Genomic DNA, 57,671 nt, shown 5'->3' with positions numbered 1-57,671 from the left:
CACTGCCTTGTTGCTTCTGGAGTCAACCGGTTTGTTGTTGTTTTTATAGGGGCTGCTGTTATCAGCTCTGTCCTTGTAGTATTCCAGCCCTGCAGTGGTCAGCTGATTATCGCTCCAGGCAATATCGTTCTGCCAGGTAACAGTATTACGCCAGGTGCGGTAATGGCTGGTTGCCTTGTGATTGCCCTGGGCATCCTTGATACGCTGATAGCCATAGTCACGCATCCAGCCGGTTTCAAGCCGGGTCTGCCAGATATCATTGACGGGCAGACTGATGTAAGCGCCGGCAGAAGAGTTCTTGAAGTTGGTATAGGGGGCGTTATTTGCCGGGGGGCCGAATGAACTCAGGTTATCAAATTCGACCTTGCCTTCGGCGTTCATCGCATTGAAGCCAACCTCGATATCATTATCGAACTGGTGGGTCAGGCTCATGGAAAGAGACTTGTTGCGATAAGCGTCCTTATCACCCTGCATATTGATTTTTTCCGGGGTGATATCGAAACCTTCTGTTTCATACAGACTGGCGCCGAAGTTAAAACGGGTATTGCCGGTTTTACCGCCATAGTTCAGGGCATAATTGCTGGTGCCCCGGCTGCCGCCGCCAACAGTTATGCTGAGTTTTGGCTTGCCTTCACCCTTACGGGTAAAGATCTGGATAACGCCGCCAATAGCATCAGCACCATACAGGCTGGAATGAGGGCCACGAACAATTTCAATGCGTTCGATCTGTTCCGGAGTCAGATACTGCAGAGCTGCTCCTCCGGCCGCTGCAGAGTTAACCCGTACACCGTCAACAAGAACCAGGGTCTGGGAAGAACTGGCACCACGTACAAAAACAGAGGCAATAGCTCCTGGGCCACCGTTACGGGTGACTTGAATGCCGGGCGCTCTTTCCAGCAGTTCGGGGATATCCTGAGCCTGACTGGTGGCAATATCTTCACGGGTAATAACGGTAACCGGCGCCAGAGCCTGCTCAACGGTCTGTGCTGTTCGGCTGGCAGTGACAATAATGGTGTCGAGCTTGTCCTCTTCAGTGGCAGCGATGGCAGCGCCGGCGGTGATAGAGGCAATGGCCAGTGTCAAAGCCCGGACACTGTAACTGTTTGCCAGTTGCATATGAAAAATACCCTTGTTCTGTGTGTGTTGGCACATCCGGACAGGGAGAAATTAGCAGGCAGGAGAGTTCGGACAGCAATGGAGGTCTGTCAGATAGCTGTCACCTGCCGGATAAACCCGTCCGGTATGACTTTGCTTCCCACAGGGCAGGTTTCCTGACTTCAGGGTCAATGTCTTGCAGCCGGCCTTCCCGGAATTTCCAGTGGCAGAATAGCTGCAGGCTCACCTGTTACAGTTGCGGGTACAGTCCAGAACTTGCATCTGGTTCCCTTTTAACCTCGTTCATCATCAATAAAATCTGAACCAGGCACCGCTGTGGAGCGCTGAACTCTAGCATGGATTGTCCGGTGAGTCTTGGAACATGCCCGGAGTCAACAAACTGTTCAGAAAAGTTCAGAGCCGTGTTGATCCCTGTTTCCTGCTCAACTCCAAACGAGCCGGTTTAAAAAAAGTTGATGCTGTGGAGTGGTGTTTTCCGTACTTTTTTATTATCCAATGCCGGTAAAAAGGTTGATCTGCGGCTGTTTTTCTGAAAAATGCTGCTCGAAATCACGGGATGGGTGTGGATAGTGCGAATATCGGCACGGTTTCCCTGTATGAGTGTTCCAGTGCAATTAGGTGTAGGATCACTTTTCCGAAAATGAGCGATAATGTGCAGTGGCTCAGAGCGCAAAATTTATCTTTTGGTTGCGCTTTCCCAGCCTTGTTTTTTGTCATGAACTTTCTTTGTGATGATAAAGCCGCCGTTTTCATTTTTGGCTGTGAGCGACTTCTTCTGCCCACGGCTACTTAAACCGATTTATATCAAGCCGGGTGACAACCGTCACCGGGCTCGCCTGCCTTTTATATTCCAGACGGGGAATTGTTAGGTCATGAGTCAAGAAAATATTCTGATTATCAACTGTGGTAGTTCTTCCCTGAAGTTTGCTGTGATCAATCCGCAGACTGAAGAAGAATTCATTAATGGCCTGGCTGAGCGTCTGGGTAGCCCGGAAGCCGGTCTGCGTTGGAAGATCAACGGTGAAAAGGGCAAGCAGGCTATCGCTGATGCGGATCATGATGCTGCGATTGGTGCCCTGCTGAGCCTGCTGCGTGATGCTAACCTGGTTGAAACCATTGCTGCTGTTGGTCACCGTGTGGTTCACGGTGGTGAGTCCTTCAAGGAATCCTGCCTGGTAACTGACGAAGCTATGCAGGCAATCGAAGACTGCACCCACCTGGCACCGCTGCACAACCCGGCTAACCTGACCGGTATCCGTGTTGCCCAGAAATACTTCCCGGAACTGCCGCAGACTGTTGTTTTCGACACTTCTTTCCACCAGACCATGCCGAAGCAGGCTTACATGTACGCGCTACCTTACAGCCTGTACCGTGAGCACGGTGTTCGTCGCTACGGCTTCCACGGCACCAGCTACCGCTATGTAGCCAAGCAGGCTTGCGAGATGCTGGGTCTGGAAGAAAACAACAGCGCACTGCTGATTGCTCACCTGGGTAACGGTGCCAGTGCTTCTGCGGTACTGAACGGTGAATCCGTAGACACCACCATGGGTCTGACCCCGCTGGAAGGTCTGGTAATGGGTACCCGTTCCGGTGACGTTGATGCCAACCTGTTCAGCTTCCTGAACAAGGAATGTGGCTACGACATTCAGCAGATTACTGACCTGCTGAACAAGAAGAGTGGCCTGCTGGGTATTTCCGAACTGAGCAACGACTGCCGCACTATCGAAGAAGCGATGGAAGAAGGCCACGAGCAGGCAACTCTGGCTATGGACGTATTCTGCTACGTACTGGCCAAGAAGCTGGCTGGCATGAGCGTTGCGCTGGGTCGTATCGACGGTCTGGTCTTCACTGGCGGCATCGGCGAAAACTCCGACATCATTCGCAAGCGTGTTGTTGAAATGATGAGCATCTTCGGCTTCGAACTGAGTGAAGAGCTGAACCTGAAGCATCGCTTCGGTGGCGAGGGTGTGATCACCACCAACGAACAGTGCCCGAAGGCACTGGTTGTTGCTACCAACGAAGAGCTGATGATTGCTCGTGACACCGCTGCACTGATCGCCTGATTCAAGGCATTCACAGCAGGCTGACCTGCTGTGACAGATTATGTTTGTGTGTTGGCAAGGCCATACCGGTTTCGGTGTGGCCTTGTTTTTTATGCTTCGGATAAAACTTCAACAGCCCCTGGTGCTCTGAACGGAAAAGACATCAGATTTCACTTACTATCGTATTCGAAGGCGGTGCAGCCCACTTGAGTGCTACAGGGGCATCGGCAATACACTGATCAGGAAAGTGATTGTCGTTTGAGAGATATTCAGTCTCTAGCAACAAGGTAAACTTTGAAAACCCGCTGCCCCAGTCACAAATTCGGGTAGCCATATGATTGGTGCGTTTTCGTTTAGTTACCCAGATCATATTTTCTCCGGGGATAACGTAGCGGGAAACGCCGAGTAAAGAACCATGGCAGTATTTATCAATACAGGAGGTTATGATTTCTTCGAAAATCCGATGACCTGCAGCGGCAGCAAAATAATTATTCTCCAACGTTTCGGTATTAAACAGTATGCCGTCAGCAGCGAACAGCTGCCGGAATGGTGCGGCAACCCGAATATCTACATCCAGATAAATACCGCCATATCGGTACATCGCCAGCCAGCGAATCAGGTTGGAGGCATTAGGCAGGTTGGCATACCCTCCAGTACTTTCACGCATAAAGGTCGATGCATATTGAGTTAATGTGCTGTTATCGAAGTGACTGTCAGGTTGCAGGAGTTCAGATAAGGGATGAAAGCAATTTAGAAGGTTCAGGTCGTCAGAATAACGATGAATAGCATCAGACCAGCAGAAGAACTGATACTCAGGGTTAAGTTTCTGACATAGCCGGATATTCGTCACAAACTGGCCAGGCAGCTTTTTTCCCAGCCAGATCCAGTGCACGTTCCTGGGGATAACAGGCATAGCTAACAGCAGCTACAAGATTGAATATATGAAGGTTAGCGAATGTAGAGGCTTACTAATAAATGTTACCTGCTGCCTGACGAGTGGTATGCTTTCGGGCACATAAAAGCAGAATAAAAATAATGAAACGGCTTGCAGCAATTCTTCATGACTCTGTTCCGGAAATAACTAACTTTGCTGAATGGAAACGGCAATGGCAGGAACAGGAAGTCGACTCTACAGGCTCTACCCTGGAAAAAGCATTCTATGACGGTTGTCGCTCAGACCGTGTAGCCTGGGCATTCTCAGCAGCTTATCAATGGGCTATTCGCAGTTTGATTCCGGACCTTGAATCATCACGCGCTATTGTCGCACTTTGCATTACCGAGCAGGGCGGCGGGCATCCACGAAGTATTCATTCGTCACTTGTCAGGCAGGAACCGCACTGGGTGTTGTCAGGTCAGAAACAGTTTGTTTCCGGGGGTACTGAAGCAGACACCCTGTTGATTGCTGCAAATTGTGGTGTGCAGCAGGATGGCCGGCCTCAGCTGAAAATGCTGCAGTTGCCTGCAGAGACCGCAGGTTTGAGTATGGCGCTCATGCCGGCTTTGAGTGTTGTGCCGGAAGTCCCTCACGCCAGAGTTATCATGGAAAATGTAGACGTATCAGATACAGCTGTTTTTCCGGGAGATGGCTACGACACCTATATCCGTCCCTTCCGGCTGTGTGAAGACTTGCATGTACAGGCTGCTTTGCTGGGGATGATCGCTCGCAAAGGTTTTGATCGTCAGAAATTTGAGCTGGTAGAGCAGGCGGTAGCGTTTGTTCACTTGCTTCAAGGCTGTCAGCAGCAGTCGGACTTTTCGGTTGCAAGTCTTGCTATGAGTGGTATTGAACCTCACTTGAAGGCATTACTTAAACAAACGGAGGACTTAATTGTCAGTGATGAAGAGCGGAAAGCCTGGCAGCGTGACTGTCAGTTGCTGAAAATTGCGGGTAAAGCCCGGGATCAGCGGCGTTTGAAAGCGAGGGCATGGCTGGCAACAGAAGCAGGGTGAATGTTAACAGGGAATATTTTGTAACCGGAAGACGAATGTCTTCCGGTTTTTTTTGACCGGTATTAACATGGGGGCAAAAAATAGACCAAGGAAAAGTAGTCAATGTTGTCGATTTTGCGGGGAAGTGTTGCTTTTTCCGGTTATGTGCTCAATACGCTGTTCTGGTTTCCTGTCATGATGGTGTTCGGGCTGCTCAAACTGATTCCCTTTGAGCCTTCGCGCAAGGGATGCAGCTGGGTGGTTGATCAGATTGCCTCACTCTGGATCAGTATTAATAACCTGAATCAGAAGTTGCTGGGAGGCACCCGGATAGATACGGGAGAACTGCCTGAGCTTTCGCCTGATGAATGGTACCTGGTGGTAGCTAACCATCAGTCCTGGGTCGATATTCTGGTATTACAGCGGGTCTTTAACCGTCGTATACCTTTTCTGAAGTTTTTTTTGAAACAAGAACTGATTTATGTGCCTTTCATGGGGCTACTATGGTGGGCGCTGGATTTTCCGTTTATGCGTCGATATAGCAAAGCTTTTATCGAGAAGAATCCTCATCTGAAAGGCAAGGACCTGGAAACCACGCGTAAAGCCTGCGCCAAGTTTCAGCACTTTCCTGTCAGTGTGATGAATTTTGCTGAAGGCACTCGTTTTACGACCGAAAAATATAAGCGGCAGTCTTCCGGTTATCAGCGCTTGCTGAATCCCAGAGCGGGTGGTTTGGCTTTTGCGCTGGATGCGATGAATGGCAAGTTGCAGCAAATGCTGGATGTCACCATTTACTATCCGGAAGGCATCCCGACGTTTTGGGATTTTCTGTGCGGGCGGGTTCGAAAGGTCGATGTCAGGGTTACCAAGCGTTCTCTGGTTCAGGTGCTGGAATATGATTATCAGCAGACACAGGGGCGTGAAGCGTTTCAGGGTTGGGTAAACGAAGTCTGGACAGAAAAGGATCGCCAGCTGGAAGAGCTGGCGTCCTGAAACAGCTGAAGGATAACTATCAACCGATAGCTGGCAGCATATGGGTAGTGATTGCCAGCTGTACTCCAATAATAATCACCCCGGTAACGGAGGCCATGACCAGTGCCGGTCGGCCTCCCCGAACCTGATACTCGGTCTCAGCATTGCTATGTCTGATTTTCCAGGCAATAGCAACTGGCAGCAGAATGGCGGTTACCACCAGAGCGATCGCAGCAAAACCCAGTGCGGTGATGAAAATGCCCGGTGCATAGAGTGCAGCCAGCAGTGGTGGCAGCAAGGTAATCAGAATGGTTTGCAGTCTGCCGTTGATATTGTTTTTGCGACCGGTGGCTTCAGCCAGGTAATCAAACAGGCCCAGGGTTACACCCAGGAAAGAAGTTGCCAGCGCCAGCATGGCAAAGGTGCTGATCAGTCCCGCCAGTACGGCTGAACCTGTTGCTGCACCCAGTGCTGAGGTCATTGCACTGACCGGATCCGATGCTTGCCCCAGGCTATCAAAACCCTGCTCAGGTAAAACACCATTAGCTGATACTTTCCACAGAATGTAAACAGCCATCGGCAAGGTACTGCCGATCAGTACGGCTTTGCGAATATGACGGGTAGATCCATCAAGATAGTGGACGACACTCGGTACTACGACGTGATAGCCAAAAGAGGTAAACAGTACGGGCAAACTGGCCAGTATCAAACCATTGCCCAGTGTGGCATGACTGGTGTTCAGATTAACCGGCTCTACTTCCGGCAACAACAGTGACAGCACGACACCCAGCGCAATCAGCATACCGATAAACAGGGCGCGATTGACCAGGTCCACACCTCGGGCTCCGGCAACAACAATAATGGCGACCAGAAAAGTTACTGAGATACAGGCTGCAACATGAGACAGCTGAACGCCCGTAGCCTGTTGTACGATAGAAGCCAGCTGGCCTGAACCGCCGCTGATGTAGGCTGCACAAAGGGAATAAAACAGTAGCAGCATGGCCGCTGAATTAATCAACTGTCCCGGTTTGCCCAGTATTCTTCCAGCGATACCGTGAAGGGTTTTGTCTTCCGGGCAGGCTTTGCTGATTTCTGCTGTGAGCAGACCACACCAGGCCGCCAGTACCCAGACCAGAATCATCATCACCATTGCCGGAATAAATCCGGTGGTCGCAGCAACCAGAGGGAGCGCCAGCATGCCGGCACCGATGGTTGTTCCTGCAATCAGTAGAGCACTGCCTGTTGTTTTACTTCGCATACAACTCTCTTATGTACAACTTTGTTTGGGCACTGTTGTTATGCAGTGCAGTTTCTGATGTTCAGCACACTGGAGATCTGGAGTTCAGGAAAGATTGCGAAGGGAGGAAGGTAAGTACAGGTATTACAGGTTCTGCCACCACCACATCATTCGCGAATTGATCCTTGAACTGCATCCAGAAGACCAATGCGCCCTAATAACGTCGTTGATGTCAGATGCTCTCAGCATTAGTTGCAGGAGCGACGCTCAACTACGCCATCAGGGCTGGCGAAATCGAGCGTAATAATACGCTTGAAATATCATAAATCTGTGATGATTACTGTCTGTGTAGTGAAAGTCCTGCTCAGGACTCTTTTCAAAATACAGAGTCTGGCTGTGATTGAGCATACGTATAAATACTTCGATTGTGATCGAGCGTCAGGCTACCTGCAGCTGAAAAATGTGTAGCTCGTAATAAAATCAGGATGACTTGTTTAATTGGTTAAGCTGGGTTTCAAAATCAAATATTTGATCCATTAATGCCCACTTCTCACCCGGAGCAGCTTCCTCACAGACAGACTGAAAGCTGTCCATTAAATCTTCCCAGACCTTGCAGTGTTCATCCAGGGTCAAATAGCGTGGGAAATCAATTGAAGGATTAAAACCGTCAACGGTTTCAATATACATAAACAGCCGATAACCGATACGAAAAAGTCGCATTTGGTTAATTCCCACAGCATTAAGGCTACGCAAAACTTCGGGCCACACCGCGCGATGATATTCGAGATACCTGTCGACCAGTTCATCATCCTGTTTCAGATTTAACGCGAATGCGTAGTTTTGCATGGCAGCTGTACTTCAGCAGTCACTGTTGAAAACATTATAAGTGAAAGTTTCACTCAGAGACTGAATTGGGCAAGATGCTCATGGACTGTCATATAAAACAAAATTAGGGAAATTAACTTGCCGATTGTGAAAAATTGGAAGACACCAGAGAATCTGTTGTTATTGATTGCTTTCGTAATGCCGCTGACTTTCTCAGTCTGGCAAGCCTTGCTGAATAACTTTGTTATTGAGCAGGCAGCATTTACCGGTAAGGAAATCGGCATTTTGCAGAGTGTAAGGGAAATACCGGGATTTTTGGCCTTTTCGGTTGTTTTTCTGCTGTTGATATTTGTTGAACAGACGCTGGCCTGTCTGGCTCTGGTTGTAATGTGTCTTGGTGTTGCCGTTACCGGGTTCTGGCCTGAAGCAGTGCCGCTGTATATCACTACGGTGATTATGTCGACCGGTTTCCATTATCTGGAAACGATTAACCAGTCCCTGACATTACAGTGGCTGGACAAGAAAAAGACAGCTCACTTTATGGGACGTGTGTTGTCAGTACGAGCTGTGGCTGCATTACTTGCCTACGGTAGTATATGGCTGTTGATGGATCAGCTGGGTGTTGAATTCAAGCAGATGTATTTGCTCGCTGGTGGCCTGGGCCTGATAGTGGTGCTGATGATCTGGATAGCCTTTCCCCGTTTCGAGCAACCTGCGGCCCAGCATAAAAAGATCATCCTGCGTCAGCGATACTGGCTTTATTATGCCCTGACTTTTTTCAGTGGCGCCCGTCGCCAGATCTTCGTGGTCTTTGCCGGTTTCATGATGGTAGAGAAGTTTGGCTACTCGGTTGGCGAAATCAGTCTGCTGTATTTGCTGAACTACGGCATTAATATGTTGTTCGGTGCGCGTATTGGCGGCTGGATTGGCCGTGTAGGCGAGCGCAAGGCACTTACCATTGAATATATTGGCCTGATTCTGGTGTTTACCGGATATGCCTTTGTAGAACATGCCGAACTGGCTGCGGCGCTGTATGTGGTTGATCACCTGTTCTTTGCCATGGCGATAGCCACCAAGACCTACTTTCAGAAAATTGCCGATCCGAAAGATATTGCCTCCAGTGCCGGTGTCAGCTTCACGATTAACCATATTGCTGCGGTCTTCATTCCCTTCCTGCTGGGACTGGTATGGCTTCAGTCGCCCACTGCAGTTTTCCTGACCGGTACCGGGTTTGCGGTCTGCTCGCTAATACTGGCTCGGTTGATTCCAACTTCACCGGAGCAGGGGCGAGAGACACTCTGGAAACAGCGGTTGGTTATAAATAGCTGAAAGAACGGCTGAAAATAACGAATATAAGTGCCTCTATAGCCGGAAGGCAGAGCTGTTTCCGGCTATGGGTGGTGAATGCCGCCGTTTCTACTAAGCTTGGTAGTCCCATTGTCTATATAGAAGGGACTCCATGGCGAATGTTGCAGTATCCAAAGAAGTCGAGGCGGGGCAGGCCGTTTATACACGGCTGCTGCTGCGGGTTTATGACCTGTGGGTTTTGTTTCTGTCGAACCGCTTTATATGGAAGTGCCCGTCAAGCATCCAGCTGGCGCACTATAACAGGCATATTGGTGCTTCCCATCTGGATGTCGGCGTAGGTACAGGCTATTTCCTGCGTCACTGCAAATTTCCCGTAGCTGATCCCCGAATCGGGTTAATAGACCTTAACCCGAACAGCCTGGCGTTCACCTCCCGTCGTATTCGCCGTTACCGGCCCGAATACTGGCGCGCTAACGTACTGGAGCCGCTGAATATTGAAACGGCACCATTCGACTCAATCGGGCTCAATTATCTTTTTCACTGTTTGCCCGGAACCCTGAAAGAAAAAGGTGTAGCCCTGGATAATTTGCTGCCGCTGTTGAAACCGGGAGGAGCTGTCTTTGGCACAACCCTGCTGAGTGGGGGCGTTTTCAGAACCCCGAGAGCCAGGGCTCTGATGCGTTTTTATAATGGCAAAGGCATCTTTTCCAATGAACATGACGGTCTGGAGCAGCTGGAAGAAATACTGGCTGCCCGGTTTAGTGAATATAGTGTCAGGGTCGTGGGCTGCGTAGCACTTTTTTCAGCAATCAGATAACAAAAGCGAACAGCAAATGAACAGTCGTTTGTTGTTATTTGTCGTTTTGGTTTACTTTTTCAGGTTTATTTTGCGTGAAGGCGTCATCTTTAAAAAATAAAACTGAACTTTTCCCCTTATAATCAGTGTATATAACTAAACCGATATTAATTAGTTTCGGTTTGTCGATTGTAGGTTCGTGGGATTTCGCAAAGCGCATCAACATAGATATGCAGGATGCTGTTGGGACTCTCGTGAACCGGATAACTTCCTGATGGGGGATGTGAAATGCTGGTCGGAGTACCAACTGAAATCAAGAACCACGAATATCGTGTAGGCCTGACCCCTGCTTCTGTTGCAGAACTGGTTGCCAATGGACATGAAGTCCTGATTCAGTCTGATGCCGGCGCTGGCATCGGCTTCACCAATGACCTGTATGTTGCTGCAGGTGCCAAGATTGCCGCTGACGCTGAAGAAGTTTTTGCCAAGGCAGAAATGATCGTCAAGGTAAAAGAGCCTCAGGCTTCCGAGCGTGCTATGCTGCGCAAGGACCAGACTCTGTTCACATACCTGCACCTGGCCCCTGACGCGCCTCAAACCCAGGACCTGATCGAATCCGGTGCCACCTGCATCGCTTACGAAACTGTCACCGACGATAAAGGTCACCTGCCGCTGCTGGCTCCGATGTCTGAAGTCGCAGGCCGTATGTCCATTCAGGCCGGTGCCCACTCTCTGGAAAAAGCCCAGGGTGGCCGCGGTGTCCTGATGGGTGGTGTTCCGGGTGTTGAGCCTGCCAAGGTTGTTATCATCGGTGGTGGTGTTGTCGGCATGAATGCCTGCAAGATGGCTGTTGGTATGGGCGCAGAAGTTATCCTGATGGATCGTTCTGTTGACGTACTGCGTCGCTTCGACGACATGTTCGGTAACCGTGTAAAGACCGTTTACTCCAACGTTCACTCCATTGAAGAGCACGTAACCACTGCTGACCTGGTTGTCGGTGCGGTTCTGATTCCGGGCGCTTCCGCTCCGAAACTGATCACCCGTGATCTGGTTTCCAAGATGAAGAAAGGCGCTGCGATTGTTGACGTTGCAATCGACCAGGGCGGCTGCTCCGAAACTTCCAAGGCTACTACTCACGCCGAGCCGACCTACATGGTTGACGGTATTGTTCACTACTGCGTAGCCAACATGCCGGGTGCGGTTGCCCGTACTTCCACTCAGGCGCTGAACAACGCTACCCTGCCGTTCGCTCTGAAACTGGCTAACCTGGGTCCGCGTGAAGCGCTGTCCACCGACCGTCACCTGCTGGAAGGTCTGAACGTTTACCGTGGCATGATCACCAACAAGCCGGTTGCTGAAGCTCAGAACCTGCCTTACGTTCCTGCTGAGGAAGCTCTGGGCGGTTTCTGATCGTCGAGTGCTTACCCGGGTTAGTCCCGGGTAAAAAGAAAGCTCCGGCCGGCGCCTGCTGATGTTTAGCGGGCGCCGGTTTTGTTTATCTGCTTTATTTAAATCCCCTTGTCTGCTCTCTATAATGCCCCTCCCCGAGCAGTATCCGGTTTGATGATTTTTGAATGAACACTGAAAGCTATAACAGCCGCTTTGGTGGCATCCGCCGTTTGTATGGTGCCGATGCACAGGCACGGTTTGCAACGGCCCATGTCTGTGTTGTTGGCATTGGTGGCGTTGGTTCATGGGCTGCCGAGGCGCTGGCCCGCACCGGTATTGGCCGGATAACCCTGATTGATCTGGATGATGTCTGTGTCACCAACACCAACCGCCAGCTGCATGCGCTGAAAAACACGATAGGTGAGTCCAAGTGTGAAGTCATGGCTGAGCGGATCAGGGCGATTAATCCTGAATGCCAGTGTGAAATCATTGAAGACTTTGTCACTCAGGATAATGTCAGGGAACTGATCGATAGGGATTATGATTTTGTGCTTGATGCTATCGATAGCTATCGCGTTAAAGCGTCAATTATTGCCTGCTGTAAACGGAACAAAATTCCTGTTGTAACCGTTGGTGCTGCCGGTGGACAGGTAGATCCGACGCTGATCCGGGTAGCAGACCTGACTAAAACCATTCAGGATCCGCTGGCCCGCAAAATGAAAGACCAGTTGCGCCGGTTCCACAATTTTCCCAAATCAAAACGCTTTGGTGTGGAGTGCATTTACTCTGAGGAAGCGGCAGTTTATCCACAGCCGGATGGCACTGTCTGTCAGCAGAAACCTTCAGGTGAAGGATCCATGAAAATGGACTGCTCCAGTGGATTTGGCGCGGCAACTGTTGTGACTGCGACGTTTGGCTTTTTTGCTGTGTCGCGTATTTTGCGCAAACTGGCCGGATAATAATTACCCGGCCTCTTGATGCTTATCCGGCGAAGTTATCCCAGAATAGTTTGGCGGTCATAACCAGTGATACGCCAACAATCATGGGGCGAATGATTTTCTGGCCTTTACTCAGCACCATTCTTGAACCTAGTCGCGCGCCAATAAACTGGCCTCCGATCATTAGCAGGCCAACCGTCCAGACGACATGCCCTCCAAGTGCAAAGAAGATCAGTGCTGCAATATTACTGGTACAGTTCAGTAGCTTGGCGTGAGCTGTGGCTTTGGGAAGTGCATATCCCAGCAGCATAACGAATGCCAGAGCGAAAAATGATCCGGTGCCCGGGCCAAAAAAACCATCATAAAAACCAACACCAACTGCACCGGTAAAACAGAACAGTGGATAGGTAATTCTGGGATTAACATCTTCAGCGCCCAGTTTGGGGGAAAACAGAAAATAAAAGGCAATCCCGAGCATCAGAAACGGAATCAGGTAGCGCAGAAAGGCCGGATCAATTTGTTGCACCAGTAAGGTTCCGGCAGCACTGCCGAGAAAAGTCATGCCTATGGCCAACTTCATTCGACTAAGGTCAACAACTTTACGTCGAACAAAATACAGGCTGGCCGAGAATGAACCGCCGGTACTCTGCAGTTTGTTCGTTGCCAGTGTTTGCGTTGGAGACAGGCCGGCAGCCAGCAATACGGGGACGGTAATCAAACCGCCTCCGCCCGCAATGGAGTCAACAAAACCTGCCACTAATGCTGCTGAAAAGAGCAGGGCATACAGTTCGGGTGTCAGCAAAATATCCAAGTGTCTGATTTGCCTTTTAGTCAGTGTTGAAGCGAATGAGCCGTTAGAGCCTGTTCATTAGAGATAGCGGTGAGCCACAGAACAAATCTCATCCACAATAGCCCGCAGGCCGTTACCGCGAGAAGGGCTCAGATGGGTAAGCAGCCCCAGTGTTTCAAATTCGTCTTCAAAAGATAAGCTCTGAATTTCCAGTGCGGTTTTGCCGTTGCAAAGCAGCATCACCAGCATAATCAGGCCGCGAATAATACGGGCATCACTGTCTGCAGCAAAATACAGCTTCATGGAGTTGTCATCATAATGATGATGCAGCCAGACCTGACTTTCGCAACCATGCAGTCGTGAATCTTCTGTTTTCCAGTGCTGTTCCAATGGCGCCATGTTTTTTCCCATCAGCATTAGCTGACGATAGCGTGATTGCCAGTCCCTGCTGCTATGTAGTGCATCCAGCAGGGTATTGGCAGCGTTCTGGTCTGTGGAGAACTGGCTGAAAGGTGCTTCGAGTGATGTTGCTGCTGTCTCTGTCTGGTTGCTTTCAGATTGAGTAGAAGGCTCGGATGCGTTGCAGGAATAGAGCTGCTGCTTGATAATTTGTTGCAGACTATCGACAAAATAGTCGACCTCTTCAAGCGTATTATAAGGTGCAAATGAAGCGCGAATGGTGCCGTCTATACCCAGATGGTCCATCAACGGCATGGCACAATGATGGCCGGTGCGTACGGCGATACCCTTCTGGTTGAGCAGGAAACCAATATCCTGGTTATGGATGCCCTCTACGGTGAATGAAACCACAGATACCTTTTGTCGGGCTGTTCCCACAAGACGTATCTCGGGAATTTGTCTCAGGCGTTGTTCAGCATGAACTCTAAGCTGCTCTTCATGCTGCTGTAATGATGTACGATCCTGTTGTTGTAAAAACTCAAGTGCTGCAGCCAGCCCGATACTACCGGCCATATTTGGAGTGCCGGCTTCAAACTTGAATGGCAGGGTGTTGAAAGTGGTACCGTCAAAACTGACCTGCTTGATCATCTCACCACCACATTGCCAGGGCGGCATTTGATTAAGAAGATCCTGTCGTCCATAGAGGACGCCGATACCGGTTGGACCAAACACCTTGTGACCTGAAAAGACATAAAAATCACACCCAAGTTGCTGCACATCAACAGGGAAATGAGAAACAGCCTGGGCGCCATCAACAAGAACAATGGCGCTAACAGCATGCGCCTGACGAACAATTTCCTGCACAGGGTTAACCGTTCCAATAGCGTTGGAAACATGGCTTACGGCAACAATGCGTGTCTTGTTACTCAGTAACTCCGGTAATGTAGCCATATCCAGTTCACCTTTCGGCGTTAATGGAATGACCTTGATTGAGGCTCCGGTTTGTTCTGCAACAACTTGCCACGGAACAATATTGGCATGATGTTCCATGGCAGATAACAGAATTTCATCACCCGGTTTCAGAAATGTTCGGCCATAACTCTGGGCTACAAGGTTGATGGCTTCTGTTGCGCCCCGGGTCCAGATGATTTCATCGGTATGAGGAGCATTCAGAAAGGTGCGCACCTGTTCGCGGGCATCTTCAAAGGCGTGGGTCGCACGGGCACTGATAGTGTGTGAAGCGCGATGGACGTTGGCGTTGTCCTGCCTGTAAAAACGGTCGATGACTTTGATGACACGGTCGGGCTTCTGGGTGGTAGCCGCATTATCGAGATAAACCAGAGAGTGGTTACTCACATTCTGGTGTAGTAATGGAAAATCCTGTCGCAATTCCTTCACAGAAAGTGACGTGGCAGATGAAACAGGGCTATATGTCATGAAGTCTTATTCCAAGTGTTGCAGGCAGGCTGATATTTTAAGCATGGGTATTGTTACAGATGATTGGGTTGCTTGGTAGTGAGGAAGGCTTTTGGCCGTTTCATATTTCAAATAAGACTATTAAACAAATGCTAACCACACTTCATTCCATTGGTATATATGCTATCTATTTCATAGTTTTCTCAAAGGTTATAGAAAAAGAACAATGTTGGGCTGTGCTTTTTTCAAAAAAAAGAATCTTTGTTTGCTCTTCGCTATTTTCCTTTTTTCGTTTCAATTAGAAGCTGCTATTGAAGTTAAAGGCAATGATTTGCAGCTTGATGTTGAATTATCCGGTAAAAGAAAATTCAAGGATCAGGTTTTTTGGTTTGAAATAGAGTTTGATTGTCCATTAAGAAATACTAGTGCTAATGAATTTTTGGTTGTTTTCTTGAAAGAGTGTGTGAAAAAGAGACAGGATGCGTTTACGCTTTGCCGGGCAGGTTTTGATGCTGGCTGTGATCGTAAATTTTCTTTGTCTTTTTGTGAGCGCAGGGGCAATAACCTAGTTTTTATAATAAAGATTCCGAGAGAATCACAAGTTATGGGGATGGATGGAGCGGGGTATGTTATAGACGTTGTACATTCAGTAATCAAGGCAGTCGAAGCCGAAATAGAAGAAGATGAGGGAAGGTATTCAGAAGAAAAGAATGCTTTTTATGCTATTTGGCGGCAGTATTCAGATGGATTTGAACCTAGTATTACTACGGAAAAACATAAAGATTCTCTTGAGTCATCTAAAAAACAAAAAAGCAGCAGAAAAAGAAGGGGAGAGGTTAGTTCTACCGCTGATGTGCCAAAACCCAAGTCCCCACGAGTATCTTCTACAAAAAAAAGAAAGGCTGTAAAGCCCCAAAAAGGTAAAAAACGCAGTCGAAAAAAGGTGGTCTGCAGGAAAGAGGGATTTGAGGACAAAATTAAACTGCCATGTACTCAAGACATTAAGTTTTCTCATCAAGTCAATTTGGCTTCTGAGTCTTACTGGGTTGAGTCAGAAGCTGCTGAAGATCTCATTTTAACGCCTTGTAAGTGTCCAGCTATCACTATCTCTGCAGTTTCCCCAAGTGTGTTTTCTGGTCGAGAAAAGCTGGAAGATGATGATATACCTGAAACAATGTCGCGTACTGACTTCAGTATGTTTGCTCATCTTGGTAATGCCTTGAAACGTCCGGTGGGCAGAGCGCAGTTTATTGCTGGTCAAGGGAGGTATTATCCATGGGTTCTCAGCCAGATGGAGAAAATCGTATCCACGCAGAACACCTTATATCAGCCAGATCTGGATGATGCCAAACTCAGGTCGGAGCTGCTTGATTGGGCATTTTTTGAAACAGGTTTTAATTGGCGGAAGATTCCGCTGGAAAGGAGAACCAGAAAGGGATGGAGCTGGTGCATGCCATGGATGTCACGTCAGGTTTTTGGTCAGTACCCTGTAATAGTGATGAATCAGTATTATAACTTCAAGCAAAAAGAAAGAGGAACTCTGACTGATTTTGACTTCTATTGTGCTTGCCCTGAAGCTTATATATGGTTGCGTGGTTTTAGTGAATGTAAGGATTTTGTCGAATGTGATCTATCAGAAGAGCAATATCTTCATATATGCCGTTTTCTAAATAAGGCAGTAGTAGATTCTGGTGCTGATAATATATTGTGGAGCAATCTGAAAAATATTCAGATTCAGGAGGCAAGGCTAGAATCAGAAGATATTGCAGGCTTGTTGCGGGACTTTAAATCTGTTGTCAGTGAGGTTGGTAGTAATGAAGAAAAAAAGAGTGAGGCTTTAAAAACAGCTACTATGATTTTAGCGTCAGCAAAATTGATGTCTGATTTTACTGGCGGGCCGGAATTTATTGCAGAGCTTGAAGCACTGGTTAAATCTCTTTCTTCAGTGAGTATGGTCTCTATTGACTGCTTTGATCAACTACCTCACCGTTTTGATGCAGTACGCGAGGATATCAGAAAATGCTATTCAGGGTATTCTCATGAAGCAGACACTGTAGCAATGTGTGAAGAAGTTCTGCAGGTGATCCGAGGAGGAAATATCACAATTGGGAAGGCTTTCTCGCAAGAAAGATTTACACGACTGTTTTGTATGATGCTCTACTGTGCTGAAACAGCACAGGATCTGACTGTTGGATGTTTGTTGGAGAAAAATGAAGAGGCTTTTGAGCAGATTTTTTCAACGCAGGGTGCTCTTTTGGATGACGAAAAATATACGGCGCTTGGTTGCGATATGGAACAAATAATTAAGTGTGTAAAAACGGTTTATCCTGAAACAGTGGGAAGATATTAAAAAAACTCGGTGGGTTTTACATGTAAATAAAGCTTCTTTGAAGTCACGAAGAAGTTGGAGTCAGGCTTTTTTGTGAATATAAAAAAGCGGTAACTCATAAGAATTACCGCTTTTTTAATTGGTGGAGACGGCGGGAATTGAACCCGCGTCCGCCAGTCCGCTGCCCTTGGCCCTACATGCTTAGGTCAGTCTATTAATTTCGCCTCAACCGACCCGACGACCAGGGTGGAGAAGGCTAGCCCCTTAAGTTTTAACCAATCCACCCGGGGCGGGCTTCATGGCGAGCTCATCTTCGATTTCAGACGCAAACAATCAATGAGCGAATCGATGCGTCCGCGACCCTGTAGGTTTTTAAGCTACAGCAACGGCCCAGCTGTCATTGGCAGCAGGACGGTCGAAGTTTGCTAGTTTGGTAGCAATTACGTTTTTGTAGCTTTGATTTACGAGAGCACTACCCTCTCGACATGCACCTTGGGTTTTGTAACCGTCGTCGAATCCAAATCGTCCCCGGAAACTTTTATCTCTGTTAAGAGAATACCCCTGTGAACAGTCTGGCAGAGACTCTTCACAGCAACCCTTGCTGAATCAACAGCTTAGGCTGAATACGTGAAAACGCATTCTACTTCAATATATAGGGTGTGCGTCAACCGATTTCAAGTTAACGCAGAACAAAAGTCTTTAACGCGGGATGAAAGTCTTAACGACGACTGCTCATAACCCGTTGTTTTTCAATATTCCACTCACGCTCTTTGCTGGATGCTCGCTTGTCGTGTTCTTTCTTACCGGTTGCCAAAGCAATCTGGCATTTAACCAGATGCTGCTTCCAGTACAGCTTAACCGCCACGCAGGTGTGACCTTTCTGCTGGGTTACCGCAAACAGTTTTGCCAGCTCGCGCTTGTGCAGCAGCAGCTTGCGATCCCGGGTCGGTTCGGCATAAACATGGGTGGAAGCTGTATTTAGCGGTGTGATATGCACCCCGATCAGCCAGGCTTCGCCGTCCTTCAGCAGGACATAGCTGTCCGTAATCTGCACTTTTCCCATGCGCAGACTTTTGACTTCCCATCCAGCCAGAGAAACGCCAGCCTCAAAAGTCTCATTGAGGTGGTAATCATGGCGGGCTTTTTTGTTGACGATGATACTTGAGCCGCCGTCACCGGCTTTTTTCGCTTTCTTGGCCATGGCGCGAATTATATGTGTGTCGTGACAAATACGCTATAAAGCGACGGGTGGTAGAAACCGAATTCTCCCCGATATATCCTGAGCCACTTTAAAATGTGACTTTACAGGCTGTCTCTGGAGGCTGGATGACCACCATTAATCGCTCCGCACTGGTTATGCATTCTGCGCAGAATATGTATGCGCTGGTCAGTGATGTGGAGCGTTACACGGAATTTTTGGAAGGATGCACCGAAGCACGCATCCTGAAGCAGGAAGGTGATCTGGTCGAAGCGCGGCTGACAGTGGTCAGAGCCGGTATCGAACGTTCTTTTATGACCCGCAATACCATGACTGAGGGCGTTTCCATCGAAATGAACCTGCTGGATGGCCCGCTTGGCAACCTGTCTGGTCGCTGGGATTTCAAACCGTTGGGAGATGATGCCTGCAAGGTAAGCCTGAGTCTTTCATTCAGTCTGGGAGGCGGTGTTTCCGAGGCTGCGGTAGGTAAAATTGTGGATCAGACAGCCAATAATATGGTGGATACTTTCTGCAAACGGGCAGATGTCCTGTTCAATTAAGCGAGGAGTATATGACTCAAAAAGAAAGTACAGGGCACGTTGCCAGCGATAACAGCACGAGCGAAATTCAGGTCGAAGTAGCCTACGCCCGGCCTGATGAGCAGGTGATTGTACCGCTGACTGTTCCGGCAGGCACAACAGTATTTGAAGCCGCCCAGCGCTCGGGTATCACAGAAAAATTCCCGGAAATCGAACTGGGCAGTGCCAAAATGGGAATTTTTGGCAAAACAGTGCCTAAGCCGCAGGAGCGGGCTCTGGAAAATGGCGAACGGGTAGAAATCTACCGGCCGCTGATTGCCGATCCCAAAGAGGTTCGCCGGCGCCGGGCAGAAAAAGCCAAGGCAGCGCGCGGCTGATCAACAGGAGTCCGGGCTTGAGTTATTACTGGCCCGGAGTCATGCCAGGAACAAAGTCACCACTGAACCCTGCGAGGCTATCGCCTTCAAACAGAATGGTCAGGGTTTGCTGTTCCCGCGGCTTGTTGCCTTTCTGGATGCTGTAGACAAAATCCCAGCGATCCTGGTTGAAAGTGTCTTCCAGCAGCGGGTTGCCCAGCACGAAGCGGACCTGGTTACGGGTCATTCCGGGCTTCAGCTTGTCAATCATGTCCTGGGTAATGATATTACCCTGCTGGATATTGATGCGATAAGCTCCGGGGAAACCCAGTGTGCGTTGTTCTGTGTCAGCCCAGCCGGCGCAACCGCTTAAGACAGCCGATGTCAGAATGGCGGCCAGGGGGAGTAGTTTTGTTTGTATCACGGTCTACTAACTGTTGGTTTTTCAATCCTGAAGCGAAATGAGATAATAACGCCCTTTTTCGCATCAGGTAAGGGTTAAGTACATTATCTGCTATTACTCATGCCAATGAACTATAGCCGGTTAATGTATGATGCTAAGCCGGATACACCCGAAATCACTGCTTTTCGGGATAATTTCACATGCTGCAGTGTTGAGACGGAGCCTGCAGATTTTGTCTGCTGATGGTAAAACATGCTGCTGAAAATAGCCGCAGAAGGCATTCAGTGGTAGCGTTCGTACTGCAGATGTGAGCATGGTCAATAAAGGGATATATGGTGGAGAATCAAGAGTTACGTAAAGCCGGACTGAAAGTGACCCTGCCGCGGGTCAAAATCCTGCAGATTCTCGAAAGCGCTAAAGACCGGCACATGAGTGCTGAAGATGTCTACAAAGCGTTGCTGGAAGCTGAGGAAGATGTGGGTCTGGCAACCGTTTACCGGGTACTGACTCAGTTTGAGAGTGCTGGCCTGGTGGTTCGTCATAACTTCGACGGTGGCCACTCTGTATTTGAACTGTCCCGTGGTGATCACCATGATCACATGGTATGCATGGAAACCGGGCAGATCGTTGAATTCTTCGATTCCGAAATCGAGAAGCGGCAGCAGGCTATTGCTGAAAAGCATGGCTTTGAGCTGGTTGAGCACAATCTGGTGCTGTACGTAAGGCCGAAAAAGAAGTCCTGAGCCATGATGGCGCTGGTTCGGTCAGCCGCACTGGCAGGCTTCAAGCAAAAGCTGGAAAAAGATGGAGTAAAGCCGGCTGATTTGTTCGATCAGCTGGCTTTACCTCTGAACCTGCTGGATGACCCTGATGAGCTGATCAGTCAGCAGCTTAAAGTCCGTTTGCTGGAACAGGCTGCCGTGATGACCGAGCACCCGAACTGGGGTTTGGAACTGGGTTATCAGCAGAATGTAGCGATGCTCGGCTCTGTCGGTGTGTTACTTCAGCAAAGTGAAAATATCAGGGAAGCGCTTGAATTGATCGGGCGTTCACTTCACCGGCAGGCCCAGCATGTGGAGTTCATGCTGATTGAAACCGGTGATGCTGCCCTGCTGCGGTTCCGGTATATGGAATCGGTCTCCCGTCACTCCCGTCAGGCCAATGATATGGCCATCGGGATAACCTACAGTGCCCTTAACTTTCTGTGCGGTCGCAAGGTACCGCTACGGGCTGTTGAGTTTACCCACCCTCAATCAGAATACACTGCTGATCTGCAGTGGTTGTTTGATACCCGTCTTTTCTTTGGTAATGACTATTGCGGTTTGCTGCTGGATCGTAGTTACCTGGATCTGCCTGTTGCCGGACGGTCCATAGAAATCCAGCGTATGGTGCAGTCATTCCTGCAGACAACGTACCCGAATGACTTGCCGGGACAGGTGTGCTGGGTTTTAGGCAATATGCTTCCTCTGGAAGCCATCTCCCTGAATCTTGTGGCTACAAGCATGGGCATGAGTGCCCGAACCCTTCAGCGCCGCTTGCTGGAAAACGATGTTGCATTTAAAACGCTGCTGGATACGGTACGGGTGAATCTGGTCTGCCTGTACCTGCGAGAAGGGCGCCTTAACCTGACCCATATTGCCCAGATGGTTGGTTATGCGCATCAAAGTGCCCTGAGTCGCAGCTTTAAGCGGATCAAAGGCATCACACCTTCACAGTGGCTCTCGCTGGAGCGGGAACAAGTCTCTCAGGCTCTCTCATAGTTTCCATAGCCTCCCTTTTTGGCGTGAACTGATAAATGCTTGGCGCCAAATGGTAAAACCTGCCCTCAAACGCCATTTACTCTTTTGTTATGTTGATTTCCTGAATGTCCTGTATTGATGATCGTATCAAGAGGTGGCTGTAGATCAGGAAACCCTTACCGGCAGGCTTTGATGTAGCTGATGCGGGTTGTTGATAAGTGAATGTGATGGGAGGAACTATGAGTCAGACAGCAACCGTTGATTCGATCACTAAAGAAGAGGCACCGCATTCTGTGGATAAAGTTGAAATCATAAAGGACACCAGACCCGGGATCGTTTCAGAGAAAGCTGGCGCAGATACTATTCGCGCGATGCTGACAGAGTGTCTGGATATGCAAAAGAGTGCATATCAGAAAAGTCCGGTACCCGAATATGAACAACGGGTCGAAGACTTGAATAATCTGGAACGTCTAGTGCGAGAGAACCAGGAGGAAATCATTCAGGCGATCAATGCTGATTTTGGGAATCGCTCTCGTCATGAAACCTTGCTGGCAGAAATTATGGGTGTGCTGGATAGTATCAAGCACGCACGAAAATCACTGAAAAAGTGGATGAAGCCGATTCGGCGCTCTGTGGATATGACGCTGTTTCCGGGTGGAAAGAACCGCCTGATTGCTCAACCCAAAGGTGTTGTCGGGATTGTTGTACCCTGGAACTTTCCGCTGTATCTGACTTTTGGTCCGTTGATCCCGGTGCTGGCTGCAGGCAACAGGGCGATGATAAAAATGTCGACTAATTCACGACAGCTGTCACAGCTGCTGGCAAAGCTGATGGAAAAGTATTTGCCTGCAGAGAAAGTCACCCTGCTTGAAGAGACGGGTGGCGTTGGACGTGTATTCTCAACCCTGCCATTCGATCATATTGTTTTTACCGGTTCTGGCGCTACAGGTAGTAGCGTTATGCAGGCCGCAGCCAAAAACCTGACACCGGTTACCCTTGAGTTGGGTGGCAAGTCACCTTGCGTTATTGCGCCTGATTACGATATTCAGAAAGCGGCCGAACGACTGTTGTTTTTTAAACTGTTCAATGCCGGGCAGATTTGCGTCACAGTCGATTACCTGTTTGTGTCGGACAACAAGCGTGAGCAGTTCATCAAAGCTGCTCAAAGTATTGTGCCTAAACGTTATCCGGATATTAACGGCGCTGATTACACATCGATCATTGATGATGCGGCCTATGAGCGACTGGAACAAACCCTGCAGGATGCAAAAGACAAGGGCGCTACCCTGATCAACTTGACTCCGGGGCAGCAGCCAAACCGTGAACTGCGCAAAATGCCTCCGCATCTGGTGCTTGATGTTACCGATGATATGAGAATCATGCAGGAAGAAATTTTTGGCCCGCTGTTGCCGGTCAAAACCTATAGCAGCGAGCATGATGTTGTTACCTATATCAATGACAGGGATCGTCCACTGGCTTTTTACCCCTTCACTAACGACAGGCAGTTACAGGATTTTTATATCACTCATACCATGTCGGGTGGCGTGACCGTTAATGATGTTGCCTGCCATGTGCAGCAGCATGACCTGCCATTTGGTGGCATCGGGGCCAGTGGTATGGGGCACTATCACGGCTATGAAGGGTTTGTTGAGTTTTCCAAAATGCGGCCGGTATTTTATCAGCCGAAGTTTTCTGCACTGAAATTACTGGCACCGCCTTACGGAGCACGTGTTAGTAAAATGCTGGATTTTATGCTGAAGATGACCCGTTGATTTCTTAAGGGTAAACGTATTATCTGCTTGAAAGGCCGCGCTGCGGCCTTTTTTACTGGCTGTATATGTGCTCTTCCAGCAAGGCTCTCTCTGCATATTGGGTCATACAGTGAAGACAAAGATAGAGTTTGTGTTCCTTCAGGTGAATTTCGAATTCATCAGGGCCATGGCAGGTTTTGCCACAGGTTTTGCAATAATGATGGTCTATCTCTGCCAGTTTAAGCTGCCTCGCTGGAATGACGTAGGGAGGGACACAGTGACAATCATCATTTGGAGCCCATCGATAACCATGTTCTGTCAATACATGATCAGACAGTGACCGGATGGTATGAGAGGGGAAATTGCATATGCTGCAGCTATACAAAAAACCATGTTGTAAATAGTAGTGCAGCAGTAGCGCTATTCTTTCACTGCATTGGGTACCACACTCCCGGCAGTAATGATGTTTGTTGTAGTAGTGCTGGAATAGCTGCTCCTTATAACTGAAAGTACTGCGACAGTGATGACATTTTAAAGGCCTGATAATGCCAGGGTTTCTACGGCATAGAGGGCACCACCCTGTTTGTTGAGTGTGGACTCGCCAGCTTTGAAGACACTGATAATGTATGTTTTTTTTACAACATTGAGTGCTTTTGATCCGCTCTGTTGAGCTCAGATAGCCAATGCAAATAGGGCATTCTTCTTTCTCCGGATCATTGGCCAATTCTTCCGTTGATTCTGTACCAACACCTTGAAATGTGAAATTGCCTGTATCAAATGAGGCGTTTAAAGTCGCTGTCAGTTGTGCTTCTGTCTGAGTCCCTTTGAGAGACCAGTCTCCTGCTTCTGTTGTTATTGAGATAGCAAAAGAAAACAGAAAACATATGATGACTCCATGCTGAAGAAAGCGCAGAGAAACCCTCGACGCTGTTAAACAAATTGAGCGTTGTTCCATATTTTTAAGCTTTATATTGTTGGTATCTCAGGAGAACAGCAAAGCAGAAAATATGAAATTTAGTGCGGTATTTTTTGGTCGACTCTTGTAATTGAGCGCTATATACTCAATCTCAAACAACTGTCCGCTTGGTCAGTTTTACAGCTTGATGAAGGCTGGATTACAAAAATAAGAAAAAAGAAAGAACAAATTATGCGGTACCAGCAGTATAAAAATAACAAAGCATGCAGTATCAGCGTCTTTCAGACCTTCCTGCTCGCCAGTCATTCTGCTTCCCGCTTCGGATGTTTGTTTTCGTGGTGCAGACCCTCCGGAAAAGTACCGGATCGCACTTTATCAATCTGATCTCAAACCAAAGGTTTTATCTGCAGCTCATTTCGGTGTGTTGCGGTAAATCAGCAGCTGAACCGGTTTCAGCTCTGGAGTGAAGGGCTTTGGGGAGCTCTTTGCTGTTCATGGCGCTGTTACAGTGACATGTCACTGCTTTCGGCACTGTGAAAGTTTGTGTGCGTATTCAGGTAATACGCGACCGTTACGCAGAATAACAATAAAAGTGACAACGCATTCAGCACAGCAGGGATTACATAATAATGAAAAAATCACGTTCTATCCGTCTGTCGCAGCTGGCTCTGGCGGTCGGCCTTGGTATCTCGGCGATGAACAGCCAGGCGATACAGTTTGACCTGATGGACGGGGAAGTAACCGGAAGTCTGGATACGACAGTCAGTGCCGGTATCAGTGTCAGTACCGAGGATCCCCGCAAAGACCTCATGGCCCCTAATGGGGGAATGGGAGGCAACGGACCTTCGGTAACCGCTGATGATATGCGCCAGAATTTCAAGAAAGGCGATGTAATCTCCAATCAGTACAAAGTTTTCTCCGAGCTAAGCCTGGATTATGAAAACTACTCAGTTCGAATCAGTGGTAAGGCCTGGTATGACCATTGGCTGGAAACCAAAAATGGCCGTTTCAAGGATTTTGACGACAGTGGTTGGGCGAAGCTGGCCAAATTCAAGGGTGTAGAGCTGCTTGATGCCTATGTTGCCGGTGCCTACGATATCGGTGAGATGCCGCTGGATGTTCGGGTTGGCAAGCAGGTTGTCAGCTGGGGTGAAAGTACATTTATTCTCGGTGGTATCAATGCCATCAACCCGCTGGATGCTGCAGCATTTAACCGCCCGGGTGTTGAAATCAAGGAAGGCTTGCTGCCGGTTGAAATGGTATATGCAAGCCTTGGCCTGACAGATACTGTGACACTGGAAGCGTTTTATCAGCTGAAGTGGCGTGCCACAGTACTTGATGGCTGCGGTACTTTCTTTGCGCCTACCGATATTATTCAGCCGGGATGTGGACCTGTTTACCTCAGTTCATCCCTGCCTGAGAGCACTCAGAAACAGCTTAATTTGTATGGTCCTCACCTGAGCGATAACTCACCCAAGGATAGTGGTCAGTGGGGGGCGTCAATCAAGTACTATGCGGACTGGCTGAATGCGACAGAGTTTGGTGCTTATTTTATTAATTACCATAACCGTACGCCGAATGCGTCCGGTTTCTATGGCAAAGAGCTGCCAGGCATGTTTGGTGGTCCTGCTGCCCCCAGCCCCGGATATTCAACACCGGATAACGCCGCAAAGTACTTTGCTGACTATGTGGAAAATATCCGCTTGTATGGCCTGAGCTTCAACACCAGTCTGGAGTCTGGCTGGTCATTAAGCGGTGAGGTATCACATCGCCCCAATGCCCCGATTCAGTTAAATGCCAATAACCTGCTGGTTAGGGGGATTAGTCTGGGCGGTAACCCTGCAAATGCCGGACAACCACTGATAGGTTATCACCGTAAACCGGTTACCCAGGTTCAGTTCACCTTGATGAATACTTACCCGCAGGTGCTTGGAGCTGGCTCCCTGAACGTGATTGGTGAGGTGGGTTATACCCATATCAGCAGCTTGGGTGATGAACTGTATGGTCGCAGCACCGCTTTTGGTAGCAATAACGGAACAGCCAACTGCCAGTCTGATCCGAACCTGACGGACAAGTACTGTGAAAAAGATGGCTATATCACCAGTGACTCCTGGGGCTACAGACTGCGTGCCTCTCTCAACTATGGCAACCTGATTCCAGGTGCCGATGTTGTTCCGTCTCTGGCATTCCGTCATGACGTTGATGGTTATTCCAGCAACTTCTCTGAAGACCAGAAGGCGGTGACTTTAGGTCTGGCTTCAACCTGGTATAACGCCTACAAGGTTTCCCTTTCTTATACCAACTTCTTTGATGGTGGTAAGTACAGCCTGAAGGACGACCGTGACAATGTAGCCTTTAGCGTGAGTGCGACCTTCTAAGGCTTTTTCAAAACCTGATATCTGATGCTGGCAGGGAAAACCTGTCAGCCGGGAAATCAGAAAAGCGAAAAGCAGAAAAAAGATAGTCAGCGAGTTGGAATCCGGGGGGATAAGGTTTCCGGCTCGTATAAGAACAGGATAATGACAATGAAAGCAATCAAGAAAACCTTTCAGCTCAGTACTCTGGCGCTGGCTCTGACCACAGGTTATGCGCTGGCTGCAACTGACGCTGTACCGACTGCAGCTCATGACAAAAAGCTGACACCTGTGGGTGCTGAAATTGCGGGTAACAAAGACGGAAGCATTCCTGCCTGGACCGGTGGCCTCAAGCCTTCAGAAGGCGCGATGAAAGCGGATGGTAGTCTGGAAAACCCATTTGTCGGTGAAAAGCCTTTGTTCACCATTACCGCCAAAAATGTTGAACAGTACAAAGACAAGCTGACCCCGGGTCAGCAGGCCATGTTCAAGCGTTATCCGGATACTTTTACCATGGCTGTATATCCGACTCACCGTACAGCCAGTTATCCACAGAAAATCTATGATGCCAGCAGCAAAAACCATGGGGCTGTGAAGCTGGCAGCCAATGGTAATGGTTTGTCGGCTGAGTACTTTGAAGGTGTGCCCTTTATTGCTCCCAATAATGCACTGGAGGTGATCTGGAACCACGTTACTCGCTACCGTGGTGGCAGCTTTGACCGTGAAAGCAGTAACTTCACTGTTCAGGCAAACGGCACATATCAGCAGACAGGATATCGGGATGTTGCTCACTTTGCCTCTAACATCGAGGGATGGAAACCTGATAGCAATATTCTGTTCTACTACAAATCTAAAACTCTGAGACCGGCTCGACTATCCGGTGAAGTGTTGCTGGTTCACGAAACTCTGGATCAGGATGCTGAATCCCGTAAAGCGTGGAAATACCTGCCATCAATTCGTCGTGTAAAGCGTGCGCCGACGGTTGCTTTTGATAACCCGCGTTCCAACTCCCAGAACCTGAAGACCAGTGATAACTACGATATGTTTAACGGCTCTCCCAAGCTGTACGACTGGGAGCTGGTGGGTAAGAAAGAGATCTACATTCCATATAACAACTACGCCCTGATGGATAAGTCGGTCAAGGTTGAAGACCTGATAAAACCGGGGCATCTGGTTTCTGACAAGGTACGTTATGAGCTGCACCGGGTGTGGGAAGTCAAGGCGAAGCTGAAAAAAGGTATGCGTCACGTTTACTCTGCCCGTACCCTGTACATGGATGAGGATACCTGGCAGGTTGTTGCCAGTGACCAATATGACGGTCAGGGTAACCTGTGGCGTGTAGGTCTGGGCTACAGTGTTCAGTACAACCCTGCGCAGGTTCACTGGCTGGCGGGTGAGGGTCTGTATGACCTGCCGTCTGGTCGTTACGTGTTGGAAGGTATGGTTGTCGATACCAAAGGTACAACCGAGTTTGATACGGCTGCATCCAAGAAAGACTACACGCCGGCTGCGATTCGTCGCTGGGGTAAGTAAAGCCTGAACGGACCTGAATAAAAAAACCCCGCATGTCGCGGGGTTTTTTTATAAGCAACAAATGGGCTTTCAGGCGCTTAATGCTATATTCCCCTGTGCCAGCTCGAGCATTTCGCGAGCATGGTTGAGGGTTTTCTCTGTCAGTGTCTGACCTCCCAGCATTCGAGCCACTTCCGATATACGTTGATCAGACGTCAGTGGTTTGATTTCTGTGCGGGTAGAATTCTTGGTCTGCTTCTTTCTGATAAACAGATGTTGGTGCCCTTGTGAAGCAACCTGTGGTTGATGGGTTACACACAGTACCTGTCCGGTTTCACCAATATCTCGCAGTAGTCGACCAACGACTTCTGCAGTGCCACCACTGATGCCCACATCCACTTCATCAAAGACCAGTGTTGGCGTCCGGGATGTTCGGGCAGCAATCACTTGTATGGCCAGACTGATACGGGACAGTTCACCACCGGAAGCTACCTTTTGAAGCGGAGCAGGAGGCTGGCCCGGGTTGGATGTCACCAGAAACTCAACCTGTTCAAGGCCGTGAGGTGATGGTTTGCTGATCTCATCCGAGCTCAAGTGGATCTCAAAGCGGCCATTTGGCATACCCAGTCCACGCATATGACGGGAAATATCCTTTTCCAGCTTGAGCGCTGCACGCTTACGGGTTTTGCTCAGTTTTTCAGCAACATTTTTCCAGTCAGACTCCAGTCGTATTAACTCAGCCTGCATCTGTTCGATAAGTTCGTCGTTCTGACTGAAAGAGTTCAGTTGCTGCTGTAACTGCTGTTGAAACAGATATAGTTCGTCAGGTTGTACCCGATGCTTACGGGCCAGGTCATAAATAACCGATAATCGGGCCTCTACTTCCATCTGGCGTTGTGGATCGGCGTCAAAGCTGTCAGCAAAGTGATTAAGCTCGGTTGCAGCTTCTTCTACCTGAATCAGGGCTGTGGTCAGCATATCGCGGGCATTGCTGAATGAGGGGTGATTATTGTCGCATTCTTCAAGCAAGCGCTGAGCCTGCTGTAATACCTGAATGGCACTGCTGTCATCTTCCCGGCAGAGGTTCAGGGTTTGGTGACAGGCATGCAGTACAGTTCCGGCACTGGCCAGCTGTCGCTGCTCGACTTCAAGTGACTCCAGCTCGTTCTCTCCAAGTGCCAGTGCTTCAAATTCCTGTAGCTGATAGCCCAGTAGTTGCTGCTGGGCTGATTGTTGGTGGCTGTCTTCAACAAACTGTTTAAGCCGGTTTTGGCATTCACTCCACTGTCGCCAGGCATTCATGACGATTTCTGCCTGCTTGCGGGCATTGGCGCAGTTATCCAACAGGCGGCGATGAGTGTCTTTCTGAAGCAGGGATTGATGTTCGTGCTGACTGTGAATATCGATCAGCTGTTCACCAATCTGTTTGAGGTCACTGAGCGGGCAGGGGGTGCCATTGATATAGCCACGGGAGCGACCTTCGCGGGTAATAACCCGGCGCAGGATACAGCTGTCACCATTATCGAGCTCATGCTCCTGCAGCCATTTCAGGGCATCAGGACAGTTATACAGGTCAAAGCTGGCACTGATATCCGCCCGCTTCTCACCAGCTCGAATGGCATGACAATCGGCCCGGTCTCCCAGAGTGAGCCCCAGAGCATCCAGCATAATAGACTTACCGGCCCCGGTTTCACCGGTCATTACAGTCATTCCGGGGGTAATGTCCAGATCCAGCCGGTCTACAATGGCAAAGTCGCGAATCGACAGGTGCGTCAGCATGCAGTTATCCTGCTTTCAGTTTATTGCTTACTGTTTATTTGTACAGTATAGCGACCGAGTGAGGATTTCTGCAATGGAGGTTTTTTAACTTATATCAAGCTAATGGCTCCCGGCTCATATCAGAGTGCTGCGTACTGTCGTTGTTGTGAGCCGGGAGTTATCTGGAAAGATAACAATATTTTGCCTGTGACGTGATCAGGGACAGGCACCAAACAGGCCTTTTATGAAACTATCTTTGATTTCTGCCTTAGCATAGGCAGATAGCACCGTCCTGATCGCCCCGATTTGTTTTTTGCGGTCAGAAGGAACTCCATCTGCAGTAAGTCCTTGCCATATAGCGACAAGTTCGGGGTTTCCCTCACGTTCAAATGATACTATTGCATCCTCTATTACAGATTTTCTTAACTGTGTGAGGTATTTCTTTTCGTATTTTTCGGGGTGCTGCTTGTTAAACGTCTGACGTGCCCGTCCTTCATTAATGAGTGACTTGAGTGGTTCCAGCACAGGCTGGCAGTCAAGGACTACTTTTTCTTCCAATTCTTCCAGCCCGGGAACGGCCTTAGGCCTGCTTGCTTCGGCATGAATACCATATTTCATTTTGAAACAAACCCACAACTGATGATCGTTGGCGCTTGGGGAGAAATAGACAGAGTTGACCGGCTTTACAATCACACCCTCGGCTTTATCGTCTTCATCAGGAGGGCTTGCGCTCCCTGAAAACAGGGTGGAAATCAGTTCCGGGTTATAGTCAAGTGCTTGTCCCATTGTGCATTGAGCCAGCAAGGGGACAGCCGGCATGTGGGCATAGATACGCATTTCCTGAAAAGTTTCGTGATCAACAATCCTGCATTCCATGCCGCCTGCAGAAGGACGAACCACGGCAATATCAAAAACCCGGTATTGATCTGGCTGTTTGGTGTAGCTAGGGCTTTTAAACTTAGTGGTTGTACCAAAGAATTCACCATATACGACCAGCAGTTCCCCTGGCTGACAAAAGTGCTCAAATATTGAACGGATTTTTTGTCGGTAATCCTTAGCGTTTGTCTCATCATCGCCACAGTACAACAGCTCCTTATATTTTCCCTTGATTCCTGATGTTTCTCCCATAAATTGGTGATGTGAGCCTGGACGTACTTCTTGACCATTTGTGGTCAGGCAAACCAGTGAACCATTCATTTTTTCGGTAACGATCCACGAACATTGGCAAGATGGCTCTGCCCGGACGCTATCTTTAAAGTGGTCTGCCATGCGGCTCAAGTGCGGATATTCATGGAATTCCATTTTTGCTGCTGGCGCTGTTGCAGCAGCAACGGAGAGCTGAAGCTTGTCCGGTACTGAGCGGGGCTTACAGGCATCAAGCTGGATGTTATAGGTGTCTTTTTGATCTGATGCTGTACAAATGTCCTGTCCCAGCATCGATAAATCCAGTGAATCGTCGCTACTGATCGTTACCGCGTCAATAAGTTCGGAAGCTTCAAAGCACCAGGTATTGGCATCCAGCTGCACCCACTGGCCTTCTGTGTTATGTCCCTGGCTTTGAATCGTCAGTCGAGTACCCCAGTCGGGATCGGAACCTGTATCCGTGGTATGGACAACAGCCAGCTTGGCTGTAGTGTCATTAGAGAAGAGTTTTATCCAGTGAATCTGGACAGCAGCTTCAACAACAAAAGGAGTTACCAGAAAGAGGAAGGCAATACAGTTAAGGCTGCCTCTTATGTATTGTTTTAGCGACATAGAATTGCACCCCTGTGAACCAGTTTTTTCAGGTTTCGGGGGTCATAGATAGGATCTGGCTTTATTAGTTCCCTGCAGCGATCATTTACTGATAATAATTCTGCTCTGATGTGACATTTATGAATGTTACAGGGTCATCATTCTGGCATTGTGGGCGATAGTTATTCCCTCGCTGTCTACCATGGATTGTTGCAACCGGACTCTGAGCTTGTGCCACATGGTCAGGCGTTCTGCCTTGCCCAGTCTCTTTCCCTGAAGCTGACGTTGCTTTGACAGCCACAGGCCCTCGCCATTAAAGCTGTAAACCGGTTTGAGATCTTCACGTTCGCTGGCAGGCTTGATTTCACCATCCAGATTATCCAGCACCAGAGTTTCCTGATCCCGGTCTGGCCGGTAGCTCAGTACCATATGGGCGGCATTGATAGACATGGCGGTCACATAGGTAATCCGCAGCTTTTTATCTTCCACGCCGAGCTGTCTAAGGGTGTAGTACTTGGCCACTGCAAAGTCCTCACAGTCACCACCACCACTGGCAAGGAACTCTATCGGTGTGGCCCAGAAATCTTCCTTACCCCAGTGGTCGATATCATCTTCAAACTTGAGCTGGTTAAAAAAATTGTTGACGACTTCAAGTTGCTCGGTAACGGGGAGTTCGCGGCTGTTGGTGATAAGCTCTTGCCAGGCTACTACGCGCCGGGTGGCTCGTTCGCCATATAATATGCGGACATTGTCTTGCAGGGTGCGGGTTATTATCAGCTTATCATCAGCTGCAGTAACTTCAGGCAAGATGGCTGACAGCATGCAACAGAACAGCATGCGAATAAATTTGTATATCCAGGGCAGTTTTTCAGGGGGCATCACATCCTTTCCTCCCCGTATTTATTATTCAAGTGCCGCCTGTTTCATTTCTCGGGGCCAGGCGGCAAGCCTTATCAAGCAGATTTCAGGCCAATCTTGCGACGGCCTTTTCTGCGATCGGGTTCAGCTCCTTTCCACCCTCATCCAGATAGTTAGTGATGAGTTGCCGATTATGCGGGTCCCAGAATTTTTCAAGATGTTCTGCGACCGCGGTAACTGCGCTTTCCTCACCTACAAACTGGACGGGTTGATTAATGGCAACCTGATTGGCTTTCTTGATCAGTTGCTGAACCCGGTCTCTGCTCTCAGGCATTTCAGGACTCCTCGGGCAGGTTCTTTATGCCTGCCTGTTCTGTATAGATGACAAATCGTTCATTTCGGGCGAAGCCAAGCAATGTAATGTTCAACTGCGCGGCAATATCGACTGCCAGTGAAGTCGGGGCGGATATGGCAGCGATAATATTGATATTGGCCCGTGCCGCCTTGGCTATGATTTCGTAGCTGGCGCGACTGGTCATCAACAGAAATCCGTCAGGGGTATCTGATGCAGAAAGTGCGCCAATTAATTTATCCAGTGCGTTGTGCCGGCCAATATCTTCCCGTATCTGCACAATATTTCCGTCAATATCAGCCCAGGCTGCAGCATGCACGGCACCTGTCATGTTATTCAGGGGCTGAAGTTCGGGTAGTTGTTGCATCGCCTTGCTGATAGCGGCACAAGAGACGGAAATCTTTTTCCCTACAGGGTCGGGCAGATCATAAATTTGTTGTAAGGACTCACTGCCGCAGATACCACAGCCGGTTTGACCGGTCAGGAACCGACGCTTGTGTTTTAAAGCCTGAAAGCGTCGTGCACTGATTTCTATTTGAATTTTTATTCCGGAAACGGAGGGAATTATTTCAGTTTCATAGAGCTCGGAAGGGTACTCGATAATACCCTCGCCAAGGCTGAAACCGAGGGCAAAATCTTCAAGATTCTCCGGAGAGGCCATCATTACGGCATGGGAAATGCCGTTATAAATCAGAGCTACCGGTACTTCGACGGCTATCAGGTCAGAGGTGCTTTCAAGCTCCGCCTGGTACTGTCGCAGTACCGGGCGGACTTCTGTCGGATCAGTTTTGGCCATGCAGGTTTCCAAGCTGATCTTCATGCCGTTGATAGAAACGCCGCTGCCATTGTGATGGCTGGGTGACTTTCCTTGCCTGAACTGCAGTGACCTTGAACTCCGGACAGCTGGTGGCCCAGTCCGAGTTGTCGGTGGTAATCACATTGGTGCCGGATACCGGATGGTGGAAGGTTGTATGCAATACTCCGGGCTGTACTTTGGTCGTCACTTCCGCCTTCAGTACAGTTGTGCCTGCCCTGCTGGATATGCTGACTTTGTCGTCATGCTGAATACCCCGGGCTTCGGCATCATGAGGATGAATTTTCAGAGTATCTTCGGGATGCCATTCGGTGTTGGCGGTACGACGGGTTTGTGCGCCAACATTGTACTGGGACAGAATACGTCCAGTGGTCAGCAACAATGGGTATTTGCGGCTGGTTTTTTCATCGCTGGGGATAAAAGGTGTCAGGGCAAAAAAGCCATCACCACGAACAAACATGTCTTTATGCATGATCGGCGTGCCTTCATGCTCCTCGGATGTACATGGCCACTGAATGCTGCCAATACGATCAATCTTGTCGTAGCTGACACCGGCAAAGGTCGGCGTCAGGGATGCAACTTCAGCCATAATTTCGGAGGGATGGCTGTAGTCCCAGTCGCAATCCAGCGCTTTGGCCAGACCACAGGTCACCTCCCAGTCTTCCAGACCACCCAGTGGATGCATAACCTGGCGTACCCGTGAAATACGACGCTCGGCATTGGTAAAGGTGCCATTCTTTTCAAGGAACGAGGAGCCGGGCAGGAAGACATGAGCAAATTTGGCGGTTTCATTCAGGAACAGGTCCTGAACAATCAAGCACTCCAGTGATCCCAGTGCAGCTTCTACGTGTTGGGTATCCGGATCGGATTGCGCGACATCTTCACCCTGGACGTACAAACCTTTGAAGGTGCCATCGGTTGCCGCATTGAACATATCCAGAATGCGCAGTCCCGGTTCGTCTGGCAAGGTTGTATTCCATGCTTTGCGGAACTGGCCGCGGGCACTCGGATCAGATACATGACGATAACCGGGTAATTCGTGGGGGAAGGTACCCATATCACAGGCACCCTGCACATTATTCTGGCCCCGCATCGGGTTCACGCCAACACCTTCACGACCCAGATTTCCGGTCAGCATGGACAAGTTGGCAATACCCATTACCATAGTCGAGCCCTGGCTGTGTTCGGTGACACCGAGTCCATAGTAGATGGCACTGTTGGGAGCCTTGGCGAACAGCCGTGCTGCCTTGCGCAGTTCTTCGGCAGGAATACCGGTATAGGCTTCTGTAGCTTCAGGGGCGTTTTCCGGGGTAGCGATAAACTCACGCCATAACTTGTACGCCTTCTGATCGCAGCGATCCTGAATAAAGCCGTCGTTTTCCAGACCTTCTTCTACGATGACGTGAGCCATGGCATTGATAAAGGCGACATTGGAACCGGGACGCAGCTGCAAGTGATGATTGGCTTTGATATGCGGGCTTTTCACTAATTGGGTCTGCAGCGGATCAACCACAATCAGGCCTGCACCCTGTCGAATACGCTTCTTGAGTAATGAGCCAAATACCGGGTGGGCTGACGCCGGATTGGTACCAATCAGCATCACTACATCGGCTTTCATCACAGAATCAAAAGTCTGGGTTCCGGCAGACTCACCCAGTGTCGTTTTCAGGCCATAGCCAGTCGGGGAGTGGCAGACACGGGCACAGTTATCGATATTGTTGTTCTTGAAGCCGGTGCGGATCAGCTTCTGCATCAGGTAGGCTTCTTCATTGGAACAGCGAGATGAGGCAACACCGCCAATGGCATTAACGCCATATTTTTCCTGAATACCTTTCATCTTCTGTGCTGCAAAGCTGAAAGCTTCTTCCCAGCTGACCTTTTTCCACGGATGATCAATATGCTCCCGGATCATCGGAGTTTTAATCCGATCTTTATGGGTCGCATAACCGTAGGCAAAGCGGCCTTTCACACAGGAGTGACCATGGTTGGCCTTGCTGGTCTTGGTGGGTGTCATATTAACGACCTGTTCACCCTTGACCTGAACATCAAAGTTACAGCCCACACCGCAGTAGGCACAGGTTGTGGTGATACTGTCGTGACCGCGACCATGTTTGATAATGGAGTTTTCTATCAAAGCACTGGTCGGGCAGGCTTTGACACAGGCGCCACAGGACACACAGTCTGATTCCATAAAGGACTGTTCCTGCCCGGCAGAAATCTTTGAATCAAAACCGCGACCGGTCAGGGATATGGCAAACTGTCCCTGAATTTCCTGGCAGGCTCTGACGCAGCGGGAACAGACAATGCACTTTGAAGGGTTAAAGGTGAAATAGGGATTGGAGCGGTCTTTCTCCTGTCCCAGATGATGCTTGCCATCCAAGCCGTAACGTACTTCCCTCACACCAATCTTGCCTGCAACATCCTGCAGCTCACAATCGCCATTACTGGGGCACATCAGGCAGTCCAGCGGGTGATCAGATAGATAGAGTTCCAGTACATTGCGACGCAGTTTTGATAGCTGTTTGTTCTGGGTTCGCACCACCATGCCTTCTCTGGCCGGTGTGGTGCAGGATGCTGGCAAACCCCTGACCCCTTCGATGGCTACCATGCACAGGCGACAGGAACCAAATGCTGAAACTGAATCGGTTGCACACAGCTTGGGGATATCAATACCTGCTATCGAAGCCGCCCGCATAACCGACGTACCTTCAGGTACGGTTATGGCTTTGCCATCAATTGAAAGTTGTACGGTATTGCCGGAAGCGGGTTCGGATATCGGCGTACCATAATCTTTATTTGAGTCAGCCGCAGGATCGAAAAACTCTACCGAAGAACTCATGGGTTCACCTCCGGTTCTTTCTCAAAATCGATATGGAAATACTGAATGGCACTGCGTACCGGCAGGGATGTCATGCCGCCAAGGGCACAGAGTGATGCTGCATCCATGGTGTCGCAGAGATCATGCAGCAGCTCGATGTTCTGCTCCCGGTCTTCATTGTTGATAATCCGGTCGATAACCTCGACACCGCGTGTTGACCCTATACGACAAGGTGTGCATTTCCCGCAGGATTCGGCGGCACAGAACTCCATGGCAAAACGAGCCTGTTGTGCCATATCCACCGTGTCATCAAATACCACAATGCCGCCATGACCCAGCACGGCACCAATCTCGGTGAACTCTTCGTAGGTCATGGGGGTATCGAATTCGGCTTCTGTCAGGTAAGAGCCAAGGGGGCCACCCACCTGAACTGCTCGAATAGGTCTTCCTGATGCCGAGCCTCCGCCATAGTCGTATAGCAATTCTTCCAGTGAAATTCCGAACGGAACCTCTACCAGTCCGCCTCGTTTGATATTGCCGGCAAGCTGAAACTGCATGGTACCGGTCGAACGTCCCACGCCGAGCGCCTGATATTCGCCGCCGCTGGTGGCCAGAATATCGCTGACTGCGGTCAGGGAAAGAACGTTGTTAACGATGGTTGGTTTGCCAAAAAGACCTTCTATTGCAGGTAGTGGCGGCTTGGCTCGCACCAAACCACGTTTGCCTTCGAGGCTTTCTAGCAGAGAGGTTTCTTCACCGCAGACGTAAGCTCCGGCAGCCAGCCGGACTTCGAGATCAAAGCGTTTACCTTTGCCAAGTACACTATCGCCAAGGATTTTTTCCGCATAGGCTGTTTCAATAGCCTGATTCAGAATCTTGTGTGCTCGCGGATATTCACAGCGTAGATAGATATAACCCTGCTCGGCACCAACTGCCAGTCCGGCAATGATCATGCCTTCAATCAGGGAGTAAGGATCACACTCCATTACCAACCGGTCGGCAAAAGTCCCGGAGTCACCTTCATCGGCATTGCAGACGATGTATTTTTCGCTTCCCGAACAGTCGAGAACGGTTTGCCATTTTATGCCGGTAGGAAAGCCGGCGCCGCCACGGCCGCGGAGGCCGGATGTTTTTATCTCGTCAACAATTGCCTGAGGAACCATATGAATGGCTTTTTCCAGACCTTTCAGGCCACCTGTTTCATGATAGTCATCCAGTGACGTGGGGCGGGTGGCTCCCAATCGGCGAAACATGCGTCGCTGTTGTTCGGCCAGCCAGGGAATATCATCAACTTTGCCAACTCGAAGCGGATGATCACCGCCTTCAAGAAAACCGGCTGTGAACAGCGCATCGACATTGTGTGGTTCCACCGGACCGTAACCGATACGGCCTTCCCGGGTTTCAACTTCGATCAGAGGCTCAAGCCAGAACATGCCGCGGGTGCTGGTGCGAACGATATCGACTGCAACCTTGTTGTTTTCAGCCTGTTGCTTTATCGCTGCTGCAACTTTGTCAGCGCCCAGTGAGACAGACGTTGTATCCGTTGGCACATAGACTTTAATACTGCTCATCAGCCTGCCTCCCTGCCAAGTTCGGTCAGTAAATCGTCGACCCGCTCTTTGCTCATGCGGGCGTGAATATCATCACAGACACGCAGGTTTGGGCCGCAGGTGCAGTTGCCGAGGCAGTAGACGGGTTCAAGTGAAAAGGCGCCGTCGTCTGTCGTTTGGTGAAAGTCTATATCCAGCTTCTGTTTGATATAGGTTTCGGTTTCTCTCGATCCCCGTGACTGGCAGGCTTCGGCGCGGCAGATGTGAATTGTCGTTTTGCCGCCGCGTGAAGTACGGAAGAAGTGATAGAAGGTGATGACACCCTGAACGTCAGCGGTCGAGATATTCAGCGCGTCGGCAATCATCGGTACCGAGACTGAAGGAATAAAACCGTAGTGGTCCTGAAGGGCGTGCAGGATGGGTAAAAGGGCTCCGGGTTTGTGCTTCAGGCCATCAAGGATGTCCTGAATGTCTCCGGTCAGAATTGTGGGCTTTACTGTCATTGTCAGATCTGCCTTCCTGCCTGTTGCTTGTCTGGAACGGGAAGCGTGAAAAAAATATCTACTTGAAAGCGATATACCTAAACAAAAGTACCTGCATAAAACTTTGCCTGAGGATGAAGTTAATTCAGGCAGTTCGCAGGTTAAGAGATTTTTGAAATCAGCGAATAGGGTCTAAATCAACAAAAACGAACAAAAGTGAAATTCAAATAAGTTTTTATGTTTCATTTGTGGTGATAAATGAAAATTTTTGCTGCTGTGGTTGAATCCTGTATCCCTGTCCCCATATATCGCTGCAGTTAAAAATTTTTCATGGTTTGCTGTGCGGTTCGGCCGCTGAGACAACCGGTTCAGGAGATGCGCAATGAGTGACGAGCAAAAGGTTCAGGCTGAAAAAATGAGCGAAGTAGCAGAAGAGCAGTTGGTAAAGGACGCTGCAGAAGAGACTGTTGCAGAAGCTCCAGCGGAAGACGTCACCGAAGAGCAGGCTGAGCCGGAAGCCGGCGAAGTAATGCAGCAGGAACTGGAAAATGCGCTGTCCGAGCTGGACAAGGCCCGTGACCAGGTACTGCGCGCCCAGGCCGATATGCAGAACGTGCGTCGCCGGGCCCAGCTGGATGTGGAAAAAGCCCACAAGTTCAGCGTTGAGAAATTCGCCAAGGACATGCTGCCGGTTGTCGACAGCCTGGATCGTGCGCTGGAAACCATTCCGGCTGATGATGAAAATGTCAAAGCGATGCGTGAAGGGATCGAAATGACCCTGAACCTGTTCATCGACTCCCTGAAAAAGCACGGTGTTGAAGCGATCAACCCGGTGGGCGAACCGTTTGACCCGCAGAAGCATGAAGCCATGTCCATGCTGCCGAACCCGGATATGGAACCCAATACTGTCATGAACGTCTTCCAGAAAGGCTTCCTGCTGAATGGCCGCCTGGTGCGTCCGGCAATGGTCGTGGTGTCCAGCTGATACTGAATGAAAAATGCTGTAACAGCTTTTTTTGAAAAAAGAGTCAGCATTTTGTGTTGCCGGGGGTTGAAAACCTTTGAAACGCTCCCATATAGCAATGCAACAGAGATTAAACAGCCCGGTGCCGCGACTGGCACCGGCCAGAGCAAGACCCGAATTTTTAGTTAGTTTTTAACGCTTAATTAGTTCTTAACGCTTATATAAGTCAGACCGTTTGGTAGCCGGAAGTAACGGCAGCCACACAAAGACTGGAGAGATTTGAAATGGGCAAGATCATTGGCATCGACCTGGGTACCACCAACTCCTGTGTCTCCATCATGGATGGTGACACTGCAAAGGTGATCGAAAACGCTGAAGGCGCACGTACCACTCCTTCCATCATCGCTTACACCGACGATGGCGAGATTCTGGTAGGTCAGCCGGCGAAGCGTCAGGCCGTTACCAACCCGGCTAACACCCTGTTCGCCATCAAGCGTCTGATCGGTCGTCGCTTCGAAGATAACGAAGTGCAGAAAGACATCCAGATGGTGCCTTACAAGATCGTCAAGGCTGACAATGGCGATGCCTGGGTTGAAGCCAAGGGTGACAAGAAAGCCCCGCAGCAAATCTCTGCTGAAATCCTGAAAAAGATGAAGAAGACCGCCGAAGATTACCTCGGCGAAGAAGTAACTGAAGCGGTTGTAACCGTTCCGGCTTACTTCAACGACTCCCAGCGTCAGGCTACCAAGGATGCCGGCCGTATCGCCGGTCTGGACGTCAAGCGTATCATCAACGAGCCGACTGCTGCTGCGGTAGCTTACGGTGTTGGCAAGGCCAACAAAGATGGTGATCAGACTGTTGCTGTATACGACCTGGGTGGTGGTACTTTCGACGTATCCATCATTGAAATCGCCAGCGTAGACGGCGAGCAGCAGATCGAAGTACTGTCCACCAACGGTGACACCTTCCTGGGTGGTGAAGACTTCGACCTGCGCATGATCGACTACCTGGCCGACGAGTTCAAAAAAGAGCAGGGCATCGACCTGAAAGGCGACCCGCTGGCCATGCAGCGTCTGAAAGAAGCTGCTGAAAAAGCCAAGATCGAACTGTCTTCCGCTCAGCAGACCGACGTTAACCTGCCGTACATCACTGCAGACGCGACCGGTCCGAAGCACCTGAACGTAAAAGTGACCCGTGCCAAGCTGGAAGCACTGGTTGAAGACCTGGTTCAGCGCTCCATCGAGCCTTGCCGCATTGCACTGAAAGATGCTGATCTGGACTTCTCTGACATCGACGAAGTCATCCTGGTTGGTGGTCAGACCCGTATGCCGCTGGTACAGCAGCAAGTTGCCGAGTTCTTCGGTAAAGAAGCCCGTCGTGACGTAAACCCTGACGAAGCAGTCGCCATGGGTGCAGCACTGCAGGGTGGCGTACTGTCCGGTGACAAGACCGACGTACTGCTGCTGGACGTTAGCCCGCTGACCCTGGGTATTGAAACCATGGGTGGCGTGATGACTCCGCTGATCGAAAAGAACACCACCATCCCGACCAAGAAGTCCCAGGTGTTCTCTACTGCTGAAGACAACCAGAACGCCGTGACCATTCACGTGCTGCAGGGTGAGCGCAAGCAGGCTGTCAACAACAAGTCTCTGGGTCAGTTCAACCTGGCAGACATTCCTCCGGCTCCGCGTGGCATGCCGCAGATCGAAGTCAGCTTCGACATCGACGCTAACGGTATCCTGCACGTTTCCGCGAAAGACAAGGCGACCGGCAAGGAACAGTCCATCAAGATTCAGGCTTCTTCCGGTCTGAGCGATGACGAAATCGATCAAATGGTGAAGGACGCCGAGGCGAATGCCGAGGAAGATCGCAAGTTTGAAGAGCTGGCAACCGCTCGCAACACTGGTGACAGCCTGGTTCACGCCACTCGCAAGACTCTGGAAGAGGCTGGCGACAAGGCGACTGAAGAAGAAAAGAATGCGATCGAAGCTGCGATCAAGGAACTGGAAGAAGTTCTGAAGGGCGACGACAAGGACGCAATCGAAGCCAAGACCAAGGTGCTGTCTGACGCATCTGCTTCCCTGGCTCAGAAACTGTACGCCGAGCAGGCTCAGCAGGCAGGTCCTGACATGGGTGCTGGCGCCAAGCAGGAGCAGACCTCCAATGCCGGTGCTGACGCTGTTGACGCTGAGTTTGAAGAAGTTAAGGACGATCGCAAGTAATTGCGAGGGTCAATTGATCGCGACGCCGGCAAGACTTTCTGACAGGTATTGCCGGCAGTAGAACAGGTGCCCGGCGAACCGGGCCGCAAAAGCGGATAAGGCGTCTGGCGCCGCAACGCGGGAGTATTCAGGTGCTTATGGGTTTCCACAAGTAACTGACCTCCCGCGTTGTTGTATAGGGTTTCTCATATTATGTCCAAGCGTGATTACTACGAAGTTCTGGATGTCGAGCGCGGAGCTTCGGATAAGGAGATCAAGCGCGCTTATCGCCGGATGGCGATGAAGTACCATCCGGACCGTAACCCGGATGACAAGGCAGCGGAAGAACAGTTCAAGGAAGTTAACGAAGCGTTTGAAATTCTGTCTGACCCGCAGAAGCGCTCCGCCTATGACCAGTATGGTCATGCCGGTGTTGACCCGAATATGGGTGGCCACGGTGGCTTTGGTGGTGCCGGTAACTTCGGTGACATATTCGGTGATGTCTTTGGTGATATCTTCGGTGGTGGAGGCGGTGGTGCCCGCGCCAATGCGGCACAGCGTGGCAGCGACCTGCGTTACTCCCTCGACCTGAGCCTTGAAGAGGCGGTTCGTGGCACCAACAAGGAAATCCGGATTCCGACCCTGGTTGAGTGCAAGAGCTGTCTGGGTTCCGGTGCCAAGAAAGGTACCAAGCCTTCAACCTGTGGTACTTGTGCCGGTCATGGTCAGGTAAGAATGCAGCAGGGTTTCTTCTCTGTGCAGCAAACCTGCCCGGATTGTCGTGGCAAGGGCAAGATCGTCAAGGATCCTTGCCGTGACTGTCATGGCGAAGGTCTGGTTAAGGAATACAAGACGCTGGCTGTCAAGATTCCGGCGGGCGTGGATACCGGTGACCGGATTCGTCTGGCGGGTGAAGGTGAAGCCGGTATGAACGGTGGCCCGGCGGGTGATCTGTATGTTCAGGTAGAAGTATCCGAACATCCGATTTTCCAGCGTGACGGCAAACACCTGTACTGCGATGTGCCGATCTCCTTTGTTGATGCGGCGCTGGGAGGTGAGCTGGAAGTGCCGACCCTGGATGGTCGCGTCAAGCTCAAGATTCCGGCTGAAACACAGACTGGAAAACTGTTCCGCCTGCGCGGCAAGGGTGTCACCCCGGTACGCGGTGGCAGCACCGGTGACCTGATGTGCCGTGTAACTGTGGAAACTCCGGTGAACCTGACCAAGCGTCAGAAAGAACTGCTGGAAGAGCTGCAGGAAACCTTCGAATCTGAAGGTCACAGCAAGCAGTCTCCGAAAAAGGCTTCGTTCTTTGACGGCGTCAAAAAGTTCTTCGATGACATGACCGGTTAAACGCTGGTTCCCAGCGTCATAGGAGTGTCATAAAAGCGGTGCCTTTCAGGTGCCGCTTTTTTTATGCCTGCCAAAATCCTGCAGAGAGTTGTCTAGTCTGAAAATAATAGCGCTCGATAAATAGGGATATTTATATGGGATGGTTCGGCAGGAATTCAGCGACATCATCACCACCTGCTGCCACTAATCAAAGTCAGGATGGCTGGTTTTCGCGAGCCCGCAAATATGTTGCCAGTCGATTTCAGGGGAAATCTGCAGAGGCTGTTTCAGGAAGGGTTCAGCCGCAAGTCGGGCAAAATCGGAGTGGGATTCCGGACTCTCATAATTCCGGTGGCCTGTTTTTTCGGCGAAAAGCTGGCCCGGTTTCAGGCTCGCGCGGCGGGTTATTCTCCAGAAACAAACTCAAGAAACTGGCATCAGCAAAAAAAATTGATCCTGATGTGGCCTATCAGTTATTGAAAGCCGAGTTCCATCAGGGTGGAGCCAGATTCCTTAAAATGCTTGGCTCCGATATGGACGGGCTGGTTCGTATCATTCAGTCGTTATCAGTGGAGCAGCAGCATGTAGTTCTTGGTTTGTTTTTTGCGCATACCGGAGGCGTGCGTACACCTGAAGAAGCATGTCTCGGTGTGGATCTGGTCGCCAGGCTGGTGGCATCTGGGCACCCTTCCGGAGAACGGGTCAATAGCGATGAGTTATTGCTCTACCTTGCCGGTTCAGATTTCAGACCGTTTATTCTGGTTCCGATGATGAATCAGATGATGAAATACGGGTTGCTGACCTATGGCTCAATGTTGCACTTCAGCCGTCACTATTACCTGTGTGAAAGTCAGGATCTACAGGAGAGACTGCAGAATGGTGAACCATTACGGCCGGGAGTACCTCCGGATGTCGCCAGGGAGCTTGTTGGCGGAGAGGAGTATCTGACTGAAGCCAGTCCGGATCCGTTCTCGCTGCATACTCTCGAATTAATGCAGTTTTCGGTACTCGGTCGTTTGTTGAACGCAGCGAAACAGCAAGAGGCTCCCCGAGCTTTGCAGCGACTAATAGTGATGTTTGATCACCTGCCCAAAAAAGGCTTGCCGGAATATAACCAGAAATATGGAGACGGTAAGGAAGTTGTGGGTGTTGCTGATGCCCGGCTGGTTAATGTGATGGACAGAGTTACTCCCCAGTTGCTGGAGCGTCTGATGACAGCTCACCCTGTAACGGTGCCTTACCTGTTGCAACAACATGGTTGGAGTGAGTTGCCTGAGGGTACTCCCCGCACGGAGGATAATGCGCCTGAGGATTTTGTTGCACGCTATCTGCGGCAACATGTAGCACCGCCGGAAAAGCCTGTTCGAAACCGTCAGGTATCGCTCTCAGGGCGCCGTTTCAGATCAATCAGCAACCGTAGATGAAAAAAGTCGTAGACATATACAGGGTTGAATAGGTAGAATCCGAAAAATTTGCCACGCTAAAGCGATGGCTCAGCTCTTTAATAAGAAAAAGCGAGATCGGAATTTTTTCCGTATCTCGCTTTTTTTCGGCATCTATTACGAAATGAATATTAAATTATTTAAAATGAATTTTTATTTGTTTTGTGTGGGCGGATCTAATGCTAGACTGCTTCGGGTGCCAAGGGTGACAGCAGGTTAAGCTTCACCCGAAGCTGTGTGCATAAGAATAGTTAATAAGCAGTAAAAAGAAGATCGAATGAGGGAGGTCTCGTTGAGCAAGCCAGCCCTACTGGCCCTGGAAGATGGTAGTCTGTTCCGGGGTGTCGCTATCGGCGCTGATGGCACTAGCAGCGGCGAGGTGGTTTTCAATACCGCCATGACAGGCTATCAGGAAATTCTTACCGACCCATCCTATTCCCGACAACTCGTCACCCTCACCTATCCCCATATTGGCAATACCGGCATTACAGACATTGATGATGAATCGACTGCAATTCATGCAGCCGGCTTGATCATTCGTGATCTGGCGCCTATTGCCAGTAACTGGCGTCAGCAGCAGTCACTCGATGAATGGCTGAAAGCGCGTGGTGTGGTTGCCATTGCGGATATCGATACCCGCAGGCTGACCCGGTTGTTACGGGAAAAAGGTGCACTCGGTGGCTGTATCGTGGCAGGAGATGCTGCGCTTGATGAAGATGCTGCACTGGCGCTGGCAAAAGATTTTCCCGGTCTGAAGGGAATGGATCTGGCGCAGCAGGTGACAGTATCCGAGCCTTATGAATGGACTGAAGGCGTGTGGGATATTGTCTCCGACAGCCACTCTGTACAGGAAAAGCCGGAGTTCCACGTTGTTGCTTATGACTTCGGGGTAAAGCGCAATATTCTGCGAATGTTGGCTGAACGTGGCTGCCGCCTGACCGTTGTTCCCGCCAAAACACCGGCCAAAGATGTTCTGGCAATGAATCCGGATGGCGTATTTCTGTCCAATGGCCCGGGAGATCCGGAACCCTGTGACTATGCTGTTGAAGCCATACAGCAGATTCTGGAAACCAGTCTGCCGACCTTCGGTATCTGTCTTGGGCATCAGCTGTTGGCACTGGCCAGTGGTGCGAAGACTGAAAAAATGAAGTTCGGTCATCATGGCGCCAATCATCCGGTACAGGATCTGGCATCGGGCAAGGTAATGATTACCAGCCAGAACCATGGTTTTGCGGTAGCAGAAGCCTCACTGCCGGAATGTCTGGAAGCAACACACAAGTCGCTGTTTGATGACACGCTGCAGGGCATTCGTCGTGTTGATAAGCCGGCGTTCAGCTTCCAGGGACATCCGGAAGCAAGTCCGGGTCCACATGATGTGGCACCGTTATTTGATCAGTTTATCGAGTTGATGAAGGCGCGATAACGGAATTTATGCCGCTGGCTGCTTCGGCGCGGCAGCCAGGTTATGAACCCCGGATTGTTAAACCGGGGTTCATGATGAAACTGCGCCCGCGGTATCTCCGGATAAATTTCATAGTAAAAAACATCAGAGCAAGAAAAACAGGCCATGCCCAAGCGTACAGATATCGACAGTATTCTCATTCTGGGTGCCGGCCCGATTATTATCGGACAGGCTTGCGAGTTTGACTATTCCGGTGCTCAGGCCTGCAAGGCGCTGAAAGAAGAGGGGTACCGGGTTATTCTGGTTAACTCGAACCCTGCCACCATCATGACAGACCCCTCAATGGCGGATGCCACCTATATTGAGCCGATCCGCTGGGAAACTGTCGCCAAAGTTATCGAAAAAGAACGCCCGAAAGCACTGCTGCCGACCATGGGCGGCCAGACTGCACTGAACTGTGCACTGGATCTTCACCATCAGGGCATTCTGGATAAATACGGTGTTGAGTTGATCGGTGCCGATCAGCAGGCGATTGATAAAGCCGAAGATCGTCAGCTATTTGACAAGGCGATGAAAAATATCGGTCTGGAAACACCGCGCTCCGGTATTGCTCATTCTATGGAAGATGCGCGTCGTGTACTGGAAAAGGTTGGCTTTCCCTGCATTATTCGCCCGTCGTTTACTATGGGCGGAACCGGTGGCGGTATTGCCTATAACCGGGACGAATTTGAAGAAATCTGTACCCGTGGCCTCGACCTGTCACCGACTAACGAGCTGTTGATCGATGAGTCGCTGATTGGCTGGAAAGAGTATGAAATGGAAGTGGTGCGGGATCGTAACGATAACTGCATTATTGTCTGCGCCATCGAAAACTTTGACCCGATGGGGGTTCATACCGGTGACTCCATTACTGTTGCCCCGGCACAGACGCTGACTGATAAAGAGTATCAACTGATGCGTAATGCGTCGGTTGCCGTATTGCGTGAAATCGGTGTAGAAACCGGTGGTTCAAACGTTCAGTTTGGTATCAGCCCGGAAAACGGCCGGATGGTTGTTATCGAAATGAACCCGCGGGTTTCCCGTTCATCGGCGCTGGCCTCAAAAGCAACCGGTTTCCCGATTGCCAAGGTCGCAGCCAAACTGGCTGTGGGCTACACCCTGGATGAGCTGCGTAATGAGATCACCGGCGGAGTGACACCGGCATCATTCGAGCCGGCAATTGATTATGTTGTTACCAAAATTCCTCGCTTCGCCTTTGAGAAGTTCCCCCAAGCTGATGACCGCCTGACCACCCAGATGAAGTCTGTTGGTGAGGTGATGGCTATAGGCCGTAATTTCCAGGAATCTGTACAGAAAGCACTGCGTGGTCTTGAGACCGGTGCGACCGGTTTTGATCCCCAGCTGGAAGTCGGAGCTGAAGGCGCGCTGAACAAGATCAAGGCCGAACTGGCTGTACCGAAAGCCGAGCGTATCTGGTATGTGGCCGATGCCTTCCGTCACGGCATGAGCCTGGAAAGTATCTTTGATCTGTCCGGTATTGATCCCTGGTTCCTGATCCAGATTGAAGACCTGGTTAATGACGAAGCGGTTTTGGCCGGCAAGTCTCTGTCCGCTCTTGATTCACTGGAAATCCGTCGCCTGAAACGCAAGGGCTTTAGTGATACCCGTCTGGCTGAAATTCTGAATGTTGCTGAAAGCGACTTCCGCCAAGCTCGACTGTCTGCCAATGTGAAGCCGGTTTACAAGCGGGTGGATACCTGTGCCGCCGAATTCGCTTCAACGACAGCATATATGTACTCCAGTTATGACGAGGAGTGTGAAGCGCAGCCGTCTGATCGTGACAAGATTATGGTTATCGGCGGTGGACCTAACCGGATCGGTCAGGGTATCGAATTCGATTATTGCTGTGTTCACGCGGCGCTGGCGATGCGGGAAGACGGTTACGAAACCATTATGGTGAACTGTAACCCGGAAACCGTTTCCACTGACTACGATACTTCCGACCGCCTCTATTTTGAGCCGGTAACTCTGGAAGATGTGCTGGCAATCGTTGAAGTTGAAAAGCCCAAGGGTGTGATTGTGCAGTACGGTGGTCAGACTCCACTGAAACTGGCGCGGGCACTGGAAGCTGAAGGCGTACCGATTATCGGTACCAGCCCGGAAGCGATTGACCGGGCAGAAGATCGTGAGCGATTCCAGCAAATGATTCAGGCGCTGGGTCTGAAGCAACCTTCCAATGCGACTGTTCGCAGTGTGGAAGAAGCGATCGAGAAAGCGGAGGAAATCGGTTATCCACTGGTTGTACGTCCGTCGTATGTTCTGGGTGGCCGTGCTATGGAAATCGTTAGCTCGGAAGAAGAGCTGAACCGTTATATGCATGAAGCGGTTCAGGTTTCCAATGAAAGTCCAGTGTTGCTTGATTACTTCCTGTCCCATGCAGTGGAAGTGGATGTTGATGCTGTATGCGACGGAGAGCAGGTGGTTATCGGTGCCATCATGCAGCATATCGAGCAGGCCGGGATTCACTCCGGTGACTCTGGCTGTTCACTGCCGCCGTACAGTCTGGATGATGCAACCCAGCAAACCATCCGCGAGCAGGTCAAGGCCATGGCGCTGGAGTTGGGCGTTGTCGGCCTGATGAATGTGCAGCTGGCAGTTCAGGATGGCGAAATTTATGTCATTGAAGTTAATCCACGAGCTTCCCGGACTGTACCTTTTGTATCCAAATGCATTGGCACCTCACTGGCAAAAATTGCAGCGCGGGTGATGGCCGGGAAAACACTGGAGCAGGTTGGCTTTACTCAGGAGATCGTGCCTCCTTACTACAGCGTCAAGGAAGCGGTATTCCCGTTCAATAAATTCCCCGGTGTTGACCCGATCCTCGGACCGGAAATGCGCTCAACCGGTGAGGTTATGGGTGCCGGTAAGACCTTTGCCGAAGCTTATGCCAAAGCTCAGCTGGCGGTGAAAATGAAACTGCCGGCCGGTGGTAATGTCATTCTCAGTGTGCGGGAGCAGGACAAGCCAAAGATTGCCGGCGTAGCGGCCCTGTTGCGTGAAATTGGCTTTGAACTGTATGCAACCCGCGGAACAGCGGCAATGATCCGGGCTGCAGGTCTTCCTGTAACTGAAGTTAATAAAGTGCTTGAAGGACGTCCGCACCTGGTTGATATGGTTGTAAACGGTGAAGTGGCTCTGGTGGTTAATACTACTGAGGGTCGTCAGGCCATAGCCGACTCATATACAATCCGCCGATCCGCACTGACTCACAAGGTACTCTACACTACTACCTTGGCCGGTGCCGAAGCGGTTGCACGTGCAATCCAGTTTGGCCCGGAGAGAGCAGTTAGACGTTTACAGGATTTGCACGAAGGTAAGATTGGATGAATCGAGTTCCCATGACGGTAGAGGGTGAAGCGGCCCTGCGCGAGGAAATGAACCGCCTGAAGACCGTTGAGCGGCCGCGTATCAGTCAGGCCATTGCCGAGGCTCGTGAACTGGGTGACCTGAAGGAAAACGCTGAATACCATGCGGCCCGGGAACAGCAGAGCTTTGTCGAAGGCCGTATTACCGAAATTGAATCCAAGCTGGGCGCAGCACTGGTGATTGATATCAAGTCTATTGAAAATACCGGCAAGGTTATTTTCGGTGTGACGGTATCCCTGACCAATCTTGATGACGACAAGTCTGTCGAATACAAGATCGTTGGTGATGACGAGGCGGATATCAAGCAGAACCGGATTTCAGTCAATTCCCCGATTGCCCGGGCGCTGATTGGCAAGGAAGAAGGTGATGTTGTAGCGGTACACACGCCGGGTGGTATGGTCGAGTATGAAATTGACGAGGTTTCCCACGTCTGATTTCTGCTTGAGCTGAGATATAAAAAAGGCGAAGTCTTCTGACTCCGCCTTTTTTGTATCAGTCTGACCAGAAGCTGTTATCGCATCAGGTTGGAGAGGCGAGGGTTTGGCTCTTCTGCAGGACGGTAGATCAGCGCAATCTTGCCGATGGTCTGTACCATTTCAGCTTCAACTTTCTGGCACAGTTCAACCATCCATTCCTTGCGAATGTCGCGATCATTAACCTGGAACTTCACCTTGATCAGTTCGTGGTCATCCAGCGCACGATTGGTTTCCAGAACAACACCTTCGCTCAGGCCGTTCTCGGCAACGGTAACTACCGGGTTCAGGTTGTGGCCCAGGCTGCGGAAGCGCTTTTTTTGGGTTGCAGTCAGTGACATATTTGCTTGCTCTAAAGTTAGGGGGTTTACGGCAGCGCCGGCTGTAAGGTTGTCACCTGAAATGCTTATGCGCTGAAACCCAACAAGGGTAGAATAGAAAAGGAGGGGGATTCTACTTGAGTTGTAAGTACCCAGACAATTGCTTTCAAATATTTTCGCGGCGTCTTTTTCCACCCTAGCTGCGTTGCAACGCTGGTCACGTAGCTAAGGCTACGCTCCCGATGTTGCGCCTTGCAGGATGAAAAAATCCACTCGCCAAAATATTTGAAAGCAATTGTCTGGGCACTTATTGCGTTTGTTTCCCTTCTGGCAGAGGGTTACTTCCTCTGCCGGTGCATGAACTGAGAGTATTTGAATCTGTAATGGCTAGATCAAAGAGTAGTGGGCGTTGGTTGCAGGAACATTTTGATGACCGTTATGTCAAAATGTCGCAAAAAGATGGGTATCGCTCACGTGCCAGTTATAAACTGCTGGAAATTCAGGAAAAGGATCAGCTGATTCGTCCGGGGATGAAGGTGATTGACCTGGGTGCAGCACCCGGAGGCTGGTCGCAAGTTGCGGCAGAGCTGGTCGGTGATACTGGCCGGGTGGTTGCTTCCGATATTCTCCCGATGAACTCCATGGCCGGTGTTGACTTTATTCAGGGTGACTTTACTGAAGAGTCGGTACTGGAAGAAATTCTGGGTGTTATTGGAGATGATAGGTTTGACCTTGTAATTTCCGATATGGCCCCCAATATGAGTGGTATGAGTGCCGTCGATCAGCCGCAGGCTATGTATCTGGTCGAGCTGGCGCTGGATATGGCGAAACAGGTGCTGCGTCCGGGTGGTAATTTCCTGGCCAAAGTGTTCCAGGGTGAAGGGTTTGATCCCTATATGCAGGACCTGCGCAGTAGTTTTAGCAAGGTGATCACACGTAAACCGGAAGCATCAAGAGCCCGGTCGCGGGAAGTGTACCTGCTGGGGAAAGGGTTTCGCCCCTGAATGATAATGATTACTCACTGTTGCGACGGTGAAAATATTGTCTTAAAACAGGCCGGATTCATACACCGGTTTATGAGGCTGATAGCAGTTTTCTATAGGCCTGCGCCTGTTGATGTGTTTGCCTTTGGTGTATGTTAGAGCCTAAAAGCGTTTTAATCTGTGAAGCCTGTCGTATGTGAGACAGATGTCTTTACAGAAGGTTTCCGAGGTAAGAGGGTGGCGGCTAAAGCCAGATAATGATGACAAAAGCGCAAGCGAAGCGACACAACGTTCCCGAGTATTCCACGTCTGCAATGACTGCAGATCTTTATAACCAAAGAGGGTAGTTCCTTGAACGATATGGCAAAGAATCTGATCCTCTGGGTCATTATTGCGTTGGTGTTGCTGACTGTCTTCAAAAATTTTGATGGCATGCAGTCTGCTACCCAGAAGCTGAATTACTCTGACTTTGTCAGCCAGGTTGAAAATCGCCAGGTGGGCAGAGTTGAAATTGATGGCTTCACCCTGACAGGTGTACTGAATAATGGTGAGCGGTTTGAGACCAACCTGCCGCCGACTATTCGTGATGACAAACTGATGGATGAGCTGCTGCGCAACAATGTGCAGGTAGAAGCGAAGCCGATTGAAAAGCAAAGTATCTGGACTCAGTTGCTGGTTGCCAGTTTCCCGATTCTGGTGATCATTGCCGTCTTTATGTTCTTTATGCGCCAGATGCAGGGCGGCGGCGGTGGTCGTGGCGGTCCGATGAGTTTTGGCAAGAGCAAGGCACGTCTGCTGTCTGAAGACCAGATCAAGACCACCTTCAGCGATGTTGCCGGTGTTGACGAAGCGAAAGACGATGTACAGGAACTCGTCGACTTCCTGAAAGATCCGGGCAAGTTCCAGCGTCTGGGTGGTCGTATTCCCCGTGGTGTGCTGATGGTGGGTTCACCGGGTACTGGTAAAACCCTGCTGGCAAAAGCAATTGCCGGTGAAGCCAAAGTACCGTTTTTCACTATTTCCGGTTCTGACTTTGTGGAAATGTTTGTGGGTGTGGGTGCGTCCCGTGTCCGCGATATGTTCGATCAGGCCAAGAAGCAGGCTCCATGCATTATCTTTATTGACGAGATTGATGCGGTAGGTCGCCATCGTGGTGCCGGTATGGGCGGCGGTCACGACGAACGTGAGCAGACACTGAACCAGCTGCTGGTTGAAATGGACGGCTTTGAAGCCAACGACGGTATTATTGTAATTGCGGCAACTAACCGTCCTGACGTACTGGACCCGGCACTGCTGCGTCCTGGTCGTTTCGACCGTCAGGTTGTTGTACCGCTGCCGGATATTCGCGGCCGTGAACAGATTCTGAAAGTTCACATGCGCAAAGTACCGGTCGGTGATGATGTTAATCCAGCGGTCATTGCTCGTGGTACTCCAGGCTTCTCTGGTGCTGATCTCGCAAACCTGGTTAACGAAGCGGCTCTGTTCTCTGCCCGTGATAACAAGCGTCTAGTTGAGATGGCTGAGTTCGACAAGGCCAAGGACAAGATCATGATGGGCGCCGAGCGCAAGTCCATGGTCATGAGTGAAGCTGAAAAGCTGAATACAGCTTACCATGAAGCCGGTCACGCGATTGTCGGTCGTCTGGTACCTGACCATGACCCGGTATACAAGGTGAGTATTATCCCTCGTGGACGTGCGCTGGGTGTCACCATGTTCCTGCCGGAAGAGGATCGTTACAGCCAGAGCAAACGGGCGCTGACCAGTCAGATCTGCAGCCTGTTCGGTGGTCGTATTGCGGAAGAAATGACGCTGGGTTTTGACGGTGTTACCACCGGTGCTTCCAACGATATTCAGCGTGCTACCCAGATCGCCCGTAATATGGTGACCAAGTGGGGCCTGTCCGAGAAGCTCGGTCCGCTGATGTATGACGAGGAAGAAGGTGAAGTATTCCTCGGCAAGAACTACAACAGTGGCGGTCGCATGAACGTTTCCGGTGAAACTGCCCGCATGATTGACGAAGAGGTTCGAGCCATCGTCGATTATAGTTATGCAACTGCGAAGCAGATTTTGGAAGATAACCGCTCCAAGCTGGATGTTATGGCGGATGCCCTGATGCAGTACGAGACGATCGACTCTGATCAGATCGATGACATCATGGAAGGCAAGAAGCCGCGTCCTCCGAAGGACTCCAGTGATGATAACGGCACCGGTAAGGACGCTGAAAAAGCTGAAGCAGCTGAAGACAAGGAAGATAAAAAGACCGAGTCTGATGTTGCTGACAAAGATGGCAAAGATGACGGTTCTGTTGGCGATGCAGCCGGACAGCACTGATTGCTGATCTGACATTCATCCCGGCATTTGGGTTTGTGGTATATATTCAGATGTCGGGAAATGTCGGTGACTTTTGTTGTCTCAGATAAATGTGATGGCATATAAAACAAATGCGGCTAATTAGCCGCATTTGTTTTATATGCTTTCCTGTTTAGAAGTTGCTGTTGTCTCAGAGGCTCTCAGGCAGAGATCTCTCAGGTGTCAGCTATCAGGTAGCGGTCACGATAATAGCTTGAGTTTGTCTGGGGAGTGCTGTTGATGCGGTTGAAATGTGCAAGTCGGGAGCTAGACCTGAGTCGTCCGGCAGTGATGGGTATTCTGAATGTCACTCCGGATTCGTTCTCTGATGGTGGTCGTTTCAACACGCTGGACAGTGCTTTGCGCCATACGGCTGCTATGGTGGCAGCCGGTGTTGATATTGTTGATGTCGGTGGTGAGTCCACCCGTCCGGGTTCGGTTCGTATCAGCGTACAGGATGAACTGGATCGAGTTATTCCGGTAGTAGAAGGTATTTCCAGCCGGTTCGATGTGGTGATTTCTGTGGATACCAGTACTCCGGAAGTCATGACTCAGGCCGCTGCTGCAGGTGCCGGCATCCTGAATGATGTTCGGGGGCTGCGGCGTGAGGGTGCGCTGGAAGCTGTAGCAGCTTCGGGATTACCAGTTTGTGTGATGCATATGCAGGGTGAGCCTGAGGATATGCAGGATAACCCGACCTATCGCACAAATGTTGTGGATGAGGTGTGTCAGTATCTGCAGGACAGAATCAGTGCCTGCGAGGCTGCGGGTATCAAACGGGAAAATATTATTCTGGATCCCGGGTTCGGATTTGGTAAGACGCTGGATCACAACCTTTCCATGATGAAGCACATGGAGAAGTTTTTGGAGCTGGAGCAACCACTGCTGGTTGGTGTCTCCCGCAAGAGCATGATTGGCAAAGTGCTGGATCGCCCGGTTGATGAACGACTGTATGCCAGCCTGGGGTTGGCTGCGATGGCTGCGATGAAAGGCGCGCATATTATCCGGGTTCATGATGTACCGGAGACCCGTGATGTGGTCGATATGCTGGCGGCTGTGATGCAGGCCGAATAATTTTTATTTTGAAGTGAAAATCAAGAGATAAGTGGTCATGGGAAGAAAGTATTTCGGGACGGACGGCATTCGTGGCAAGGTTGGCCAGTTCCCTGTGACGCCTGAATTTGTACAGAAACTGGGCTGGGCTTGCGGTCGTGTGCTGGCCGGCGATGGCGGCGGTAAGGTGCTGATCGGCAAGGATACCCGGATTTCCGGCTATATGTTTGAGTCTGCACTTGAAGCTGGGCTTTCCGCTGCAGGTGTTGATGTTTGCCTGCTGGGTCCGATGCCAACACCGGCCATTGCCTACCTGACCCGAACTTTTAATGCTGATGCGGGTATTGTGATCAGCGCTTCCCATAACCCCTACTATGATAATGGCATCAAGTTCTTCTCTTCAGCGGGTACCAAGCTGCCAGATGAGGTGGAAGAAGCGATTGAAGCTATGCTGGACGCAGATTTTGAAGTTGTAGCACCTGATGCGCTGGGTAAAGCCAGTCGTCTGGTCGATGCTCCGGGGCGTTATATCGAGTTCTGTAAAGCCAGTGCCAAAACCCGACTGAATCTGCAGGGCATGAAAATCGCTGTCGATGCGGCTCATGGTGCAGCCTATCATGTTGGCCCGGCAGTATTTGAAGAGCTGGGTGCCGACGTTGTCGTGATGGGTAACAAGCCGGATGGTTTGAATATCAACCGAAATGTTGGTTCCACTCATATGGAGCGACTGCAGCAACTGGTACAGGATGAGAAGGCCGATCTGGGTATTGCGTTTGATGGTGATGCTGACCGGGTACTGATGGTTGATGGCCAGGGTGAGATTGTTGACGGTGACCAGTTGCTGTTTGTTATGGCCGATGCACGCCAGCGTGCAGGTGAACTCAAGGGTGGTGTTGTCGGCACCCTGATGTCGAACCTGGGGCTGGAACAGGCATTGCAGGAGCGGGATATTCCCTTTGTGCGAGCCAAGGTTGGAGACCGTTATGTTAACGAGCTGCTGCTGAAGCATGACTGGTATCTTGGTGGTGAGTCTTCAGGGCATTTGATTTGTCGTGATGTGGCTTCAACAGGTGATGGTATTGTGGCGGCACTGCAGGTGCTGAAGGCTATTGTCGAGAGTGGCAAGAGCCTGCGTGAACTGGTGCAGGGTATGACCATGTGCCCCCAGGTCATGATTAATGTGCAGGCGCCAAAGTCTGTTGTAAATACTGAAGTTGTTCTGCAGGCAGTCAGTGAAACTGAACGCAAGCTGGGCGACGCCGGTCGCGTCTTGCTGCGCTCTTCCGGTACCGAGCCTGTGGTCCGGGTAATGATTGAAGGACGTGACGCAGATCAGGTTAATACCCTGACGCGTGAGCTGGCAGATGTTGTAGCCAGTGCTGCCAGTTGAAAAGGTTGAAAGGGGTACGCTAATATTGCTGCCCTTCCGAATTTAGTCATAAGCAAAAATGTTTTCTGCTTTATCCACGACGGCAGAAAGCATTTTGCTCTAGAGAACTGAGGTGTGCCATGCGGCGACCACTGGTAGCCGGGAACTGGAAAATGAACGGTTCCTGCGAACAAAATGCAGCACTTGTAGACGGACTGACCTCCGGTGACCGGGGACAGCAGGCTGAAATGGCCGTTTTCCCGCCGTCTGTTTATGTCGCGAATGTTGCAGAAATGCTTGCTGACTCGGGCATAGCCTGGGGTTTGCAGAACTGTGCTGAACAGGAGAAAGGTGCCTTCACCGGTGAAGCTTCTGCTGTGATGGCAAAAGATCTGGGCTGCAAGTATGTACTGGTAGGTCACTCCGAGCGCCGTACCCTGTTTGGTGAAACTGATGAAGTTGTCGCTACCAAGGTGCAGCGGTTGGTCGAACAGGGTATTGTGCCGGTGCTGTGTGTCGGTGAAACTCTGGAAGAGCGTGAAGCTGGTACTACCATTGAGCGTGTGGGTGCCCAGGTCAAGGCTGTGCTGGATCAGTTTGATTCTGCAGGTGAGATTGTTATCGCTTATGAGCCGGTATGGGCTATCGGTACCGGTCTGACAGCCACTCCTGAGCAGGCACAGGAGGTTCACGCCGCAATTCGTGATATGCTTGTCGGTTATTCTGCTGATCTGGCGGCGAAGACACGAATTTTGTATGGTGGTAGTGTTAACGCGGGTACAGCTGCTGAACTGTTCGCCAAGGAAGATATCGATGGCGGTCTGGTTGGTGGCGCCTCATTAAAGGCAGAAGAATTTCTTAAAATTAGTCGTGCTGCAGGGTAGGTAATGGAAACGGTTGTTCTGATTGTTCATGTGCTCGTAGCACTGGCAGTAATTGGTCTGGTGCTGATACAGCAGGGGAAAGGCGCTGATACTGGTGCTTCCTTTGGTGGTGGAGCTTCTCAGACAGTATTTGGTAGCTCTGGTTCAACCAGCTTTCTGGCACGTCTGACTTCGGTGCTGGCTATCGTGTTTTTTGTCACCAGCTTTGGTCTGGCATTCTTTGCCAAGTATCAGGCTGAGGGCAGTGCTGATCTGGGTGTTCCGGCTGTAGTTGAGCAGCAATCAGAAGCCCCGGCTGTTGCTCCGGTTGATTCTGATGCACCGGTTCTGGGTAATGCCGTTGAAAGTGGAGAAAGCACTACCGCGGGTGATGTTCCTGTGTTAGACTCCTCCACCGATTATGAAGGCGATTCAGGTGCTGCGTCCAACACTTCCGGCGAATAAGTCGTAAGCAACAGGTTGATGGCGAGCAGTAAGCTGAGCTTTCGATTACTCCCGGACTTGGAGTAATTCAGGGTTGTGCGATAGAGCAACTTTGTAGTGAAGATGGTGACAAGTTATTACTATCTGATGTATAAAGTATGCGCTCTCCAGTCCTGAAGCTTATAGTTCGGGAGTGCTCAGGCCGAAGTGGTGGAATTGGTAGACACGCCATCTTGAGGGGGTGGTGATCGTATGATCGTGCGGGTTCAAGTCCCGCCTTCGGCACCAATCTGAACCTTGTGCTTTTCAAGCGTTCAGGTGAAACAAGTTTCAAGTATTTCAGCATGTGTTATCTTTAATGACGAGATATCCTGCTGGGGTCAAGTTTACAGAGATACATATGTAAGATTTTGATGCGGGGTGGAGCAGT

The 57,671-nt window shown here is 50.2% G+C and carries 46 protein-coding genes, 2 tRNA genes, 1 other RNA gene and 1 riboswitch (2 of these 50 cut by a window edge); of the genes, 30 read left to right on the top strand and 19 right to left on the bottom strand.

From position 1 onward, the window contains the following. On the bottom strand, nt 1-1,116 hold the 5' portion of the coding sequence (locus tag ACYZZ0_RS08330) for a TonB-dependent receptor domain-containing protein (protein WP_461536140.1). The gene continues 765 nt to the left of window position 1, outside the view; only the first 1,116 of its 1,881 coding nucleotides appear in the window; its start codon is at nt 1,114-1,116; its stop codon lies beyond the left edge, outside the window. A 128-nt stretch (nt 1,117-1,244) separates the two neighbouring features. Further along, a riboswitch (cobalamin riboswitch) is annotated at nt 1,245-1,447 on the bottom strand. 541 nt (nt 1,448-1,988) lie between these two features. Here ACYZZ0_RS08330 and ACYZZ0_RS08325 point away from each other — a divergent pair. Then, entirely contained in the window at nt 1,989-3,179 is a 1,191-nt protein-coding gene (locus tag ACYZZ0_RS08325; RefSeq protein WP_461536139.1) for an acetate kinase, read from the top strand. A 142-nt stretch (nt 3,180-3,321) separates the two neighbouring features. Here ACYZZ0_RS08325 and ACYZZ0_RS08320 read toward each other — a convergent pair whose 3' ends face one another. Continuing rightward, entirely contained in the window at nt 3,322-4,071 is a 750-nt protein-coding gene (locus ACYZZ0_RS08320; RefSeq protein WP_461536138.1) for a glycosyltransferase, read from the bottom strand. A 122-nt stretch (nt 4,072-4,193) separates the two neighbouring features. Here ACYZZ0_RS08320 and ACYZZ0_RS08315 point away from each other — a divergent pair, with 122 nt between their 5' ends. Beyond that, entirely contained in the window at nt 4,194-5,108 is a 915-nt protein-coding gene (locus ACYZZ0_RS08315; RefSeq protein ID WP_461536137.1) for an acyl-CoA dehydrogenase family protein, read from the top strand. 102 nt (nt 5,109-5,210) lie between these two features. Continuing rightward, nucleotides 5,211-6,080 carry an acyltransferase gene (locus ACYZZ0_RS08310; RefSeq protein WP_461536136.1) on the top strand — a complete coding sequence of 290 codons (870 nt, stop codon included), beginning with the start codon at nt 5,211-5,213 and terminating at the stop codon, nt 6,078-6,080. 19 nt (nt 6,081-6,099) lie between these two features. On the opposite strand, the gene ACYZZ0_RS08305 is transcribed toward ACYZZ0_RS08310, so the two are convergent. Beyond that, nucleotides 6,100-7,317, bottom strand: coding sequence for an aromatic amino acid transport family protein (locus ACYZZ0_RS08305; protein WP_461536135.1), 1,218 nt, complete (start codon nt 7,315-7,317; stop codon nt 6,100-6,102). Between the two features lie 459 nt (nt 7,318-7,776). Continuing rightward, nucleotides 7,777-8,142 carry an L-rhamnose mutarotase gene (locus ACYZZ0_RS08300; protein WP_461536134.1) on the bottom strand — a complete coding sequence of 122 codons (366 nt, stop codon included), beginning with the start codon at nt 8,140-8,142 and terminating at the stop codon, nt 7,777-7,779. A 126-nt stretch (nt 8,143-8,268) separates the two neighbouring features. On the opposite strand from ACYZZ0_RS08300, the gene ACYZZ0_RS08295 reads away from it, so the two are divergent. The 4 genes from ACYZZ0_RS08295 to tcdA all read left to right on the top strand — a co-directional run bounded on the left by ACYZZ0_RS08295 (nt 8,269) and on the right by tcdA (nt 12,573). Further along, nucleotides 8,269-9,450, top strand: coding sequence for an MFS transporter (locus ACYZZ0_RS08295; RefSeq protein WP_461536183.1), 1,182 nt, complete (start codon nt 8,269-8,271; stop codon nt 9,448-9,450). Between the two features lie 130 nt (nt 9,451-9,580). Then, nucleotides 9,581-10,246 carry a class I SAM-dependent methyltransferase gene (locus ACYZZ0_RS08290; RefSeq protein ID WP_461536133.1) on the top strand — a complete coding sequence of 222 codons (666 nt, stop codon included), beginning with the start codon at nt 9,581-9,583 and terminating at the stop codon, nt 10,244-10,246. A 267-nt stretch (nt 10,247-10,513) separates the two neighbouring features. Continuing rightward, nucleotides 10,514-11,635: an alanine dehydrogenase gene (ald, locus tag ACYZZ0_RS08285; protein ID WP_461536132.1), complete on the top strand. Its 1,122-nt coding sequence runs from the start codon at nt 10,514-10,516 to the stop codon at nt 11,633-11,635. A 164-nt stretch (nt 11,636-11,799) separates the two neighbouring features. Next, nucleotides 11,800-12,573: a tRNA cyclic N6-threonylcarbamoyladenosine(37) synthase TcdA gene (gene tcdA / locus ACYZZ0_RS08280; RefSeq protein ID WP_461536131.1), complete on the top strand. Its 774-nt coding sequence runs from the start codon at nt 11,800-11,802 to the stop codon at nt 12,571-12,573. Nucleotides 12,574-12,595: 22 nt separating this feature from the next. On the opposite strand, the gene ACYZZ0_RS08275 is transcribed toward tcdA, so the two are convergent. Together ACYZZ0_RS08275 and ACYZZ0_RS08270 are read right to left on the bottom strand one after the other, a co-directional pair. Further along, a complete protein-coding gene (locus tag ACYZZ0_RS08275) occupies nt 12,596-13,363 on the bottom strand; it encodes a TSUP family transporter (RefSeq protein ID WP_461536130.1) in 768 nt (255 codons plus the stop codon). A gap of 57 nt (nt 13,364-13,420) precedes the next feature. Further along, nucleotides 13,421-15,178, bottom strand: coding sequence for a SufS family cysteine desulfurase (locus ACYZZ0_RS08270; protein WP_461536129.1), 1,758 nt, complete (start codon nt 15,176-15,178; stop codon nt 13,421-13,423). A 205-nt stretch (nt 15,179-15,383) separates the two neighbouring features. On the opposite strand from ACYZZ0_RS08270, the gene ACYZZ0_RS08265 reads away from it, so the two are divergent. Continuing rightward, on the top strand, nt 15,384-17,507 hold the full coding sequence (locus tag ACYZZ0_RS08265) for a hypothetical protein (RefSeq protein WP_461536128.1): 2,124 nt from the start codon (nt 15,384-15,386) through the stop codon (nt 17,505-17,507). 119 nt (nt 17,508-17,626) lie between these two features. Here ACYZZ0_RS08265 and ssrA read toward each other — a convergent pair. After that, nucleotides 17,627-18,016, bottom strand: a transfer-messenger RNA (tmRNA) gene (gene ssrA / locus ACYZZ0_RS08260). 188 nt (nt 18,017-18,204) lie between these two features. Beyond that, nucleotides 18,205-18,687: an SsrA-binding protein SmpB gene (gene smpB, locus ACYZZ0_RS08255; protein ID WP_461536127.1), complete on the bottom strand. Its 483-nt coding sequence runs from the start codon at nt 18,685-18,687 to the stop codon at nt 18,205-18,207. Nucleotides 18,688-18,812: 125 nt separating this feature from the next. Here smpB and ACYZZ0_RS08250 point away from each other — a divergent pair, with 125 nt between their 5' ends. Both ACYZZ0_RS08250 and ACYZZ0_RS08245 read left to right on the top strand, forming a co-directional pair. After that, the gene (locus tag ACYZZ0_RS08250; protein ID WP_461536126.1) at nt 18,813-19,244 is read left to right on the top strand and encodes a type II toxin-antitoxin system RatA family toxin; all 432 of its coding nucleotides are present in this window, start codon (nt 18,813-18,815) and stop codon (nt 19,242-19,244) included. An 11-nt stretch (nt 19,245-19,255) separates the two neighbouring features. Then, on the top strand, nt 19,256-19,600 hold the full coding sequence (locus ACYZZ0_RS08245; RefSeq protein ID WP_461536125.1) for an RnfH family protein: 345 nt from the start codon (nt 19,256-19,258) through the stop codon (nt 19,598-19,600). 25 nt (nt 19,601-19,625) lie between these two features. On the opposite strand, the gene ACYZZ0_RS08240 is transcribed toward ACYZZ0_RS08245, so the two are convergent. Continuing rightward, the gene (locus ACYZZ0_RS08240; protein WP_461536124.1) at nt 19,626-20,003 is read right to left on the bottom strand and encodes an outer membrane protein assembly factor BamE; all 378 of its coding nucleotides are present in this window, start codon (nt 20,001-20,003) and stop codon (nt 19,626-19,628) included. Between the two features lie 311 nt (nt 20,004-20,314). Here ACYZZ0_RS08240 and fur point away from each other — a divergent pair, with 311 nt between their 5' ends. The 3 genes from fur to ACYZZ0_RS08225 all read left to right on the top strand — a co-directional run bounded on the left by fur (nt 20,315) and on the right by ACYZZ0_RS08225 (nt 23,493). After that, complete coding sequence (gene fur / locus ACYZZ0_RS08235; RefSeq protein WP_461536123.1) at nt 20,315-20,725, top strand: ferric iron uptake transcriptional regulator; 411 nt, start codon at nt 20,315-20,317, stop codon at nt 20,723-20,725. A gap of 3 nt (nt 20,726-20,728) precedes the next feature. Further along, nucleotides 20,729-21,742 (top strand): AraC family transcriptional regulator, encoded by a 1,014-nt coding sequence (locus tag ACYZZ0_RS08230; protein ID WP_461536122.1) that lies wholly within the window; start codon nt 20,729-20,731, stop codon nt 21,740-21,742. Between the two features lie 218 nt (nt 21,743-21,960). Continuing rightward, nucleotides 21,961-23,493, top strand: a complete 1,533-nt coding sequence (locus tag ACYZZ0_RS08225; RefSeq protein ID WP_461536121.1) for a coniferyl aldehyde dehydrogenase — start codon at nt 21,961-21,963, stop codon at nt 23,491-23,493. 52 nt (nt 23,494-23,545) lie between these two features. Here ACYZZ0_RS08225 and ACYZZ0_RS08220 read toward each other — a convergent pair whose 3' ends face one another. After that, nucleotides 23,546-24,427, bottom strand: a complete 882-nt coding sequence (locus tag ACYZZ0_RS08220) for an RING finger domain-containing protein (RefSeq protein ID WP_461536120.1) — start codon at nt 24,425-24,427, stop codon at nt 23,546-23,548. 590 nt (nt 24,428-25,017) lie between these two features. On the opposite strand from ACYZZ0_RS08220, the gene ACYZZ0_RS08215 reads away from it, so the two are divergent. Together ACYZZ0_RS08215 and ACYZZ0_RS08210 are read left to right on the top strand one after the other, a co-directional pair. Then, entirely contained in the window at nt 25,018-26,766 is a 1,749-nt protein-coding gene (locus tag ACYZZ0_RS08215; RefSeq protein ID WP_461536119.1) for a DUF1302 domain-containing protein, read from the top strand. Between the two features lie 147 nt (nt 26,767-26,913). After that, on the top strand, nt 26,914-28,275 hold the full coding sequence (locus ACYZZ0_RS08210) for a DUF1329 domain-containing protein (protein ID WP_461536118.1): 1,362 nt from the start codon (nt 26,914-26,916) through the stop codon (nt 28,273-28,275). A gap of 69 nt (nt 28,276-28,344) precedes the next feature. On the opposite strand, the gene recN is transcribed toward ACYZZ0_RS08210, so the two are convergent. The 8 genes from recN to ACYZZ0_RS08170 form a co-directional block, all read right to left on the bottom strand. Beyond that, entirely contained in the window at nt 28,345-30,033 is a 1,689-nt protein-coding gene (recN, locus tag ACYZZ0_RS08205; RefSeq protein ID WP_461536117.1) for a DNA repair protein RecN, read from the bottom strand. A 195-nt stretch (nt 30,034-30,228) separates the two neighbouring features. Beyond that, a complete protein-coding gene (locus tag ACYZZ0_RS08200) occupies nt 30,229-31,767 on the bottom strand; it encodes an RNA ligase family protein (RefSeq protein WP_461536116.1) in 1,539 nt (512 codons plus the stop codon). Between the two features lie 126 nt (nt 31,768-31,893). Further along, nucleotides 31,894-32,625 (bottom strand): transglutaminase-like cysteine peptidase, encoded by a 732-nt coding sequence (locus ACYZZ0_RS08195; RefSeq protein ID WP_461536182.1) that lies wholly within the window; start codon nt 32,623-32,625, stop codon nt 31,894-31,896. 85 nt (nt 32,626-32,710) lie between these two features. Further along, the gene (locus tag ACYZZ0_RS08190) at nt 32,711-32,938 is read right to left on the bottom strand and encodes a formate dehydrogenase subunit delta (protein WP_461536115.1); all 228 of its coding nucleotides are present in this window, start codon (nt 32,936-32,938) and stop codon (nt 32,711-32,713) included. Between the two features lies 1 nt (nt 32,939). Further along, nucleotides 32,940-33,752, bottom strand: a complete 813-nt coding sequence (fdhD, locus tag ACYZZ0_RS08185; protein WP_461536114.1) for a formate dehydrogenase accessory sulfurtransferase FdhD — start codon at nt 33,750-33,752, stop codon at nt 32,940-32,942. Then, nucleotides 33,739-36,609 (bottom strand): formate dehydrogenase subunit alpha, encoded by a 2,871-nt coding sequence (fdhF, locus tag ACYZZ0_RS08180; protein ID WP_461536113.1) that lies wholly within the window; start codon nt 36,607-36,609, stop codon nt 33,739-33,741. The genes fdhD and fdhF overlap by 14 nt, the downstream gene beginning before the upstream one ends. Then, nucleotides 36,606-38,159, bottom strand: a complete 1,554-nt coding sequence (locus tag ACYZZ0_RS08175) for a formate dehydrogenase beta subunit (RefSeq protein ID WP_461536112.1) — start codon at nt 38,157-38,159, stop codon at nt 36,606-36,608. Before ACYZZ0_RS08175 ends, fdhF begins: the two co-directional genes overlap by 4 nt. Beyond that, nucleotides 38,159-38,641 (bottom strand): formate dehydrogenase subunit gamma, encoded by a 483-nt coding sequence (locus ACYZZ0_RS08170; protein ID WP_461536111.1) that lies wholly within the window; start codon nt 38,639-38,641, stop codon nt 38,159-38,161. The genes ACYZZ0_RS08175 and ACYZZ0_RS08170 overlap by 1 nt, the downstream gene beginning before the upstream one ends. Before the next feature lie 361 nt (nt 38,642-39,002). On the opposite strand from ACYZZ0_RS08170, the gene grpE reads away from it, so the two are divergent. From grpE to greA, 7 genes are all read left to right on the top strand, one after another. Beyond that, entirely contained in the window at nt 39,003-39,605 is a 603-nt protein-coding gene (gene grpE, locus ACYZZ0_RS08165) for a nucleotide exchange factor GrpE (RefSeq protein ID WP_461536110.1), read from the top strand. A 263-nt stretch (nt 39,606-39,868) separates the two neighbouring features. Then, the gene (dnaK, locus tag ACYZZ0_RS08160) at nt 39,869-41,806 is read left to right on the top strand and encodes a molecular chaperone DnaK (RefSeq protein WP_461536109.1); all 1,938 of its coding nucleotides are present in this window, start codon (nt 39,869-39,871) and stop codon (nt 41,804-41,806) included. A gap of 192 nt (nt 41,807-41,998) precedes the next feature. After that, the gene (gene dnaJ, locus ACYZZ0_RS08155) at nt 41,999-43,138 is read left to right on the top strand and encodes a molecular chaperone DnaJ (RefSeq protein WP_461536108.1); all 1,140 of its coding nucleotides are present in this window, start codon (nt 41,999-42,001) and stop codon (nt 43,136-43,138) included. A gap of 134 nt (nt 43,139-43,272) precedes the next feature. Beyond that, the gene (locus ACYZZ0_RS08150; protein ID WP_461536107.1) at nt 43,273-44,541 is read left to right on the top strand and encodes a hypothetical protein; all 1,269 of its coding nucleotides are present in this window, start codon (nt 43,273-43,275) and stop codon (nt 44,539-44,541) included. 310 nt (nt 44,542-44,851) lie between these two features. Continuing rightward, on the top strand, nt 44,852-45,982 hold the full coding sequence (gene carA / locus ACYZZ0_RS08145) for a glutamine-hydrolyzing carbamoyl-phosphate synthase small subunit (protein WP_461536106.1): 1,131 nt from the start codon (nt 44,852-44,854) through the stop codon (nt 45,980-45,982). Nucleotides 45,983-46,126: 144 nt separating this feature from the next. Then, complete coding sequence (gene carB, locus ACYZZ0_RS08140; protein ID WP_461536105.1) at nt 46,127-49,348, top strand: carbamoyl-phosphate synthase large subunit; 3,222 nt, start codon at nt 46,127-46,129, stop codon at nt 49,346-49,348. Then, the gene (gene greA, locus ACYZZ0_RS08135) at nt 49,345-49,821 is read left to right on the top strand and encodes a transcription elongation factor GreA (protein ID WP_461536104.1); all 477 of its coding nucleotides are present in this window, start codon (nt 49,345-49,347) and stop codon (nt 49,819-49,821) included. Before carB ends, greA begins: the two co-directional genes overlap by 4 nt. A 77-nt stretch (nt 49,822-49,898) precedes the next feature. Here the strand turns inward: greA and ACYZZ0_RS08130 are convergent, their stop codons facing one another. Further along, nucleotides 49,899-50,201, bottom strand: a complete 303-nt coding sequence (locus ACYZZ0_RS08130; RefSeq protein WP_461536103.1) for a YhbY family RNA-binding protein — start codon at nt 50,199-50,201, stop codon at nt 49,899-49,901. A gap of 362 nt (nt 50,202-50,563) precedes the next feature. Here ACYZZ0_RS08130 and rlmE point away from each other — a divergent pair, with 362 nt between their 5' ends. From rlmE to ACYZZ0_RS08090, 8 genes are all read left to right on the top strand, one after another. Beyond that, nucleotides 50,564-51,184 carry a 23S rRNA (uridine(2552)-2'-O)-methyltransferase RlmE gene (gene rlmE, locus ACYZZ0_RS08125; protein ID WP_461536102.1) on the top strand — a complete coding sequence of 207 codons (621 nt, stop codon included), beginning with the start codon at nt 50,564-50,566 and terminating at the stop codon, nt 51,182-51,184. Nucleotides 51,185-51,523: 339 nt separating this feature from the next. After that, nucleotides 51,524-53,494, top strand: coding sequence for an ATP-dependent zinc metalloprotease FtsH (gene ftsH / locus ACYZZ0_RS08120; RefSeq protein ID WP_461536101.1), 1,971 nt, complete (start codon nt 51,524-51,526; stop codon nt 53,492-53,494). 258 nt (nt 53,495-53,752) lie between these two features. Beyond that, the gene (gene folP / locus ACYZZ0_RS08115) at nt 53,753-54,586 is read left to right on the top strand and encodes a dihydropteroate synthase (protein ID WP_461536100.1); all 834 of its coding nucleotides are present in this window, start codon (nt 53,753-53,755) and stop codon (nt 54,584-54,586) included. A 37-nt stretch (nt 54,587-54,623) separates the two neighbouring features. Next, nucleotides 54,624-55,955: a phosphoglucosamine mutase gene (gene glmM / locus ACYZZ0_RS08110; protein ID WP_461536099.1), complete on the top strand. Its 1,332-nt coding sequence runs from the start codon at nt 54,624-54,626 to the stop codon at nt 55,953-55,955. A gap of 119 nt (nt 55,956-56,074) precedes the next feature. After that, complete coding sequence (tpiA, locus tag ACYZZ0_RS08105; protein ID WP_461536098.1) at nt 56,075-56,818, top strand: triose-phosphate isomerase; 744 nt, start codon at nt 56,075-56,077, stop codon at nt 56,816-56,818. A 3-nt stretch (nt 56,819-56,821) separates the two neighbouring features. Continuing rightward, a complete protein-coding gene (secG, locus tag ACYZZ0_RS08100) occupies nt 56,822-57,262 on the top strand; it encodes a preprotein translocase subunit SecG (protein ID WP_461536097.1) in 441 nt (146 codons plus the stop codon). Between the two features lie 180 nt (nt 57,263-57,442). Next, a tRNA-Leu gene (locus ACYZZ0_RS08095) sits at nt 57,443-57,529 on the top strand. A gap of 126 nt (nt 57,530-57,655) precedes the next feature. Continuing rightward, nucleotides 57,656-57,671, top strand: a tRNA-Met gene (locus ACYZZ0_RS08090); it runs 61 nt beyond the window's last position.

Origin of the sequence: Spongorhabdus nitratireducens (assembly GCA_947387575.1) — a bacterium.
In the GTDB taxonomy this organism is placed as follows: Bacteria; Pseudomonadota; Gammaproteobacteria; order Pseudomonadales; family Endozoicomonadaceae; genus CANDOC01.
This window is presented reverse-complemented; position numbering and strand designations above follow the sequence as displayed.

Excerpts from the sequence above, each read along its gene's own strand:
- ACYZZ0_RS08290 (WP_461536133.1), top strand. The coding sequence starts at position 9,581 with ATGGCGAATGTTGCAGTATCCAAAGAAGTCGAGGCGGGGCAGGCCGTT.
- ACYZZ0_RS08320 (WP_461536138.1), bottom strand. The coding sequence starts at position 4,071 with ATGCCTGTTATCCCCAGGAACGTGCACTGGATCTGGCTGGGAAAAAAG.
- ACYZZ0_RS08195 (WP_461536182.1), bottom strand. The coding sequence starts at position 32,625 with ATGCCCCCTGAAAAACTGCCCTGGATATACAAATTTATTCGCATGCTG.
- smpB (WP_461536127.1), bottom strand. The coding sequence starts at position 18,687 with ATGGCCAAGAAAGCGAAAAAAGCCGGTGACGGCGGCTCAAGTATCATC.
- ACYZZ0_RS08230 (WP_461536122.1), top strand. The coding sequence starts at position 20,729 with ATGATGGCGCTGGTTCGGTCAGCCGCACTGGCAGGCTTCAAGCAAAAG.
- ACYZZ0_RS08325 (WP_461536139.1), top strand. The coding sequence starts at position 1,989 with ATGAGTCAAGAAAATATTCTGATTATCAACTGTGGTAGTTCTTCCCTG.
- dnaK (WP_461536109.1), top strand. The coding sequence starts at position 39,869 with ATGGGCAAGATCATTGGCATCGACCTGGGTACCACCAACTCCTGTGTC.
- tcdA (WP_461536131.1), top strand. The coding sequence starts at position 11,800 with ATGAACACTGAAAGCTATAACAGCCGCTTTGGTGGCATCCGCCGTTTG.
- fur (WP_461536123.1), top strand. The coding sequence starts at position 20,315 with ATGGTGGAGAATCAAGAGTTACGTAAAGCCGGACTGAAAGTGACCCTG.
- ACYZZ0_RS08250 (WP_461536126.1), top strand. The coding sequence starts at position 18,813 with ATGACCACCATTAATCGCTCCGCACTGGTTATGCATTCTGCGCAGAAT.
- ACYZZ0_RS08170 (WP_461536111.1), bottom strand. The coding sequence starts at position 38,641 with ATGACAGTAAAGCCCACAATTCTGACCGGAGACATTCAGGACATCCTT.
- grpE (WP_461536110.1), top strand. The coding sequence starts at position 39,003 with ATGAGTGACGAGCAAAAGGTTCAGGCTGAAAAAATGAGCGAAGTAGCA.
- greA (WP_461536104.1), top strand. The coding sequence starts at position 49,345 with ATGAATCGAGTTCCCATGACGGTAGAGGGTGAAGCGGCCCTGCGCGAG.
- ACYZZ0_RS08130 (WP_461536103.1), bottom strand. The coding sequence starts at position 50,201 with ATGTCACTGACTGCAACCCAAAAAAAGCGCTTCCGCAGCCTGGGCCAC.
- fdhD (WP_461536114.1), bottom strand. The coding sequence starts at position 33,752 with ATGGCCAAAACTGATCCGACAGAAGTCCGCCCGGTACTGCGACAGTAC.
- ACYZZ0_RS08310 (WP_461536136.1), top strand. The coding sequence starts at position 5,211 with ATGTTGTCGATTTTGCGGGGAAGTGTTGCTTTTTCCGGTTATGTGCTC.
- secG (WP_461536097.1), top strand. The coding sequence starts at position 56,822 with ATGGAAACGGTTGTTCTGATTGTTCATGTGCTCGTAGCACTGGCAGTA.
- ACYZZ0_RS08300 (WP_461536134.1), bottom strand. The coding sequence starts at position 8,142 with ATGCAAAACTACGCATTCGCGTTAAATCTGAAACAGGATGATGAACTG.
- ACYZZ0_RS08175 (WP_461536112.1), bottom strand. The coding sequence starts at position 38,159 with ATGAGCAGTATTAAAGTCTATGTGCCAACGGATACAACGTCTGTCTCA.
- carB (WP_461536105.1), top strand. The coding sequence starts at position 46,127 with ATGCCCAAGCGTACAGATATCGACAGTATTCTCATTCTGGGTGCCGGC.
- ACYZZ0_RS08225 (WP_461536121.1), top strand. The coding sequence starts at position 21,961 with ATGAGTCAGACAGCAACCGTTGATTCGATCACTAAAGAAGAGGCACCG.
- fdhF (WP_461536113.1), bottom strand. The coding sequence starts at position 36,609 with ATGAGTTCTTCGGTAGAGTTTTTCGATCCTGCGGCTGACTCAAATAAA.
- folP (WP_461536100.1), top strand. The coding sequence starts at position 53,753 with ATGCGGTTGAAATGTGCAAGTCGGGAGCTAGACCTGAGTCGTCCGGCA.
- ald (WP_461536132.1), top strand. The coding sequence starts at position 10,514 with ATGCTGGTCGGAGTACCAACTGAAATCAAGAACCACGAATATCGTGTA.
- recN (WP_461536117.1), bottom strand. The coding sequence starts at position 30,033 with ATGCTGACGCACCTGTCGATTCGCGACTTTGCCATTGTAGACCGGCTG.
- rlmE (WP_461536102.1), top strand. The coding sequence starts at position 50,564 with ATGGCTAGATCAAAGAGTAGTGGGCGTTGGTTGCAGGAACATTTTGAT.
- ACYZZ0_RS08315 (WP_461536137.1), top strand. The coding sequence starts at position 4,194 with ATGAAACGGCTTGCAGCAATTCTTCATGACTCTGTTCCGGAAATAACT.
- ACYZZ0_RS08200 (WP_461536116.1), bottom strand. The coding sequence starts at position 31,767 with ATGTCGCTAAAACAATACATAAGAGGCAGCCTTAACTGTATTGCCTTC.
- ACYZZ0_RS08150 (WP_461536107.1), top strand. The coding sequence starts at position 43,273 with ATGGGATGGTTCGGCAGGAATTCAGCGACATCATCACCACCTGCTGCC.
- ACYZZ0_RS08245 (WP_461536125.1), top strand. The coding sequence starts at position 19,256 with ATGACTCAAAAAGAAAGTACAGGGCACGTTGCCAGCGATAACAGCACG.
- ACYZZ0_RS08220 (WP_461536120.1), bottom strand. The coding sequence starts at position 24,427 with ATGGAACAACGCTCAATTTGTTTAACAGCGTCGAGGGTTTCTCTGCGC.
- ACYZZ0_RS08210 (WP_461536118.1), top strand. The coding sequence starts at position 26,914 with ATGAAAGCAATCAAGAAAACCTTTCAGCTCAGTACTCTGGCGCTGGCT.
- ftsH (WP_461536101.1), top strand. The coding sequence starts at position 51,524 with ATGGCAAAGAATCTGATCCTCTGGGTCATTATTGCGTTGGTGTTGCTG.
- ACYZZ0_RS08305 (WP_461536135.1), bottom strand. The coding sequence starts at position 7,317 with ATGCGAAGTAAAACAACAGGCAGTGCTCTACTGATTGCAGGAACAACC.
- ACYZZ0_RS08215 (WP_461536119.1), top strand. The coding sequence starts at position 25,018 with ATGAAAAAATCACGTTCTATCCGTCTGTCGCAGCTGGCTCTGGCGGTC.
- ACYZZ0_RS08265 (WP_461536128.1), top strand. The coding sequence starts at position 15,384 with ATGTTGGGCTGTGCTTTTTTCAAAAAAAAGAATCTTTGTTTGCTCTTC.
- ACYZZ0_RS08270 (WP_461536129.1), bottom strand. The coding sequence starts at position 15,178 with ATGACATATAGCCCTGTTTCATCTGCCACGTCACTTTCTGTGAAGGAA.
- dnaJ (WP_461536108.1), top strand. The coding sequence starts at position 41,999 with ATGTCCAAGCGTGATTACTACGAAGTTCTGGATGTCGAGCGCGGAGCT.
- tpiA (WP_461536098.1), top strand. The coding sequence starts at position 56,075 with ATGCGGCGACCACTGGTAGCCGGGAACTGGAAAATGAACGGTTCCTGC.
- ACYZZ0_RS08190 (WP_461536115.1), bottom strand. The coding sequence starts at position 32,938 with ATGCCTGAGAGCAGAGACCGGGTTCAGCAACTGATCAAGAAAGCCAAT.
- glmM (WP_461536099.1), top strand. The coding sequence starts at position 54,624 with ATGGGAAGAAAGTATTTCGGGACGGACGGCATTCGTGGCAAGGTTGGC.